Source organism: Bradyrhizobium sp. MI1.10, from assembly GCF_055811035.1.
Map to the genome: position 1 here is coordinate 69,472 of NZ_JBVVPN010000020.1, position 55,860 is coordinate 125,331.

General features: G+C 63.3%; 56 protein-coding genes and 1 pseudogene (2 of these 57 cut by a window edge). 15 read left to right on the forward strand and 42 right to left on the reverse strand.

Annotated elements, in window-relative coordinates; all coding sequences use genetic code 11:
• The 19 genes and pseudogenes from AC0L3K_RS21650 to AC0L3K_RS21740 form a co-directional block, all read right to left on the reverse strand.
• Nucleotides 1–73: the beginning of an alpha/beta fold hydrolase gene (locus AC0L3K_RS21650; RefSeq protein WP_473366867.1), read on the reverse strand. 710 nt of this gene lie to the left of the window's left edge; 73 of the gene's 783 nt are visible here — the first part of the coding sequence; the start codon lies at nt 71–73; the stop codon falls past the left edge of the window.
• Between the two features lie 148 nt (nt 74–221).
• The gene (locus tag AC0L3K_RS21655; RefSeq protein WP_473366868.1) at nt 222–2,144 is read right to left on the reverse strand and encodes an acyl CoA:acetate/3-ketoacid CoA transferase; all 1,923 of its coding nucleotides are present in this window, start codon (nt 2,142–2,144) and stop codon (nt 222–224) included.
• Nucleotides 2,144–3,265 carry a class III poly(R)-hydroxyalkanoic acid synthase subunit PhaC gene (phaC, locus tag AC0L3K_RS21660; RefSeq protein ID WP_007597434.1) on the reverse strand — a complete coding sequence of 374 codons (1,122 nt, stop codon included), beginning with the start codon at nt 3,263–3,265 and terminating at the stop codon, nt 2,144–2,146. Before phaC ends, AC0L3K_RS21655 begins: the two co-directional genes overlap by 1 nt.
• Complete coding sequence (locus AC0L3K_RS21665; protein WP_007597435.1) at nt 3,262–3,936, reverse strand: poly(R)-hydroxyalkanoic acid synthase subunit PhaE; 675 nt, start codon at nt 3,934–3,936, stop codon at nt 3,262–3,264. The genes phaC and AC0L3K_RS21665 overlap by 4 nt, the downstream gene beginning before the upstream one ends.
• 22 nt (nt 3,937–3,958) lie before the next feature.
• On the reverse strand, nt 3,959–5,131 hold the full coding sequence (locus tag AC0L3K_RS21670; RefSeq protein ID WP_219680563.1) for an iron-containing alcohol dehydrogenase: 1,173 nt from the start codon (nt 5,129–5,131) through the stop codon (nt 3,959–3,961).
• On the reverse strand, nt 5,128–5,742 hold the full coding sequence (locus tag AC0L3K_RS21675) for an adenylate kinase (RefSeq protein ID WP_035995301.1): 615 nt from the start codon (nt 5,740–5,742) through the stop codon (nt 5,128–5,130). Before AC0L3K_RS21675 ends, AC0L3K_RS21670 begins: the two co-directional genes overlap by 4 nt.
• A gap of 21 nt (nt 5,743–5,763) precedes the next feature.
• A complete protein-coding gene (gene ppa, locus AC0L3K_RS21680) occupies nt 5,764–6,291 on the reverse strand; it encodes an inorganic diphosphatase (protein WP_219680565.1) in 528 nt (175 codons plus the stop codon).
• Nucleotides 6,288–7,190: pseudogene (locus tag AC0L3K_RS21685) on the reverse strand (AMP-binding enzyme); the annotation flags it as partial. The pseudogene AC0L3K_RS21685 and the gene ppa, both read right to left, overlap by 4 nt.
• Before the next feature lie 143 nt (nt 7,191–7,333).
• The gene (locus tag AC0L3K_RS21690; protein WP_007597440.1) at nt 7,334–7,702 is read right to left on the reverse strand and encodes a phasin family protein; all 369 of its coding nucleotides are present in this window, start codon (nt 7,700–7,702) and stop codon (nt 7,334–7,336) included.
• Nucleotides 7,703–7,774: 72 nt separating this feature from the next.
• Nucleotides 7,775–9,433 carry an acetolactate synthase large subunit gene (locus AC0L3K_RS21695; RefSeq protein ID WP_354199956.1) on the reverse strand — a complete coding sequence of 553 codons (1,659 nt, stop codon included), beginning with the start codon at nt 9,431–9,433 and terminating at the stop codon, nt 7,775–7,777.
• Between the two features lie 74 nt (nt 9,434–9,507).
• On the reverse strand, nt 9,508–10,830 hold the full coding sequence (locus AC0L3K_RS21700; RefSeq protein WP_007597444.1) for an MFS family transporter: 1,323 nt from the start codon (nt 10,828–10,830) through the stop codon (nt 9,508–9,510).
• 3 nt (nt 10,831–10,833) lie between these two features.
• On the reverse strand, nt 10,834–11,871 hold the full coding sequence (locus tag AC0L3K_RS21705; protein WP_007597446.1) for an isocitrate/isopropylmalate dehydrogenase family protein: 1,038 nt from the start codon (nt 11,869–11,871) through the stop codon (nt 10,834–10,836).
• Nucleotides 11,872–11,929: 58 nt separating this feature from the next.
• Nucleotides 11,930–13,249: an MFS transporter gene (locus AC0L3K_RS21710; RefSeq protein WP_354199957.1), complete on the reverse strand. Its 1,320-nt coding sequence runs from the start codon at nt 13,247–13,249 to the stop codon at nt 11,930–11,932.
• Between the two features lie 24 nt (nt 13,250–13,273).
• Entirely contained in the window at nt 13,274–13,534 is a 261-nt protein-coding gene (locus tag AC0L3K_RS21715; protein WP_007597450.1) for a hypothetical protein, read from the reverse strand.
• Nucleotides 13,535–13,588: 54 nt separating this feature from the next.
• Complete coding sequence (locus AC0L3K_RS21720) at nt 13,589–14,386, reverse strand: substrate-binding domain-containing protein (RefSeq protein ID WP_354126857.1); 798 nt, start codon at nt 14,384–14,386, stop codon at nt 13,589–13,591.
• 77 nt (nt 14,387–14,463) lie between these two features.
• Nucleotides 14,464–15,771: an MFS transporter gene (gene tcuC / locus AC0L3K_RS21725; RefSeq protein ID WP_354200368.1), complete on the reverse strand. Its 1,308-nt coding sequence runs from the start codon at nt 15,769–15,771 to the stop codon at nt 14,464–14,466.
• Nucleotides 15,772–16,049: 278 nt separating this feature from the next.
• On the reverse strand, nt 16,050–17,126 hold the full coding sequence (locus AC0L3K_RS21730; protein ID WP_473366869.1) for an ABC transporter substrate-binding protein: 1,077 nt from the start codon (nt 17,124–17,126) through the stop codon (nt 16,050–16,052).
• A gap of 87 nt (nt 17,127–17,213) precedes the next feature.
• On the reverse strand, nt 17,214–18,635 hold the full coding sequence (locus AC0L3K_RS21735) for a sensor histidine kinase (protein ID WP_007597459.1): 1,422 nt from the start codon (nt 18,633–18,635) through the stop codon (nt 17,214–17,216).
• Nucleotides 18,635–19,297 (reverse strand): response regulator transcription factor, encoded by a 663-nt coding sequence (locus AC0L3K_RS21740; RefSeq protein WP_007597464.1) that lies wholly within the window; start codon nt 19,295–19,297, stop codon nt 18,635–18,637. The genes AC0L3K_RS21735 and AC0L3K_RS21740 overlap by 1 nt, the downstream gene beginning before the upstream one ends.
• A gap of 203 nt (nt 19,298–19,500) precedes the next feature.
• On the opposite strand from AC0L3K_RS21740, the gene AC0L3K_RS21745 reads away from it, so the two are divergent.
• The 4 genes from AC0L3K_RS21745 to AC0L3K_RS21760 all read left to right on the forward strand — a co-directional run bounded on the left by AC0L3K_RS21745 (nt 19,501) and on the right by AC0L3K_RS21760 (nt 23,060).
• Nucleotides 19,501–19,803: a hypothetical protein gene (locus tag AC0L3K_RS21745; protein WP_219680573.1), complete on the forward strand. Its 303-nt coding sequence runs from the start codon at nt 19,501–19,503 to the stop codon at nt 19,801–19,803.
• Nucleotides 19,804–19,955: 152 nt separating this feature from the next.
• Entirely contained in the window at nt 19,956–20,189 is a 234-nt protein-coding gene (locus AC0L3K_RS21750; protein WP_354126860.1) for a hypothetical protein, read from the forward strand.
• A 253-nt stretch (nt 20,190–20,442) separates the two neighbouring features.
• Nucleotides 20,443–21,126, forward strand: coding sequence for a response regulator (locus tag AC0L3K_RS21755; RefSeq protein ID WP_219680579.1), 684 nt, complete (start codon nt 20,443–20,445; stop codon nt 21,124–21,126).
• Entirely contained in the window at nt 21,123–23,060 is a 1,938-nt protein-coding gene (locus AC0L3K_RS21760; RefSeq protein WP_354199959.1) for an ATP-binding protein, read from the forward strand. The genes AC0L3K_RS21755 and AC0L3K_RS21760 overlap by 4 nt, the downstream gene beginning before the upstream one ends.
• Nucleotides 23,061–23,175: 115 nt before the next feature.
• Here AC0L3K_RS21760 and AC0L3K_RS21765 read toward each other — a convergent pair whose 3' ends face one another.
• Nucleotides 23,176–23,457: a hypothetical protein gene (locus tag AC0L3K_RS21765; protein WP_007597469.1), complete on the reverse strand. Its 282-nt coding sequence runs from the start codon at nt 23,455–23,457 to the stop codon at nt 23,176–23,178.
• Between the two features lie 235 nt (nt 23,458–23,692).
• On the opposite strand from AC0L3K_RS21765, the gene AC0L3K_RS21770 reads away from it, so the two are divergent.
• Nucleotides 23,693–23,917, forward strand: coding sequence for a cysteine rich repeat-containing protein (locus AC0L3K_RS21770; RefSeq protein ID WP_007597470.1), 225 nt, complete (start codon nt 23,693–23,695; stop codon nt 23,915–23,917).
• An 85-nt stretch (nt 23,918–24,002) separates the two neighbouring features.
• On the opposite strand, the gene AC0L3K_RS21775 is transcribed toward AC0L3K_RS21770, so the two are convergent.
• The 4 genes from AC0L3K_RS21775 to AC0L3K_RS21790 form a co-directional block, all read right to left on the reverse strand.
• Entirely contained in the window at nt 24,003–24,722 is a 720-nt protein-coding gene (locus AC0L3K_RS21775; RefSeq protein WP_354169229.1) for a hypothetical protein, read from the reverse strand.
• 86 nt (nt 24,723–24,808) lie between these two features.
• Nucleotides 24,809–25,519: a hypothetical protein gene (locus AC0L3K_RS21780; RefSeq protein WP_354199960.1), complete on the reverse strand. Its 711-nt coding sequence runs from the start codon at nt 25,517–25,519 to the stop codon at nt 24,809–24,811.
• A 132-nt stretch (nt 25,520–25,651) separates the two neighbouring features.
• Complete coding sequence (locus AC0L3K_RS21785; protein WP_007597474.1) at nt 25,652–25,900, reverse strand: hypothetical protein; 249 nt, start codon at nt 25,898–25,900, stop codon at nt 25,652–25,654.
• Nucleotides 25,901–26,063: 163 nt separating this feature from the next.
• Nucleotides 26,064–27,029: an NAD(P)H-dependent flavin oxidoreductase gene (locus AC0L3K_RS21790; protein ID WP_007597476.1), complete on the reverse strand. Its 966-nt coding sequence runs from the start codon at nt 27,027–27,029 to the stop codon at nt 26,064–26,066.
• A gap of 108 nt (nt 27,030–27,137) precedes the next feature.
• On the opposite strand from AC0L3K_RS21790, the gene AC0L3K_RS21795 reads away from it, so the two are divergent.
• A complete protein-coding gene (locus AC0L3K_RS21795) occupies nt 27,138–28,700 on the forward strand; it encodes an AMP-binding protein (RefSeq protein WP_354199961.1) in 1,563 nt (520 codons plus the stop codon).
• 36 nt (nt 28,701–28,736) lie between these two features.
• On the opposite strand, the gene AC0L3K_RS21800 is transcribed toward AC0L3K_RS21795, so the two are convergent.
• The 7 genes from AC0L3K_RS21800 to AC0L3K_RS21830 form a co-directional block, all read right to left on the reverse strand.
• The gene (locus tag AC0L3K_RS21800) at nt 28,737–29,510 is read right to left on the reverse strand and encodes a thioesterase family protein (RefSeq protein WP_354199962.1); all 774 of its coding nucleotides are present in this window, start codon (nt 29,508–29,510) and stop codon (nt 28,737–28,739) included.
• Between the two features lie 11 nt (nt 29,511–29,521).
• The gene (locus AC0L3K_RS21805; RefSeq protein WP_354199963.1) at nt 29,522–30,490 is read right to left on the reverse strand and encodes an NAD(P)H-dependent flavin oxidoreductase; all 969 of its coding nucleotides are present in this window, start codon (nt 30,488–30,490) and stop codon (nt 29,522–29,524) included.
• Nucleotides 30,491–30,640: 150 nt separating this feature from the next.
• Nucleotides 30,641–32,041 (reverse strand): aspartate ammonia-lyase, encoded by a 1,401-nt coding sequence (locus AC0L3K_RS21810; protein WP_007597482.1) that lies wholly within the window; start codon nt 32,039–32,041, stop codon nt 30,641–30,643.
• 30 nt (nt 32,042–32,071) lie between these two features.
• On the reverse strand, nt 32,072–32,608 hold the full coding sequence (locus AC0L3K_RS21815) for a hypothetical protein (protein ID WP_007597483.1): 537 nt from the start codon (nt 32,606–32,608) through the stop codon (nt 32,072–32,074).
• Between the two features lie 47 nt (nt 32,609–32,655).
• Nucleotides 32,656–33,258 (reverse strand): YqaA family protein, encoded by a 603-nt coding sequence (locus AC0L3K_RS21820; RefSeq protein WP_219680596.1) that lies wholly within the window; start codon nt 33,256–33,258, stop codon nt 32,656–32,658.
• Nucleotides 33,259–33,303: 45 nt separating this feature from the next.
• Nucleotides 33,304–33,708: a phosphoribosyl-ATP diphosphatase gene (gene hisE / locus AC0L3K_RS21825; RefSeq protein ID WP_219680599.1), complete on the reverse strand. Its 405-nt coding sequence runs from the start codon at nt 33,706–33,708 to the stop codon at nt 33,304–33,306.
• Nucleotides 33,709–33,827: 119 nt separating this feature from the next.
• Nucleotides 33,828–34,199, reverse strand: a complete 372-nt coding sequence (locus tag AC0L3K_RS21830) for a hypothetical protein (protein WP_007597488.1) — start codon at nt 34,197–34,199, stop codon at nt 33,828–33,830.
• A 224-nt stretch (nt 34,200–34,423) separates the two neighbouring features.
• On the opposite strand from AC0L3K_RS21830, the gene AC0L3K_RS21835 reads away from it, so the two are divergent.
• The 6 genes from AC0L3K_RS21835 (at nt 34,424) to AC0L3K_RS21860 (ending at nt 42,047) form a co-directional block, all read left to right on the forward strand.
• Nucleotides 34,424–35,470, forward strand: a complete 1,047-nt coding sequence (locus tag AC0L3K_RS21835; RefSeq protein ID WP_219680602.1) for an ABC transporter substrate-binding protein — start codon at nt 34,424–34,426, stop codon at nt 35,468–35,470.
• 84 nt (nt 35,471–35,554) lie between these two features.
• The gene (locus tag AC0L3K_RS21840; protein ID WP_354126866.1) at nt 35,555–37,351 is read left to right on the forward strand and encodes a glucan ABC transporter ATP-binding protein/ permease; all 1,797 of its coding nucleotides are present in this window, start codon (nt 35,555–35,557) and stop codon (nt 37,349–37,351) included.
• Nucleotides 37,352–37,550: 199 nt separating this feature from the next.
• The gene (locus tag AC0L3K_RS21845) at nt 37,551–39,008 is read left to right on the forward strand and encodes a D-alanyl-D-alanine carboxypeptidase family protein (protein ID WP_473366870.1); all 1,458 of its coding nucleotides are present in this window, start codon (nt 37,551–37,553) and stop codon (nt 39,006–39,008) included.
• Nucleotides 39,009–39,198: 190 nt separating this feature from the next.
• A complete protein-coding gene (locus tag AC0L3K_RS21850; RefSeq protein ID WP_219680612.1) occupies nt 39,199–40,884 on the forward strand; it encodes a long-chain fatty acid--CoA ligase in 1,686 nt (561 codons plus the stop codon).
• A 15-nt stretch (nt 40,885–40,899) separates the two neighbouring features.
• Nucleotides 40,900–41,454, forward strand: a complete 555-nt coding sequence (locus tag AC0L3K_RS21855; protein ID WP_219680613.1) for a DUF924 family protein — start codon at nt 40,900–40,902, stop codon at nt 41,452–41,454.
• A 107-nt stretch (nt 41,455–41,561) separates the two neighbouring features.
• A complete protein-coding gene (locus AC0L3K_RS21860) occupies nt 41,562–42,047 on the forward strand; it encodes a peroxiredoxin (protein ID WP_007597501.1) in 486 nt (161 codons plus the stop codon).
• A 165-nt stretch (nt 42,048–42,212) separates the two neighbouring features.
• Here AC0L3K_RS21860 and rnhA read toward each other — a convergent pair whose 3' ends face one another.
• The 3 genes from rnhA to ispH are packed head-to-tail and all read right to left on the reverse strand — an operon-like array spanning nt 42,213 to nt 44,632.
• Complete coding sequence (gene rnhA, locus AC0L3K_RS21865; protein WP_007597503.1) at nt 42,213–42,677, reverse strand: ribonuclease HI; 465 nt, start codon at nt 42,675–42,677, stop codon at nt 42,213–42,215.
• The gene (locus tag AC0L3K_RS21870; protein WP_473366871.1) at nt 42,674–43,657 is read right to left on the reverse strand and encodes a homoserine kinase; all 984 of its coding nucleotides are present in this window, start codon (nt 43,655–43,657) and stop codon (nt 42,674–42,676) included. The genes rnhA and AC0L3K_RS21870 overlap by 4 nt, the downstream gene beginning before the upstream one ends.
• A 6-nt stretch (nt 43,658–43,663) precedes the next feature.
• The gene (ispH, locus tag AC0L3K_RS21875) at nt 43,664–44,632 is read right to left on the reverse strand and encodes a 4-hydroxy-3-methylbut-2-enyl diphosphate reductase (protein ID WP_007597506.1); all 969 of its coding nucleotides are present in this window, start codon (nt 44,630–44,632) and stop codon (nt 43,664–43,666) included.
• 253 nt (nt 44,633–44,885) lie between these two features.
• On the opposite strand from ispH, the gene AC0L3K_RS21880 reads away from it, so the two are divergent.
• Entirely contained in the window at nt 44,886–45,581 is a 696-nt protein-coding gene (locus AC0L3K_RS21880) for a DUF1013 domain-containing protein (RefSeq protein WP_007597507.1), read from the forward strand.
• A 269-nt stretch (nt 45,582–45,850) separates the two neighbouring features.
• Here AC0L3K_RS21880 and AC0L3K_RS21885 read toward each other — a convergent pair whose 3' ends face one another.
• The 5 genes from AC0L3K_RS21885 to AC0L3K_RS21905 form a co-directional block, all read right to left on the reverse strand.
• On the reverse strand, nt 45,851–46,597 hold the full coding sequence (locus tag AC0L3K_RS21885) for an OmpW/AlkL family protein (RefSeq protein ID WP_473366872.1): 747 nt from the start codon (nt 46,595–46,597) through the stop codon (nt 45,851–45,853).
• Between the two features lie 163 nt (nt 46,598–46,760).
• Nucleotides 46,761–47,021 carry a hypothetical protein gene (locus tag AC0L3K_RS21890; RefSeq protein WP_007597509.1) on the reverse strand — a complete coding sequence of 87 codons (261 nt, stop codon included), beginning with the start codon at nt 47,019–47,021 and terminating at the stop codon, nt 46,761–46,763.
• 169 nt (nt 47,022–47,190) lie between these two features.
• Nucleotides 47,191–49,125, reverse strand: a complete 1,935-nt coding sequence (locus AC0L3K_RS21895; protein ID WP_473366873.1) for a propionyl-CoA synthetase — start codon at nt 49,123–49,125, stop codon at nt 47,191–47,193.
• A gap of 145 nt (nt 49,126–49,270) precedes the next feature.
• Entirely contained in the window at nt 49,271–50,656 is a 1,386-nt protein-coding gene (locus AC0L3K_RS21900; RefSeq protein WP_473366874.1) for a tetratricopeptide repeat protein, read from the reverse strand.
• Nucleotides 50,657–50,787: 131 nt separating this feature from the next.
• Nucleotides 50,788–51,546: a tetratricopeptide repeat protein gene (locus AC0L3K_RS21905; protein ID WP_473366875.1), complete on the reverse strand. Its 759-nt coding sequence runs from the start codon at nt 51,544–51,546 to the stop codon at nt 50,788–50,790.
• A gap of 95 nt (nt 51,547–51,641) precedes the next feature.
• Here AC0L3K_RS21905 and AC0L3K_RS21910 point away from each other — a divergent pair, with 95 nt between their 5' ends.
• Both AC0L3K_RS21910 and AC0L3K_RS21915 read left to right on the forward strand, forming a co-directional pair.
• Nucleotides 51,642–53,219, forward strand: coding sequence for a cation:proton antiporter (locus AC0L3K_RS21910; protein WP_088941041.1), 1,578 nt, complete (start codon nt 51,642–51,644; stop codon nt 53,217–53,219).
• A gap of 214 nt (nt 53,220–53,433) precedes the next feature.
• The gene (locus AC0L3K_RS21915) at nt 53,434–54,204 is read left to right on the forward strand and encodes a hypothetical protein (RefSeq protein WP_007597515.1); all 771 of its coding nucleotides are present in this window, start codon (nt 53,434–53,436) and stop codon (nt 54,202–54,204) included.
• Nucleotides 54,205–54,334: 130 nt separating this feature from the next.
• Here the strand turns inward: AC0L3K_RS21915 and AC0L3K_RS21920 are convergent, their stop codons facing one another.
• The 3 genes from AC0L3K_RS21920 to AC0L3K_RS21930 form a co-directional block, all read right to left on the reverse strand.
• Nucleotides 54,335–55,141: an SDR family NAD(P)-dependent oxidoreductase gene (locus tag AC0L3K_RS21920; RefSeq protein ID WP_473366876.1), complete on the reverse strand. Its 807-nt coding sequence runs from the start codon at nt 55,139–55,141 to the stop codon at nt 54,335–54,337.
• 88 nt (nt 55,142–55,229) lie between these two features.
• On the reverse strand, nt 55,230–55,643 hold the full coding sequence (locus AC0L3K_RS21925; protein WP_473366877.1) for a DUF1850 domain-containing protein: 414 nt from the start codon (nt 55,641–55,643) through the stop codon (nt 55,230–55,232).
• On the reverse strand, nt 55,604–55,860 hold the 3' portion of the coding sequence (locus AC0L3K_RS21930; RefSeq protein WP_473366878.1) for a TRAP transporter permease. The gene runs 1,852 nt beyond the window's last position; the window shows 257 of its 2,109 coding nt (coding positions 1,853–2,109); its start codon lies beyond the right edge, outside the window; the stop codon is at nt 55,604–55,606. Before AC0L3K_RS21930 ends, AC0L3K_RS21925 begins: the two co-directional genes overlap by 40 nt.

The window sequence follows — 55,860 nt, forward strand, 5'->3', positions numbered from 1 at the left end:
CGAGAACTGCGGCGAGGTGATCGAAGTCCCGGCCGTTTCTGGTCAACCCATGGACGCAGAGCACCGGCCGCACTGCGGGCGCGGGCCCCCAATCCGTGAATGCGATGCGATGGAAGCTGCGCCGGGTCAGCCCGCGCACCGATCCGGTGCGGTCGGGCGCCCTCTGCCGTCCTTCAGGCCAGTCCGCGGGGCGCAACTCGGTGGATTTCAGCCCCATCGGTCTATTCGACAAACCGGTGGGCGTCGGCCGAGGTTTCGAAGATATGCGGCGCGACGTCGCGGCGGGCCAGCGCGTCGCCGAGCTTCAGGCGCATGAATGCGCTGGTGGTGTAGCGCGAGGCATGATCGTAGCAGGTCCGCTCGACCTCGGCGGCCATTGAAAACCATTTCTCCGCCATGTCGGGAGCGATGTAAGACGAATCGTAGTTGACGACTGCGGAAAACCGGCGTCCGACACGATGGAAGAGTTCGAGGATCGACGTCCGGATTACCTCGACGTCGGCATCTCTATGGACCCGATAGCCGTCAAGTCCGAGAAACAGCGTGTTGCGATCGGCATCGTACGACAGCCGCTCCGCCAGCGGCCGATTGAGCAGCCGGTCGTCGAGCTGCATCAGCGCTTCGCTGAACAGCGAAACATCCATGGATTTCGGCGCGCGGATGATGGGCCGAAAGCCCATGAGCGCGAGAATGTCGCGTTCCATATCGATACCCGGCGCGATCTCGATCAGTTCGAGACCTTCGGGAGTGAGGCGGAACACGCATCGCTCCGTCACATAGAGAACGGGCTGCCTGTTGGTTGCGGCAAGCTGGCCCGAAAACGTGATCTGATCCACCTTGCCGATGAATTTCGAGGACTTGCCTTCGCTGAGGATCTTGAGCTGACCATCCACGACCGACGTCTTGAGCCCAGCGGTGGTAAAGGTGCCTGCGAAGATCAGCCGGCGCGCATTCTGGGATATGTTGATGAAGCCGCCGGCGCCGGCCAGGCGGCCATTGAACAGGCTGACGTTGACGTCGCCGCGGCCATTGACCTGAGCCATGCCGAGACAGGCCAGATCGAGCCCGCCGCCGTCGTAGAAATCGAACATCTGGTTCTGGTCGATGATCGATTCTGCATTGATCGAAGCACCGAAATCGAGGCCGCCTTGCGGAATACCGCCGATGATGCCGGGCTCGGCAGTCAGCGTCACAAAGTCGAACAGCTTCTCTTCGGCGGCAACCGACGCAACGCCCTCGGGCATGCCGATGCCGAGATTGACCACGCCGCCCATCGGCAGTTCCAGGGCGCAGCGGCGCGCAATGATCTTGCGGTTATCCAGCGCCATCGGAACATTGCGATCGGCCGGCGCGCGCAATTCGCCCGAGAATGCGCCGTTGTAACCAGTGGCATAAGTCTGGACATGGTTTTCGGGCTGCGCAACGACGACGCAGTCGATCAAGACGCTCGGAATCTTGACGTGACGCGGATTGAGCGAGCCGGAGGCGGCGATGCGCTCCACCTGCGCGATGACGAACCCCTTGCAGTTCTTGGCGGCCGTTGCCAGCGCCAGATTGTCGAGGGTCAAGGCCTCTTTTTCCATCGAGATGTTGCCGTTGTGGTCGGCGGTGGTACCTCTGATGATCGCAACGTTGATCGGAAATGCCTTGTAGAAGAGCCATTGTTCGCCATCGATTTCGATCAGCCGCACCAGCTCTTCGGTGGTGCGCGCATTCAGCTTTCCGCCGCCATTGGCCGGATCGACGAAGGTGCCGAGCCCGACCTTGGAGAGAAGCCCGGCCTTGCGCCCCGCAATTTCGCGAAACAGATGCGATACGCATCCGAGTGGCAAGTTATAGGCCTCGACGTGATTGTCGACCGCCATCCGTGCGAGCTTCGGAACCAGGCCGAAATGTCCGCCGACCAGGCGTTTGATCAGGCCGGGATGCGCCAGGCGGTTGAGACCGCGATCGGCGCCATCCCCCGGCGCCGCCGCGAACACCAACGAAAGGTCCCGCGGCTCTCCGGTCTGCAGGAAGCGCCGCTCCAGCGCCTTGATGATCTCGTCGGGCGTTCCCACGCCGACGAAGCCGGACGAGGCGACGGTGTCACCGGAACGGATGATGGCCACCGCCTCGGCGGCGTCGACGATCTTGTTGCGCATCAGGCTTCACTTCCGGGATTGGCGTCGCGGGCGACCAGCCAGTCGGCAATGCTCTGGCTCAGCTTGCCCTGCGATTTGCTGGAGACGAACAGGCCGACATGGCCGCCGGGCAGCGGAATTTCGGTATAATCCGTGCTGCCGATCTTCGCGCCGAGCGCCCGCGAGCAGTCCGGCGGAATGATATGATCGTCCAGCGCGAAAACATTCAGCACCGGAGCCGTGATCGACTTCAGATCGACCCGACAGCCGGACAGTTCAAAGCTGCCATCGACCAGGCGGTTCTCCTGGTAGAGATCCTTCAGCCACTGCTTCGCCGCTTCGCCAGGATGATGCGGACGGTCCGCGAGCCACTTTTCCATACGGAGGAAATTCATGAACTTCGCCTCGTCATCGACGACGTCGATGAGATCGACATTGTATTTCGTCAATGAGCGCATCGGCGTCATCATCGAGAATACCGAGCTCATGAACTCGCCCGGCAGCACGCCGTAGGTATCGACCAGCTTGTCGATGTCATCAGGATCGAGGCTGCGGGTCCAGAGGTTGAGGAAGCCGTGGTGCGCGGCCTTGTCCTTGACATCGGCATGGAAGTCGATCGGGGTGATGGTGATGACGAGATTTTTTACCTTCTCCGGATGCAGAGCGGCGTAGCACGTCGTAAAGACGCCGCCTTCGCAGATGCCGAGCAGCGTGATCTTGTCATGGCCGGTTTCCTGCGCGATGCGGTCGACTGCAGCATCGATGTAGTCATCGACGTAATCATCAATTTTCAGCCATCGCTCGGTTCGGCCCGGCTGGCCCCAGTCGATCAGCCAGAGATCGAGCCCTTTTGAGAGCAGGCTGCGCACCAGCGAACGGTCGGGCTGTAAATCGGCCATGGTATACCGCCCGATCAGGCCGTAGGCCAAAAGGACGGGCGTCTTCGCGGTCGCTTCCGCCATCGGCTCGTAATGGAACAGCTCGACCTTGTCGCGGCGCATGACGAGATGCTTCGGCGTCGTGCCGATGGCGACGTCTTCATCCCGCGTATTGGCGATCAGCTGTGCCGCCTTGAACATTTTCTCGGCATTGGCCGCCATGTCGCGGGCGACGCGCAAGGTCTGATCCTCTTGATCGCTCATCGTGCGCCTTCGCTCTTCTGGTCGCGGATCTGGCGGGCGAGCGTACGGACTTCTCGGCGGAGTTCGGTCAATTGCCGCGTCACGTCGTCGAAATCCTTGCGAGTCGGCAGGCCCAACATGGCTGACGCCGCTTCAGCTACGTCATCCTGCCGACTCCGCAATTTGAGCCCCGCCTGGAGCAGCTCTTTCTGAGCTTGCAAAAACCCGTCGGTGCGCTGGTTACGGATCAGTTCCTCGTTGGAGATTTCGCTCCATTTGGCGAACGCCTCGCGCCACTCCGGATGCGGGGAGCCACCGCTAGCCGTTGCGGACATCGTCTCGTAAAACCGCTTCGACGCTTCAGGCCACGGCGCGGCAGCGACCGCATTGTAGCTCGCAAGCCGCTGACGCATCTCGATCCAGGCGCCAAAGGCCAACGCCATTTTCCGGTCGATGTCCCAGACGTCGGCAAGCCGCGGCCCCTGCGCCATTCGCTCGATCGCTGCCGACAATTCGTTGCCGTCGCCAAAACCACCCGGTTTCTCCGACAGACGCGCCAGCATGAACGGTGCCATCGACCCTGACCACGCCTCGACCATGCGGTTCGAGGATTCGGCCATCGTCTGCCAAAGCTTCGCCCATTCCAGGCCGGGATCGGAATCAACGGAAGCCGATTTGTCGTTCTCGCTCATGCTGCTCACTCTTTGTGCCCGTTCAGGCTGCCGCGCGGTTGCCGAACGCCTCGGTGTAGATCGCAAGCGCATCGTCGAAGCTCAATTCCCTGGGATTGTTGACCAGAAGCCGCGTCTGCTTCATCGCGTCCTCGGCGAGCTTCTTCAGGTCGCCCCTCGCGATGCCGACATCGGCCAGCGAGGCCGGCACGTTGCAATCCCGGCAGATCGCCGCGATCGCATCGACGAACAGCCGTGCCCGCTGGCTGACACTCATTCCTTCCGACTTGGGATCGACGATCGGCCCCAGTTCGGCGTATAGCCCTTCGGCCTCCGGCAAATTGAAGCGCAGCACCTGGGTCAGCACCAGGGCATTCGACAGGCCATGCGGCACGTGGAACAGCGCGCCGATCGGATAGGCCAGCGCGTGCACGGCGGCCACCGGGGAATTGGCGAACGCCATGCCGGCCAGCATCGAACCCAGCAGCATTTGCGACCGCGCTTCGAGATTGGATCCGTCCGCACAGACCGTCCGGACATTCGCCGACAGCAGGGCGAGAGCCTGCCGCGCCAACTGGTCCGACATCGGATTCTTCCGGTGCTTGCTGGTATAGGCTTCGATCGCATGGACCATGGCGTCGATGCCGGTCGCCGCGGTGACATGCGCGGGCAGGCCGAGCGTCAGCTCCGGATCAAGGATCGCCCAGTCCGGAAGCAGGCGGGGCGCAACGACGCCCTTTTTCTCGGTCGTCGGCGTGGTGACGATCGCGATCGGGGTCACCTCCGAGCCCGTTCCGGCCGTTGTCGGCACCAGCAGCAGCGGAAGGCGTTCGCCCTTGGCAAGGCCGACGCCGTAGATATCTTCGAGGCGATCAGGCGTCTTGGCCAGATAGGCCACCAGCTTCGCGGTATCGAGCGCGCTGCCGCCGCCAATCGAGGCAACCAGCTCGATGTCCTTGTCACGGCAAAGTGCGACCGCCCGCTCGATGATATGCGACGGCGGATCCGCCTCCACATCTTCGAATATTGTCAGTTCGCAGCCGCCGGCAACCAGGCCAGCCTCGGCGTTTTTCGTCAGGCCGGCATTGCGTACACCCTTGTCGGTCACCAGCAGGACACGTTTTGCCGCGTATCCCGCGACCAACTCCGCCAACTTCTTCGATGCGCCTGCCTCGAACAGGATGTTGGGCGGTGCCTGGAACGTAAAGGCTTTCATCTGACATCACTCCTGATCTGATCGGACGTTACTGCCGCAAGCGCCGCGGCGAGCTGTTCGGTCACGGCGTCAATCGGCTGCAAGCCGTCGACGATGTTGAGCAGTCCCTGCGACCGGTAGTATTCCGTGACCGGCGCGGTTTGCTCGCGATAAACGTCGAGCCGGGTCTTGAAGACCTCCGGATTATCGTCGCGGCGCACCGGCGCGCCTCGGCTTGCCGCCTCGTCGGCGCGCCCCTTGATGCGGTCGAGCAGTGCATCTTCATCGACCTTGAGCTCGAGTACCGCATCGAGCTTAATGTCCCGACTGGCCAGTTCCCGATCGAGCGCTTCGGCCTGGGCGACCGTGCGCGGGAAGCCGTCAAGGATAAAGCCGTTTGCCGCGTCGGAATGATCGATACGGTTGGCGATCACGGACACCACGACATCGTCGGGCACAAGTTCACCGCGATCCATGATGTGCTTGACGCGCAATCCCGCAGCCGTGCCTTCCGCGACCGCCTGGCGCAGCATGTCACCGGTCGACAATTGCGGAATCGCAAATCGAGTCACGATCCTCGTCGCCTGCGTGCCCTTGCCTGCGCCTGGCGGCCCCAACAGAACCAGTCTCATATCCTTGCCCATATCTCGGTTTTAGCTCTTTGCCCGGGCGATTGCCTCGACGATCAGTCGGCGCGCTTCAGCACTGTCACCCCAGCCGACCACCTTGACCCACTTTCCCGGCTCCAGATCCTTGTAGTGCTCAAAGAAGTGCTGGATCTGCTCGATCGCGATCTGCGGCATGTCGGCGATCCCGTTGACGTGGGCGTAGCGCATTGTCAGTTTTGGCATCGGCACGGCGATGATCTTCTCGTCGCCGCCGCCCTCGTCGTCCATCTTGAGTACGCCGATCGGCCGGACATTGATCACGGCACCAGGAGCGATCGGCCGCGAGTTGGCCACGAGCACGTCGATCGGATCCCCATCATCCGAAAGCGTGTGCGGCACGAAGCCATAATTTCCGGGATAGCGCATTGGCGTATACAGGAAGCGATCGACGAACAGCGCGCCCGCAGCCTTGTTCATTTCGTATTTGATCGGTTCACCGCCGATTGGGACCTCGATGATGACATTGACGTCTTCAGGAGGATTGTCGCCGATCGAGATCGCCTCGATATTCATTTCGGCCCCGTCTTTTGGCTATGGCAGTTCTTGATGAGATCATCGACCACGGCGGGATCGGCTAGGGTCGAGGTGTCGCCGAGCGCGCCAACTTCGTTCTCGGCGATCTTGCGCAAAATCCGACGCATGATCTTTCCAGAGCGGGTCTTGGGCAGGCCCGGCGCAAACTGAATGACATCGGGTGCGGCGATTGGTCCGATCTCCTTGCGGACCCAGGCCACCAGCTCCTTGCGCAATTCCCCGGATGGCTCCGCATCGGACATCAAGGTGACGTAAGCGTAGATGCCCTGCCCCTTGATGTCGTGCGGAAAGCCGACGACAGCGGCTTCGGAAACCTTCTGATGTGCCACCAGCGCGCTTTCGACTTCGGCGGTCCCCATGCGGTGGCCGGAGACGTTGATCACGTCGTCGACGCGGCCGGTGATCCAGTAGTAGCCGTCGGCGTCGCGCCGGCAGCCATCGTCTGTGAAATACTTGCCCGGATAGGTCGCAAAATAGGTTTGCATGAAGCGCTCGTGATCGCCGTAGACCGTGCGCATCTGGCCCGGCCAGGAATCGGCAATGACGAGATTGCCTTCGCACGCGCCGGTCAGCACGGCGCCATTTGCGTCTACAACTTCCGGCATCACCCCGAAGAACGGCAGGGTTGCCGAACCTGGCTTCAAAGCGGTCGCGCCGGAAAGCGGCGAGATCAGGATGCCAGCGGTCTTGGTCTGCCACCAGGTATCGACGATCGGACAACGTCCATCGCCGACGACGCGGTGATACCAATCCCAGGCCTCCGGATTGATCGGTTCGCCGACCGAGCCGAGCAACCGCAGCGATGCACGGCTGGTCTGTTTAACCGGCCCTTCGCCCGCACCCATCAACGAACGGATGGCGGTCGGCGCGGTATCCGACTTGTCTACGCGCACTTTGCAGCCCTTCCCGACGCATCATGATGCGATTGTCTTGAGCGAATGATGCACCGTCCGCACTCCGACCGCGTGCAGGCACCATCCTGTTATCAAGCGATACGATCGTCGCTTTGAGGCGAGCGGTCCTACTTATTCAGGTCAACGGTCGACGGCGGGCTCATCGCACTTGCAAGCTCGCGAAACTGCGCGTTCATTTTGTCCATCTGCTCCTTGAGATGGCTTTGGTAAACCGCACTCATTTCCTGCGGGTCCTTGGCATGCAACAGCCGTTGCGCAAGCTCGAAACCCGAAGCCACATTTTCCTCGGCGAACGCAACGGCCCTTTCGTTCATCTCCTTCGCAGCCGAATAGGTTGAGCGAACGCTGGAATCGGCCTTCTCTCTCAATTTCTGGGATTCGGTTATGTATTTCGACACAGCCTCTTTCGCCTTATCGAGCGTGGTCTGCGCCATTTCCCGCATCTTCTCGGCCTGCTCGTTGATCTGCTCACTCATTGCACTCTCCATTGCCGGCGTTTGCGATCACGCCAATTTCAGCTCAGCCAATCAATGACCCTTGCCGACGGCTCACACCGTCGGCTCAACGACCTGTTTCAGCTTCTCGCGAAGTTCATCCACCAGCACGCGCGTATTTTCGCTGTAGTCGATCGGCACCACGACGAGGTGCACACCGCCACCCTTGAACGCGTTCTCGAGTGTCGGAATCAGTGAATCCGTGCTTTCGACCCGCGAGCCTTTCGCGCCGTAGCTCTCGGCATATTTGACGAAGTCCGGATTGCCGAACGTGAGGCCAAAGTCCGGGAAACTATCGACCGCCTGCTTCCAGCGGATCATGCCATAAGCCGAATCTTCCAGGATCAGCACGACGAGATTCAATTTAAGGCGAACCGCGGTTTCCATCTCCTGCGAATTCATCATGAAGCCGCCATCGCCGCAGACCGCGAGCACGCGACGTTCCGGATGCAACATCGCCGCCATCATGGCGGATGGCAGCCCGGCGCCCATTGTCGCCAGCGCGTTATCCAGCAGCAGCGTGTTCGCCACATAGGTGCGATAGTTGCGGGCGAACCAGATCTTGTACATCCCGTTATCCAGCGCGACGACGCCGTCTTCGGGAATAACCTTTCGCACATCGTGCACGATTCGTTGCGGCGTCGGCGGCCAGCGCTCCTCGGTGGCGCGATCGCCGATCCGGGCCAAAATACTTTCGCGAAGGCTTAACAGCGCGCCGGCATGATGCAGTCGCCCCTCGAGACGGTCCGCCAGCAACTCCAGGCTCGGCCCGACATCGCCGACCACCTCGCACTGCGGAAAGTAGACCCGCTCCACGTTGGCTGGCGTGTAGCTGACGTGGATGACTTGAGGACCTTTCGGGCCCATGATGAATGGCGGCTTCTCGATGGTGTCGTGACCGATGGCAATAATCAGGTCGGCCCGGTCGACCGCCTCGTGCACGTAATCGCGCTCGCTGAGCGCCGCCGTTCCCATGTAGAGATTGCTGCCGCCGGGCACCGTTCCTTTGCCCATTTGTGTGGTGAAGAACGGAATTTTCGTGCGGCGGACGAAGCCGCCGATGCCAGCCGTGCTGCGCGGCCGGGACGCGGCAGCGCCGAGCATGATCAAGGGCCGCTTGGCCTTGAGGATCATGTCGGCGGCGCGGTCCAGCGAGGCGCGATGGGCGACCGGGATCTCGATCGGATGCGGCGCCACCATCGCGACGTCTTCGGCTTCCTCGCCCGCGATGTCCTCGGGCAGTTCCAGAAGAACCGGACCCGGACGCTCTTCCATGGCGATCCGGAAGGCATCGCGAACGATTGTCGGAATGCCGCTTGTGCTGACGATCTGGAGCGACAGCTTGGTCAACGGCTTGAATGCGCTAACGACGTCGACGATCTGGAATTTGGCCTGCCGGCTGCTCATGATGCCCTTCTGACCCGTGAGCATGATCATGGGCATGGCGCCGAGCAACGCGTAGGCGGCGCCAGTCGTCAGGTTCAATGCGCCCGGGCCTAGCGTGGTGATGCACACGCCGGGCTTGCCGGTCAGCCGTCCATAAGTCGCGGCCATGAAGGCCGCGCCCTGCTCGTGGCGCGTCAGGATCAGCTTGATCGACGAGTTGCGCAAGCTTTCCACGACATCGAGATTCTCTTCACCGGGAACGCCGAAAATTCGGTCGACGCCCTCGTTCTCGAGTGCGGCAACCAATAGATCTGACCCCTTCGGCATTAGCGCGTCTCCTTTTTCAATTCACTTCTCAGCAGACACCGTCCCACGCATGGACGAAGCCCGTGGTGTTCGATTCAGATCCGGCCATCGCCTTCGAGATAGCCTCGCGTCCTCGTATCTGGCATCCAGAGCGAGGCAATGAAGGCGACGAAAGCCATCGCCGCGACGTACCAGAAGAATACCGTTTCGTATCCGGACGATTTCAGTGACAACGCAACATATTCGGCGGTTCCGCCGAACATCGCATTTGCAATGGCGTAAGGAAGCCCGACCCCAAGCGCGCGCACCTCGGGCGGAAACAGCTCGGCCTTCACGACGCCGCTGATCGAGGTGTAGAAACATGCAATCATGAGGCCGACCATGATCAGGCCGAAAACGGCATAGACGTTGGTCGTGCCGGACAACATCATCAACAGCGGCACCGCGGCGAGCGTCGCGCATCCGCTGAACAGAAGCATGTTGTTGCGGCGACCAATCCGGTCCGAGAGCGCCCCGAACACCGGTTGCAGCAGCATGAAAGCGATCAGCGCCACGGTCATGATCGAGCTGACCACCTTGGCATCGAGCTTCACGCTGTTGACAAGGAACTTCTGCATGTAGGTCGTGAACGTATAGAAGAAGAGCGACCCGCCGATGGTAAATGCGAGAACGATCAGGAGCGCGCGCTTGTGACGCAAGAGACCGGAGAGAGAACCAGCCTCCTTGCGATGCATGGTCTCGGCCGACGCCGTCTCCTGCAACGAGCGGCGGAGATACAACGCCACAACCGCTGCGACGGCTCCGAACAGGAACGGAACTCGCCAGCCCCATTCCTTCAGCTCGTCGAGGGACAATGTCTGTTGCAGAACCACCACCACGAGGAGCGCGAGAAGTTGCCCGCCGATGAGCGTGACATACTGGAAGGACGAATAGAACCCGCGGTTGCCCTTGCCGGCAATCTCGCTCATATAAGTTGCCGCCGTTCCATACTCGCCGCCGACCGACAGGCCCTGCGCCATGCGCGCAAACAGCAGCAAAGCCGGCGCTGCGGCGCCGATTGTTTGGTACGTGGGTAGCATCCCGATCATCAGCGATCCGGCGCACATCAGGAGCACCGACAGCACCATCGAATTCTTGCGGCCATGCGCGTCGGCGATCCAACCGAACAGCCAGCCACCGAGCGGCCGCATGAAGAACCCTACGGCGAAAATGCCGGCCGTCGCCAGCAACTGGCTGGTCTGGTCGCCCGACGGGAAGAACGCGGCGGCGAAATAGATCGAGGTAAATGCGTAAGCATAAAAGTCGTACCACTCGACAAGATTTCCCGATGAGGCTGCCACGATCGCTTTGATACGCGAGAGCTTTTGCGCCGTGCTATCAGCGGGGATTGCCGCGTGCGATGCAACAATAGCGGTCATTGCTTACCCTCCCAATCGACGGATGATGCTTTGCGTGAAGTCGCCAGTGGACGCCTTGCCGCCCAGATCGGGCGTGCGAACGCCGTCCTTGCGCAGGACCTGATCAATTGCCGCTCTAAGACGGTTTGCAAGATCAGGCTGATCAATGTGCTCCAGCATCAGCCCGACCGCCAGCAGTAAAGCCAGCGGATTGGCGATTCCCTTGCCGGCGATATCCGGCGCCGAGCCGTGCACGGCCTCGAAGATCGCCGCATCCGGTCCAATGTTGGCACCGGGAGCCATCCCGAGACCGCCGACCAGGCCGGCGAGCTGATCGGACAGGATGTCGCCGAACAAATTGGTGGTGACGATGACGTCGAACTGCCAGGGATTCATGACGAGCTGCATCGCCGTGGCATCGACGATGCGATCGTCCATTTTGACCCTGCCCTCGTACTTCTTTGCAACCTCGTGCCCGACCTCGAGAAAGATGCCGGTCAGCGCCTTCAGCACGTTGGCCTTGTGCACGACGGTCACCTTCTTGCGACCGTTCTTGAGCGCGTAGTCGAATGCGAATTCGATGATCTTGCGCGATCCTTCGCGGGTGTTGACCCCGGTCGAAATGGCGACCGCGTGCGGATCGTCCCCGATCGGGATGTAGTGTTCGAAAGCGACATAGAGGCCGCCGAGGTTCTCTCGCACCAGCACGATATCGATGTCGTCGAATCGTCCTCCGGGAACCATGCTTCGAACCGGCCGCAAATTGGCGTAAAGGCCGAATTCTTCGCGCAGACGAACATTGATCGAGCGGAATCCTCCCCCCACCGGCGTCGTCAGCGGGCCCTTCAGGGCGAGCCGCGTGCGTCGGATGCTGTCCAGCGTCGCCTGCGGCAGCGGATCACGGCTTGCCTCGATCGCGGCCAGGCCCCCCTGCTGGATGTCCCATTCGAATGGAGAGCCGAGCGCTTCGAGAATGTCTACGGCCGATTTCACGATCTCGGGGCCGATACCATCGCCTGGAATGAGCGTGGCGGGCCGCTTCGTTTTGGATTGAGCAGACATTTTTATATCCTGGTGGAGAGCCGCGGGGATTTGTGGATGTCAGACATGTTGCCTGCGCTCAATGTACGGGGCTTGCGGCGGAAGTGGCGGGGAGCATTTCCTGCTTGTTGATCCAAAGCACCGCGACGATTCCCGCGATTTGAAGCAGAGCCAGCGGAATCAAGGCCATGGGGAAGCTACCCGTCGCCTCCTTGATGATACCGAGCAGCCACACCGCGCCCGAAGTACCGATGTGCGACAGGGTATTAATGCCGGCAATTCCGGCCGCAGCCGTAGCCGGAGAAAGTGTCCCCGTCGCCAAGGCCCAGAATGGTCCCTTGATCGAATAATTGCCGATCAAGACTACGCTCAGAATAGCGAGCGTCACGGGTAATGAACTCGTGAGCATGGTCGCAAGCAGCGCGGTTGCGCATAACGCAAGCGGTATTGCGGTGTTTTGAGCATGGGCGTTCGACCTGTCCGAATATCTTCCCCAAAAGATCATCGCGACGGAGGCAATGCCAAACGGGATGGCATTCAGGAATCCGGTCTCCATGTCGGACATCCCGAACGATTTCACGATCTGAGGCTGCCACAGCGACAACGCGTTGCTCGTGGCCGAGCTCCCCGCATAGATCAAACCGAGGATGAGCACATATTTGTTAGTCAGGATTTGCCACAGCGACATGTGGCCGCCCTGCTTCGCCATCGATCGCTCGGACTGCAGGCGCGCGTCGAGCCAATTGCGCGCCTCCGGCTCGAGCCACTTTGCATCAGCGGGTTTGTTCGGAAGCCCGAAGAACGAGACCAGGCCGAGCAGGACGGCTGGGATGGCTTCAACGATGAAAAGCCACTGCCAACCACGCAGACCCAGCAAGCCATCCATCGCCAGCAAGGCGCCGGATATCGGCGATCCCAGAAAGCTCGATAGCGGTATGGCCACCATGAAAACCGCAACGATCCGTGCGCGATAAGCCGCCGGAAACCAGAAGGTCAGATACAGGATCACACCAGGAAAGAACCCGGCCTCCGCTGCACCCAACAAAAACCGGCTCAGATAAAAAGTAACCGGCCCTACCGCAAAAGCGGAGAGAATACCGACCATCCCCCATGTGATCATAATGCGCGCGATCCAGATCCGCGCGCCAACTTTCTGCATCGCCAGATTACTGGGGACCTCGAAAATAATGTAGGCGATATAGAACAGCGCCCCGCCCGCCCCGAAAGCAGCCTGCGTCAGGCCCAGATCCTTGTTCATTTGCAGGGCCGCAAACCCGGCATTGACGCGGTCGACGTACGAAATGAAATAGCAAACCATGAAAAACGGAAGCAGGCGCCATGTAATGCGGCGCATGGTTTCCGCTTCGATCCTCGGTAGCGGCGCGGAATTCATTGGCATGGCGTCCTCGTTTCGGGTTGACGGTCAGGCAGCCAGTTGGCGCAGGACGTATTGAAGAATTCCGCCGTTGCGGAAATATTCGAGCTCGTCGAGCGTATCGATGCGGCAGGTCAAGGGAATGATGGCCTTATTCGCACCATCGGACTCGCGGATCTCGATCGCGAGCTTCTGGAGATGCTGGGAAGGCCATTCTTTTTCCGCTGCGGCAAGCGAATAGTAGGCGCAGGTCTTTGCACCGACGACAAGTGTCTGGCGTGCGCCGAAGCTGTTGAGATACTGTTTCATGATCAAGTCCCCCCTTCGCTGCAATCGTGCGCGTCCCGCAGATCTGAAGCCGGTCTATTTCTCCGATGCGGCAAGGGGATCGAGACCCGCTTTTTTCAGAGTCGGAGCGGCTGCAGCTGAAGCGAGGAAGGCAATGAGAGCCCGTCCGGCTTCTGGCTGATCGGCGCTGGAGGTTATGCCTGCAGAAAAGATCGTAATTTTCTGGACGTCTGACGGGAGCGGCCCGACAAGGTCGGCTCCAGCGATCGGCAGGAGTTCGCTGATCTGTTGAAAGCCGAGTTCGGCGTCACCGCGTGCAACAACACTGGCGACCGGCTCGGCCGGAATCATCTTGGCTTTGTCCTTCATCTCGGCCGCAATCCCGAGACGCTTGAACAGCTCGTTGCCGACATAGACGCCGCTGGCGCTATCGGAGTATGCAACCGACTTCGCGTTCAACAGTGCCTGTTTCAATGCGTCGGACGTACTGATATCAGGCTTTGGCGTCCCGGCGCGTACCGCGATCCCGATCGGCGAGCGCACCAGGTCGACGCGGCTGGTTCTGACCGCCCTGCCCTGCTTGATCATCTCGCCCAGCGCGTCGCCGACCATGATGAGCACGTCCGCTGCCTCCCCACGTGCCAGTCGCACTGGGATAGCGTTCTCCGTCGTACCCATCGAAGGGCCATAGGCCGTGACGACCGTGTTTCCCGTCGCGCGTTCAAATTGCGGTACGAGCTCCTTGTAAGGCGTCGCCAAGCCTCCCGAGATCATGACCCTGACCTCGGACGCCCCGGCGATTCCCGCCGCGGCCGTCAAAACAATCAGCAAGCTCAGCGCAACTAGCCTGCGCACGACGATCGTCACGCTCATCGGCAATTTCCTTCGATGCTATTATTCGGGGACTGTGCTTGCTCGTTGACGGTCGAAATCATCGAGCACTTTGGTGGTCACGTCCCTATCGCCGTCTCAACCGAACTAGCGCCGGATAGCGCGCGTCGTTCCTGCGGCCTGTAAACGAGGTACGTCCCGGCCAGACCACAGAGCGCTGCCGCGCTCATCCAATATCCCGGCGATGCATTGTCACCAGTGGCAGCGATCAGCCAGGTGCAGATCGCTGCCGTAAACCCTCCGAACGTCGTTGCCAGACTATATGCGAGGGAGAATCCCGACGTTCGTACGCCTACCGGCATGACTTCGGTCAATGCGACGATCATCGCGCCGTTGTAGCTGGCGTAGATGAACGACAACCAAAGCAGGACCGTCAGCATCTTCGGGAACGTCGGGCCTGCGGCCAACCAGGAAAGCGCGGGATATGCAGTCAGAAATGCCAAAGTCGAAAAGGCGATGAGGATCGGCCGACGACCAATCCGATCGGACAACGAGCCCATGATGGGAAGCCAGATGAAATTCGATATTCCCACGCAAATCGTCACGATCAGGCCGTCGGCCGCGGTGAGTTTGAGGACCGATTTGCCGAATGTCGGCGTGTAGACGGTAATGAGGTAGAACGACACCGTGGTCATGATCACCATCATCATCCCGGCAAGAACAACGCTCCAGTTTGCGAGGATGGAGCGATAGATCTCGCGGGGTGTCGGATGATGCTTCCGCGCCAGGAATTCATCGGTTTCCTGCAGCGAGCGTCGAATGAAGAACACGAAAGGAACGATCAGGCAGCCGATGAAGAACGGAATGCGCCAGCCCCAATCGTTAAGTTGCGCCGGTGCAAGCCATGCATTCAGAGCAAACCCCAGCGAGGCCGAGACGATGATCGCGACCTGTTGACTAGCCGATTGCCAGCTGGCGTAAAAACCCTTCTTTCCCGGTGTGGCCATTTCCGAGAGATAGACGGAAACACCACCAAGCTCGACGCCAGCCGAGAAGCCCTGCAGCAGGCGCCCAATCAGGACGAGGATCGGGGCCAAGATGCCAATGGTTGCGTAACTTGGCACGAACGCGATGAGCACCGTTCCGGCAGCCATGATGGATAATGTAACGATCAGGCCTTGGCGCCGCCCGATCCGATCCACGTAGGCGCCGAGGATGATGGCGCCGAGTGGACGCATCAGAAAGCCTGCGCCAAACGCGACAAACGTCAGCAGCAGTGACGCGTATTCATTTTCAAGCGGGAAGAATGCCTTGGCGATGTACGATGCGTAGACGCCCGACAGAAAGAAATCGAACATCTCAAGAAAGTTGCCACTGGTGACGCGGAGCACCATGCCAAGCTTCGACTGTCCGGTGGTAGCCGTCATGCCGTCCTCCCCTTTTATCGTTTGTGATTCTTTGTCTTGTTCACCTGTCAGGCAGGTGTTGCAAACTTGATCGCGGCCGGATTGACCGATACGCGAGGCGCTATCGTTCAAGCTAGGCTGCCTCACCGTATATCAGCTGCCTGTCATCAACCTGTCGCTGATGCACCCTGCAGGAAATTTGGTCGAAGCCGGAGGTGAAGACGGCGCGCTTGGCGAGCCGGCAGATATGGGGATTTCTCTCGGATGTTATTCCGTTTGAAATCCAAATCCCTGGATCTCTATCGATCCTGCAATGCGCGGCGCCACTCTTTGAGAAAGCTCGCTCGTTTCGACTGATCGAGATAGGTGAGCAATTCTGCACCAATATGGATCGGCTTGACCGCGCCGCTGCGATCCGCAGGTATCACGCCTTGTGCGCCGAGACCGAGGCGCACAGGACCAACCGACCGGGCCAGGAGAAATTTCTGGCCGCGCTCCGAAAGCAAGTAATCAAGAAACAGTTTCGCGGATTCCGGGTGCGGCGCAGTGACAGGTATGAAGGCTATTCGCGACATCAAGGTGATGTAGTCGGCAGGAAACACGATTCCGATAGAGGCATCTTCCTTGGCCCGTTCGATCGCGTAAGACCCTATCATATTGTAGGCGATCAGATGTTCGCCGGATGAAATTCGATCAAGCACCGTTCCGGTGGTCGAGTAAAGCTTGATACCGGCGCCGCCAAAGGCACGGACCAAATCCCACGTTGTCCTGGTGATTCCGGCATCGCGCGTGATGAACAGGAAACCGGTCCCACTCTGCTCCGGGTCATAGGTTGCGATCTTGCCCCGATAGGTATCGGGCTTCCGGCTCAGAAGGCTCTTCAGATCCGCGCGGGTTCGAGGAACATCGCCCTCCGCGACGAGGTTCTTGTTATAAACAATGACAATCGGCTCCGCCGTGATGGCATAGGCTTCGTCTTTCCAGATTGCCCAATCCGGGATATGCGTAATTTCCTTCGAGACATAGGGTTGGGCATAGCCGTCATTGACGAGCTTGATCTGCAGATCCATCGCGGAGCTCCAGACAATATCTCCGGGTGCTGCGCTGGAGGTCGAGGGATCCACGACTTGATTGTAGATTTCGTTCGAGTTGATCTTTGTATGGACGATCTCGATGTCCGGATGACCTGCCCGGAAATCGGCAAGCAAGTCGGCGACGTCCGCGTCTTGGGTCGTCGATACGATGTTGAGTTGCTCTCGAGTTGCGGCGGGAACTGATGCTTGCCCCTTGAGAGGGCCGAGCTGCGCCTGCTCCGACATGGCAGGCCACGCCAGCAAGATTCCAACGCACAAGGCCAAGGCTTTGGCAGCCCTCATCGTGACGCTTCCTCGTCCATGAGCCGCTTTGCGGACTTTAGTTTGTTCAGGACTGCAGCCACTTCTACAGCGGCGCACAATCAGGCCTCAACTTGAGCTTTCACCATCACGCTTGGCAAGAGGAAAGCTCACGGAAACCCGCAGGCCCCGGCCTTCCGGGCCAGGTGCAAGCACGATTTGAGCCCCGAGACGGTCCGACAACGCTTTCACGATGGCCAGTCCAAGGCCGCTACCCTCAGGGCCGTTCGCCGTCGGAATCCGATAAAAGCGTTCGAAGACACGGGCCAGATGGGCCTCCGGAATTCCCGGACCGGTATCCTCGACTTCAATCCGCGCGGTCGTGGCGTCAACAACCGCGCGAACCAGGACCAACCCGCCGGGTCGGTTGTAGCGGATGGCATTGTCGATCAGGTTTGCCAGCAATTCGCCAATCAGGACGGTATTGCCGGCGATGACCGCGGGACCGTCAAATCGATCGAACTGGACGTCGATGTCGCGCGCGAACGCCTGTGGGGCACGCTCCGACAGGACATTGAAGGCGACCTCGTTCAGGTCAACGTTCTCCGCGGCCGGTTGCGCAATGTTCTGCTCGTCGACCCGAGCCAGTGTCACGAGCTGCTCGAGCAGCCGTTCAAGGCGGTTGATGGCGTTATCGACCTCGTCGAGGGCAGATTGGCCCGCCGGCGTCTCCGACCCCAGGCGTCGCACCAGATCGAGATGCGTTCGCAATATCGCCAACGGCGTTCGCATCTGATGCGAGGCATCGGCGGTGAATCGGCGCACCAGTCCAATGGCCAGATCCAGCCGCTGTAGCAGGGAATTTACCGCGAGCGCCGGTGCTAAAGCTTCCTGCGGCACCCGGGAAAGGTCAAGCGGACTGAGATTTGGACCGCCCTGGATGCCGCGCGCGTCGATTTCTTGTTTGAGTTCGCCAAGCGGCCTCAGGCCTCGATCGACCGCGTACCAGCCGAGGCAAGCGATGAGGCTAATCAAGCCGGCCTCGAGCATCGCCAGTCCGATCAGCATTTCACGTTCGACGACGCGGCGCGCCTGCACCGTTTCGGCCACTGCGACGAGGACCAGCCCTGGCCTGCCGTAGACCTGCCGCGCCTGCGCGCCGATACGAACCGTTTTGCCGCGATACGCGCCATCGCGATGTCCGGTTTCGCCAGCCTTCAATCGATCGAACCCGGCGAGCGGAAGATCCTTGTAACCGGTGATCAATTCGCCGAGGTAAGTCACGCTGTAGTAAATGCTATCGTGCGACTGGCTCTCCAGCATGCCGAGCGCAACCTGCGGCAAGTCGACGGTCAGTTCGCCATCTTCCACGCCGACACGTTCGGCGATGGCGAGAATCGACCCATCGAGCAACCGGTCATGGACTGTCTGGACAACCCGCTGAATCAGCAACATACCGCCGATTCCAAGCACCATCGCCAATACAATGGCGGGCGCCACCAGATTGGTGAGGAGTGTTCGCCTCAACGACGGCCGCCAGGTGGCGATCACTATACCTCCAGCAGATACCCTAGCCCGCGGACGGTGCGGATCCGCGGCCCGTCGGGACCGAGTTTCTGGCGAACGCGACCAACATAGAGTTCCGCCGCGTTCGGCGCGACCGCCTCGTCGAAGCCAAACACCTCCGCGATCAGGCGCTCCTTGGAGACGACTTTGCCGGCGCGGGTCATCAGCACCTCCAGCACCGCGAACTCGCGCCGTCGCAATTCAAGCGGCCGGCCGCTCAATGTAATCGTGCCCGCGGCGCGGTCGAACGCGAGCGGGCCACAGATCAAGGTTGGATTGGGAAGCCCCTGTCCCCTTCTCACGAGCGCACGAACGCGGGCATCAAATTCGGCGATATCAAATGGCTTGGAGAGATAATCGTCGGCGCCAAGATCGAGGCCGCTGACCTTATCGCCGGTCGCGTAACGGGCAGTCAGAATCATGACCGGAACGGTCGACCCGGCTTGCCGTATCTTGTGCAGGACGCCGAAACCCGACACATTCGGCAGGTTGATGTCCAGGATGATGAGGCTGTAGGGTTCCAGCAAGGCGGTCTGCGCCGCCGAAGCCCCGTCAGACTCGATATCGACGGCGAACCCGGACAGCTTGAGCCGCTCGGCAAGGCCCCGCGCCATGGCGGCATCGTCCTCGACGATCAGAATCCTCACTGAACAAACCCTTGCGTTCGCACCACCCGTGCGAGGGAGACGTTACGGTGAGGCTAGAAGGACAGTATCGAAAGATCAAATCGGAGCTTCCTCGCGGAGGCTAGCGGACTGGGTCAACGCGTCCAGTCCCTCCCCCTCCCTAGCAATCGTCACATCCCGCCTGTATAAACCGGTAGCTTCTTCCGCAACTCGAAGGAGCACATATGAACGACCTGCACACTTGGCTTTCGCAACAGCACCACGGCCTGCGGACGTTCCGGATCTTTCAGCAAAAGCTCGAGACGCTCGGCCGCGACGACCCCGAACAGCGCGGCCTGTGCCGTCTGTTGAGCGGCCTCGTCGGCAGCTATGTCGACACGTTCGATGAGGCTCCGCTGCCCGTCGAGGTCGCTGACGGCGCCTATCATCGCCTGCTGACGCTGGTCGCAAGCCTCGACCTCGAGGGCGACACCAGCCGGCGGCTCGCGGACATCAACCGGGTTGCGACCTGCGAACTCTGGCACTGACGAGAGCGGCCGGCCGTACGGCTCGCATCCTTGGGACACTATGCCAGAAGAGGGCTGCGTGCTTCCCGGCATGCCCTCCCTCGGCGGTTCGACTTCGCCGGGCCAGTCCCTATATCGTGTGGCAACACGTAACGATACGGCGAGCAGCTTTGATGGCCAGGAGACGCGCGACCGAAACGGAAGCCGACGATCTCCCCCGCTATTTCGTCTGGGTGCGCGGCCTCGAGGGCCCCGAACCGCAGAAATGGATGACGATGGATCTCGGCGTCGGTGACTGGAAACGGCCGCTCGTGCTCGCCTATCTGGAGCTGCCGGAGGGCGAGCGACACTTGCCGTTGTCGGCGCTGGCCCGGCGATATCCGCCGCCGCGGGGAGAGGCTTCGTAGAGGGGCCATCCTGGGCGGACGCGAGGATCTCACCAGCCCCTCAACCCAGGGCGAGCAACGCCGCACGGCGCGGGTCAGGGTGCAGCATCTGCCCGCGCCGCCGACGCTATCGGCCGCAGCAAAGCGGTAGGCGGCGTCCGCGAGGGTGCGGAAGAGTGACAATGCGCCCCCATGATTATGGGTGTCGCGGCGCCGGCACCGCGGCTAAACTTGGCCGTGCGCCGCGGGGGACACGCGGTGCAGGGCGATGATCATGACCGAACAGGGCGAGACGGGTGAGGCCATCACCATCCTCCTCGTCGAGGACGACGCGCCGACCTGCTGGCGGCTCCACGACGCGCTGGTCAAGGCCGGCTACGAGGTGCGCAGCGCCGGCACGCTCGCAGAGGCCCGCGCCGGGCTCGGCGAGCGGGCACCGCGCGTGCTGCTCACCGATCTGCGGCTACCCGACGGCCACGGCGTCGAGCTGATCCGCGAGACAAGGCAACGCTTTCCCGACACCGAGATCATGGTGATCTCGGCGCTCGGTGACGAAGAGAGTGTGATCTCCGCGATCACGGTCGGCGCCACCGGCTATCTCCTGAAGGATGCGTTCCCCACTGATATCGCCACCACCGTGCGCGATCTGGTCGCCGGCCATTCGCCGATCTCGGCCTCGATCGCCCGCTTCATCGTGCGCAGAACGCAAGGTTCCGCGCAGAATGCGGCCGAGCCTCCGCCTGGTCCCGCGCTCAACACCGCAAGGCTCACCCCGCGCGAGATCGACATCCTCTGGGGCATCGCCAAAGGTTTCAGCTACGCCGAGATCGCGAGCCATCTCGGCCTGTCCCGGCAGACCGTGCCCGGCCACATCAAGAACATCTATCGCAAGCTAGAAGTGCACACCCGCAGCGAAGCGGTGTTCGAAGCGGTGCAGCAGGGCCTGATCAAGCTGTGAGCGAGATCGCGGCCAAGGCACCGGTCAAACCCGCGCGGCGCCGGCTGCTGGTCTCGCGCCTCGTACCCTATCTGCTGCTCCAGGCGCTCATAGTTGTCGCGACCGTCCTCGGGCTGCGGCTGCTCCAGCCCAGCGACCCCGACGACTTTGCCCTGAGCGAATTCTCGCTGCGCGAGGACGGCGTGGCACGTCCGGTGACGCTGCCGCATTTCACGTCGTCACGCTATTCCCTGGCCGACCCGCCGCTCTACACCGGCACCTTCACCTTCCGCCGCGGCGACGTGGCGTCGGGATGGTCGGTATTCCTGCCGCGCTTCAGCAACGCGGTGGAAGTCGCAATCAACGGCGTCGTCATCCTGGATTCCCGACGCGATGCCAACGCCAACCGGCCCGACCGCAACACTCCCCAGATCGCGTCAATCCCGTCCTCGCTGCTGCGCGAGGGCGCGAACGAGATCACGGTGCGGCTGTTGGTTTGGGGACCGCTCAAGGGCTTTCTCGACACCGTCTATGTCGGCCCGGATGCGGCCTTGCGGCCGGCCTACGAGACACGCACGCTGATGTTCGTCACGTTGCCCGTGGTGTTCTCCGCCTGGCAGTCGATCCTCGCCGTCATCCTGGCGATCATGTGGCTGATGCGCCGCCGCGAGCCGGTTTACGGCGTCCTCGCCGTGGCGATGGTACTTGGCGTGGTGCAGGCCTTCGCGCCGCCACCGGTGCCCCCCGTCAACACGTCCCGGCTCGCCGCGGTGTTGCTCGCGTCCGCACCGATCGAGAGCGCCCTGGTCGTCGTCTTTGGCGTGCTGTTCTTCGGCTGGCGCTGGCCGCGTTACGGCATGCTGCTGTTCGCACCGGGGCTCGTCGTGTTCGGTGTCGGACTGATCGCCGGCCCGCCGCTGCCGCGCATTCTGTTTCTCCTGCTTGGCATTCCCACCGTCGGTCTCTGCCTGCTCCTGATGGCCTGCGTCACCGCTGCCGCGGTGGTGCGGCGGCAGGACGCGGCAAGCTTCACGCTCGGCTGCGCGGTGACCATCGTGCTGATCTGCTGGGTCCACGACATGCTGTCGGTGTTCGAGATCGTGACCAACGAGCGCATCTTCCTCTCGCGCCTGTCCTATTCGGCGATGCTGGTCGCGATCGGCGCCGGCTTGACCTGGCGGTTCGCGCGCGCGCTGAACCAGGTCGACAGCTTTGCCGACCAGCTCGTGACGCGCGTACGCGAGGCTGAGGAGCGGCTGAAGGCGAGCTTTGCCCGCGAGGAGGAGCGTGCACGGGCCGCCGCGCTCGCCAATGAGCGCACGCGGCTGATGCGCGACCTGCATGACGGCCTCGGCGGCCAGCTCATCAGCATCGTGGCACTGTCCGAGCGCGGGCACGAGGGCGCGACCATCACCGACGCCGCCCGTGCGGCGCTGAAGGACCTCCGCCTCGTCATCGATTCCATGGACGACATCGGCGGCGACCTGATGCTCGCACTCGGCTCCTGGCGCGAGCGCGCGACCGCGCAATTGCGACCGCACGACATCGCACTCGACTGGCACGTGGCCACGCCGCAGGGGCTACCGCTGCATCCCGAGCTCAGGCCATGGCATGTCATCCAGATCGTGCGCATCCTCGACGAGGCCGTGACCAATGCGGTCAAGCACGCAGAGGGCCGCCGCATCGCGGTCACCATCGAGACGGTCGACGAAGGTCAGGGACCGTACGGTGTGATCAAGGTCGCGGATGACGGCAAGGGCTTTGCGAACGGTTCTGCGCCGGTCGGCAGCGGCGGAGCCACCGACGCGAGCCAGACCGCGCGGGGCCTTCGCAACATGAGGAGCCGTGCCGCGCGCTGCGGGGCGATGCTCGATCTGAGCTCGGATTCCTCAGGCACGCGCGTGCGGCTGCAATTGCCGCAGGTTTTCCCCGACAGCGATGCCGCCGTCGGCTGAAAAGCCCCCTCTCCGAACGTGTGGGACGCGCGGAGAGAGGGACGGGCCGGATGATTTGCCTGCGGAGGACGGGGGGTCGTCCGCAATGCTCCTTCGCCCGAACTCTTTGTCTTTCTCAGCGCACGCCGACGCGATTGACCGGACCACCGCGATTCATCGGCGTGCCCGCGCGCACGCCGACACCGGGCGCACCGACCCCGGGTGTCGCGACCGCGACCGCGGCGGCCGGCGCAACAACCACTGCCGCTGTCGGCCGCACCACGCAGCCCTTGGGTATGCCGACCGTCTTGCAATAGACCACCGCCTGCGCCGGGCTCGTGCCCAACGAAACCATCGCCGCACCTGCCAGCGCCAAAATCGTCAGCCCGGCGCTCAGCGCTCCCGCTCTTTTCGACATCTTGCTCTCCTGCTTCCCGTTCGGCGGCCCGATGCAATCACCGGGTCTCGCAGCCGACGTGCAGCCTGAATGACAAAAGACGGCGCGCTGATATATGCCATGAAAATGGGGGTACGGCGGCGGGACGGGCTGGCCGATGCCATGAACATGGCATGGACCTGCGCCCGGGGCTCGCGAGATGGTCCGGCCCACTTGATCCCAGGCGGGACCAACGACATTCCCAAGGAGGTGTTTTATGAAGATTTCGGTTCTTGCCGTGCTGCTGCTCGCCGCTACCGCCCAGACCGCCGCTGCACAATCGGGTCCGACGCCGCAGGAGCAGATGACCTGCCGAAGCGACGCGAGCAAATTCTGCGCCGAACACATCGGCAAGCCGCCGCAGATGAATGCCTGCCTGCGCGAGAACAAGTCGAAGCTTTCCGACGGCTGCCGCAAGGTCGTGGAGTCACACGGCGGGTAAGTGCTCGCCATCCACAGCACAAACCTCGCCGGCGCCAATGCCGTCAGGCTATAGACGTCGATGCGCCGGTCATAGAGGATGGACGCTAATCGTCGTCTCCGAATAGCCTGATCTGCGGAAAACCGCCGTGCGGCCGGCTCGGGACGTCGCGTGCATCGGCATCTTCGCGGATGTTGCGCGCGACGTCGTCCCAATCGGTGCGGTCGCGCATACCACGCGGCTCGCGGAAATCGTAATGACGGCGCTCGGCCCAGCGCTCACGGCGCTCCGTCCGGCGCCGTTCAGACGTGGCGCGCTTGACGTCAGAATCCCTGGCTTTGGCATAGGCGTTGTCGGATGACGGCTCTGTCGATGCCTGTCGCTCGGCAGGCTTTGCGACTTGCGGAGGCGACGCCGGTGGCGGTTTCGGGGGCTCCACCGCGGCCGCTTGCGAAGGCTGTTGCGCTGGCTGTTCAGCGTTGGCTTGAGTGGTCTGCGTGTCGGGCTTCACCGCTTCGGACTTTGCCTCAGGCTTGGACTCGGCCTTCGCGTCGGATCTGGCGTCGGATTTGGCTTCGGCCTGCGCTGGCGCGGCGACCATGGCGCCGAATGCTTGCGAGCCGGTGAGATATTGCAGGCGCTCGGATGGCGCGTCCGTCGTGGCGGGCTTGGCGTCAGCGCGCTGCGCGATCTTGCTGGTATCAGGCCCCTGCTTGGGCGAGACCGGATTCATGATATTGCCGGCGACAATGCCGCCGCCGAGACCAATGGCGATGGCTGCGACGATGGTTCCTGCACCGACGAAATAGGCTGTCGAGGCGCGCATTGGTCCACTCCCTCTTTGGAGCGGGCAACGCTTCTCGATTGCCTGATGTTCCCGATACAGGCGCAGTTCCGGAAGGAACTTGCGCGTCAGATCTGCTGCGCGACCTTCTCGAGCCCGATGATGCGGGCGAGTTTGCGCACTTCCTCTTTCTGGTCGTCACGCAGCTGGAACAGGAGCGGCATCGCGGCCGACTTCAACTGCTGGACCTCGTCGCAATTGGGATCGATCGGCACGCCCTGCACGTTCGGATTGGACAGCTTGTTTGCCGAGATCTTGCGGACGACGTTGCGCAGCGCGGTTTCGACCGAGGGCCAGTAATATTCCTGCGACGACGACAACTTCAGACGGTCCCTGATGCCCGCGATCTGCACGTCGGACAGGAGCGAATAGGATTTCTGCGGCTGCGGCTTGGCAACGACCTTCGGCTTGGCCGGGACTTCGACGGCAGGAATCTCTGCAGCGGCCGGAGCCTCGTTCACGCTCGCCTTGGGCATCGGGAAATCGGATGGCGTGGCGGCGGCAAACGCCTGGCGCAGCGGCTCGGTCAGCACGGGCATTTGCGAGAGCTTGTCGGCCGGAACCTGGACCGGGTCGATGGCGGCCGAGGCCAGCGCCAGCGTCGGAACCAGACGGTCAGCCTTGGCCGCCCGATTGGTTGCAAGCGGCTTGGGTGGCGGCGCCTGCGTGATCATTTCGGCGCTGACGCTGGGCACGCTGTCGCGGCCGAGAATGGCGGTGGTGGCGGCGCCGAGGACGAGGAAGCAGGTCAGCACGACGATGGTGATGGCTTTCGACAAACGTCTCTCCGCAACCGGCTTCAAGTCCACGTGATCACTGCCCGGAAACTGGGCGAAAATTAAGGCTTAACCGTGCCATCGCGGCGGCAATCGCGCGGACTGCGGCGACATCACCTAGAAAGATCAACAAAATCAGGCAGCTAGCGCCAGATCGTAAGCGTCCTGGATGTCGGCCACGATCTCCGAGGCCTCCCAAACTCCACGCGGCTCGACCGACTGCAGCGCCACCGTCCAATTGCCGCCCCGGCGGGTGCGGGGGACGCTGACGATGTCGAAGCGCACGTTGCGGCACAGCGGATGGCGGGCCAGCGCATGGGCTACGCGAATGCGAATTTCGTCCAGCGAAGCCGCCGTCTTGGTGTTGAGAAAGTCGAAGTCCATCGCCTGTCCCTCTCGGTCCTGATTGGCGCCTGAGGGGGATTCTGGGCGATCGATGGTTAATCTGCCGTTAAGTGTGGGGCTGCGGAGCCATGCGGGATTAACTGTGACCGATGCGACGGTATCTCCTTCCCTCTCCCGGGTCTTCCGGAAAAGGGGCCCGGGTCTACCGCTCCACCGCCTCACGGTATTCCGCGAGCGTTGATGCGACGAGGTCGTCAACCGCGAGCACATCGGTCACGCCGGATGTCGAGTGCCCACCGCTCCAGATATCGCGCCAGCGCTTTGGCCGGTTCTCTCGTGCGGTAACGTCGATGTCCTTGCCGATGTCGATCGCGCCGCGCGCCGGCAGATCGTCGGGATCGAGACCCGCGGCGACGATCGACGGCTTCAGCATGCTGGTTTGAAGTCCCGTGAATGCGGTGGTCAGCAGGATATCGTCGGCGCTGCTCTCGACCAGAAGCCGCTTGTAACGATCATCCGCCATGCTCTCGTGGGTCGCGATGAACTTTGTACCCATGTAGCCGAGATCGCAGCCGAGGACTTCGGCCGCGCGCAATGCGTAGCCGTCGCTGATGCCCCCCGCGAGCACGATGATGCCATCGTAGAACGCGCGCACCGCGCGGACGAAGGCGAACGGGTTGAGCCAGCCGGTCTGGCCGCCCGCGCCCGCAGTGAGCAGCACGAGCCCGTCGGCACCTGCTTCCGCCGCGCGTTCGGCGTGGCGGATCGAGGCAACATCCGCAAGCACCAATGCGCCGGCGTCGTGCAGCGGCTTCAGCACCGGCGTGGGGGAGCCGACCGAAGTGATGACGATCTCCGGCCTGTGGTGCAGCAACACGGCGAGATCCTGCTGCAGCCGTGCATTGGAGCGGTGCACGATCAGGTTTGGGCAAAGCGGCGCGGCCTTGCGGCCGGTTTGATCTTCGTGCCGCAGCAGCCGCGTTTCGATGTCGGTGAGCCATTCATCGAGTTGTTCGGTGCTACGGCAATTCGCGCTGGGGAAGCTGCCGATCACGCCGTTGCGGCAGGCAGCTACCATGAGCTCGACGCCCGACACGAGAAACATCGGCGCGGCAATCAGCGGCAGGGCGAGACGACCGTGGAAATGTTGCAGCCGATCTGACGTCACGCATGCCTCCCTCGCGCGGGCTTAGTCGTTCCATCCCGCATTCCCTGTGCTAGCGTCGCGATAAACATTGGCACGCCAGAAGCCGATGACAAAGCAGCGAGGAAACATATGTCCGATCCGCTCTACGCATCGTCCCCGACTTGCGCGCAGGCGCTGCGGGCGCTGTCGCGCTATCCGGGCCGCACCGCGTTCGCGTGGCCCGGCGGATCGCTGAGCTATCAGGGCACCATCGACCTGATCGGGCGCATCCAGGGCGTGTTCATGCGGCTTGGATTGCAGCCCGGCGCGCGGGTCGCCTTCCTCACCGCGAACCGCGCCGACACATGGTGCACCGGCGTCGCCGCGCAATTGTCGCGGCTCTGCGTCACCTGGCTGCATCCTTTGGGATCGCGGGCAGACCAGCTGTTTCAGCTCGAGGATTCCGAGGCCGAGGTGCTGGTGGTCGATGCGGCCGCCTTCCGAGATCGCGGCGGCGAACTCGCCGCGCAGGCGGCGTGGCTCAAGGCGGTCTTCACCATGGGACCGGCCGCCTATGGCGTCGACCTGTTGCAGGCGATCGAGATCGAAGGCCATGCCAGCGCGCATTGCCTCGCCGGCCCCGACGATCTCTCCACGCTGAATTATACCGGTGGCACGACCGGCAAATCCAAGGGCGCGTTGCGCTACCACCGCGAAAATGCCGGGGCCGCGGCCGCGATCCTCGCCGACTTCGAGATCCCCGATGGCGCGCGCTACCTCGCGGTGGGACCGATCAGCCATGTCGCCGGCACGAAGGTGCTGCCGACCCTGATGCGTGGCGGCACCGTGCACATGCTGAAGGGTTTTGATCCCGAGGCGGTGCTGGCGACGATCGCACGCGAGCGCATCAACTTCACGCTGTTCGTGCCGACCATGATCTACGTGCTGCTCGATCATCCCGCATTGAGCAGGACCGATCTCTCCTCGCTCGAGCTGGTGCTCTACGGCGCCTCGGCGATGTCGCCGAGCCGCTTGATCGAGGGCATCGAGCGGATCGGGCCGGTGTTCTCGCAGCTTTACGGCCAGACCGAATGCTATCCAATCTCGGTGCTGCGCAAGGCGGATCACGATCCCAGGACGCCCGAACTGTTCCTGTCCTGCGGCTTCCCGATCGCGGCCTGCGAGGTCCGGATCCTCGACGACAACGATCAAGAAGTGAAGACGGGCGAAGCCGGTGAGATCTGCGTGCGCGCCCCGCACGCGATGGCGGAGTACTGGAAGCGGCCCGACATCACCGCCGAGACGCTTCGGAACGGATGGGTCCATACCGGCGACATCGCGCGCAGGGACGAACGCGGCTACATGTTCATCCTCGACCGCAAGAAGGACATGATCGTCTCCGGCGGCTTCAACATCTTTCCGCGGGAAATCGAGGACGTGCTGTCACAGCACGCCGACGTGGCCATGGTCGCGGTCGTCGGCATCCCTGACGAGAAATGGGGCGAAGCCGTCACTGCCATCGTCGTGCCGCGCGAGGGCGCTACGCCTGACGCCGACGAGCTGATCAACATGGTGAGAACGCGGAAGGGCTCGGCTCACGCGCCCAAGCAGATCCAGTTCGTCAGGCAATTGCCGATGACCGGCGTCGGCAAGGTCGACAAGAAGGTGCTGCGCGCGGAATTCTGGAGCGGGCGGGACCGGATGGTGGGGTAGCTCCTGCCCCGGCCGCGGCGCAGTCTCACGCAGCCCTCACCGCTTCTCGATCACCAGGCTCTGCACCGCGCGGCCAAAATACCCCGTCCGGTCCGCCAGCCGCGACATCGCAAGCCCGGCACCATCGGGGCCGATCCAGGAATCACCGTCGAGCAGGATCCATTCGCCGACCGGCTGGCGCGCAAAGCTCACGGTGAGGTCAGCGTTGATGTAGGTCCAGGCGCGGAAATCGAGCGACGAGGCGGTGCCGTTGGAAAAATCGGCCGCGACCACGGCGCGCATCGCCTGCGAGAGCGGTTCGCCTGCGATCAGGGGATGGTCGACGCGAAACCAGATCGCGCCGGCGCCGGCTTGCCCGAAGCGGCCGCGCGCGGCGCGCATCGACACCGATCGCACGAACGGGCTGGTGGCGGCATGACCGTCCTCGAGCAGCGAATCCTCCGGCGACGGCAGCGTAACCGGCAGTGCCTTGATGTCATCGGGCAGCGTCAGCGCCTGGCGCTTGATCTTGAGCACGGTGGCGCCGACCACCTGTACGCCGTCGGCGAGCAGCTTGACCCCGCAGAGCTGGATCTTGCGGCCCTCGCGCAAGACCTCGGTCGCGATCGTGAGCGGCGCCACCGGAACCGGGCGCATCAGGTCGATGGTGACGCGCGCGATGTCCATTGCAACTGGCGTCGGGATGCGTTCGGCGGCCCACGTCACCAGCGACGCCGGCGCCGAGCCGTGCTGCATGCGCTGGTCCCACGGGCCGGCGGCATCCGGGCTGGTGATGACGCTGTTGCCGTCGACGCGGTAGATGGCCGTCATTGGGAGGGCCATTACAACGGCGGATCGATCGCTTCGTCGTACTCCTTCTTGAAGCGCGCGATCAGCTCGGCGGCGGGAAGAATGCCGTCGACGCTGCCGATGCCCTGGCCGGAGCCCCAGATCTCCTTCCAGGCCTTCGGCTTGGCGCGCTCGCCGGAGGCGTCGGTGCCGAAGTTCATCTTCGAGGGATCGGACGTCGGCAGGTTCTCCGGATCCATGCCGGCGGCGAGAATCGACGGCTTCAGATAGTTGCCGTGCACGCCGGTGAACAGGTTGGAATAGACGATGTCGTCGGCCGTCGCGCCGGCGATCATCTCCTTGTACTTCTCGACCGCATTGGCTTCCTTGGTCGCGATGAAAGCCGAGCCGATATAGGCGAAGTCGGCGCCGAGGATTCGCGCGGCGCGGATCGCCTTGCCGTTGCCGATGGCGCCCGACAGCGCGATCGGACCGTCGAACCATTTTCGCGTTTCGGCCACGAACGCCAGCGGCGAGATGGTGCCGGCATGGCCGCCGGCGCCGGCTGCGACCAGGATCAGGCCGTCGGCACCCTTCTCGATCGCCTTGTGCGCGAATTTCTGGTTGATCACGTCGTGGAAGACGATGCCGCCCCAGCCGTGCACGGCCTGGTTCAGCTCCTCGCGTGCGCCGAGCGAGGAGATGATCATCGGCACTTTGTACTTGGCGCAAAGCTGCATGTCGTGATCGAGCCGGTTATTCGACTTGTGCACGATCTGGTTGACCGCGAACGGCGCCGACGGCTTGTCCGGATGCGCGCGGTCATAGGCGGCGAGCTCTTCGGTGATCCGCGCCAGCCATTCGTCGAGCAGCTCCGGCGGCCGCGCGTTCAGCGACGGAAACGAGCCGACCACCCCCGCCTTGCACTGCGCGATCACGAGATCCGGCACCGAGATAATGAAGAGCGGCGAGCCAATCACGGGGATCGACAGGCGTCCCTTAAACAAGGCAGGCATGGACATTGCGGAACGATCCTTTGTTGGCAGACGCATTGAAGGTTGGGAGCCATACCAACAAGGCAATCTTTCCACTGTCAAGTATTGCGTTTTGGCGCCGTGGAGGACGCCGTTACCGCAATTCCAACGCGCGGAATTCAGGGCGGACCGACGACATCAGGCAAGCAAATCTGGATTGATCAGCCGCTCGAACGAAAACATCTCGTCCCATTTCTCCTGGGTCAGCAGCTTGCGCTCGACCACGACGATCTGGTGCAGCGACTTGCCGCTCTTGTAGCCCTCGCGCGCGATCTCGGCGCATTGCTTGTACCCGAGCAGCGGCTTTAGCACCGTGACGATACCGAGCGAATTCAGCACCATGTTGCGGGTGTGCTCCTCGTTGGCAGTGATGCCGACGACGCAATTCTCGCGCAGGCTGTTGACCGCGCGCTCCATGGTGCGGATCGAGAAGAACAGCGCGAACGAGATCACCGGCTCCATCACATTGAGCTGGAGCTGACCGGCGGACGCCGCGAGCGTCACGGTGGTGTCGAGCCCGATCACGAGGAAGCTGGTCTGGTTGACGACCTCGGGGATCACAGGATTGACCTTGCCGGGCATGATCGAGGAGCCCGGCTGAAGCTGCGGCAGGTTGATCTCGTTGAAGCCGGCACGCGGGCCCGAGGCGAGCAGGCGGATGTCGTTGCAGATCTTCGTTAGCTTGCTCGCGGTGCGCTTGAGAACGCCGGAGAGCTGCACATAGGCGCCGGTATCCGACGTCGCCTCGACGAGATCGCCGGCGAGGATGAAGTCGACGCCGGTGAGCGCGCTCAGATGCCGGACCGCGAGCTTGGGATAACCGTGCGCCGCGGTGACGGAGGTGCCGATCGCGGTGGCGCCGAGATTGATCTCGCGCAGCAGCGCACGGGCCTCGGAGATTCGATCGACCTCCTCGCCCATGGTGGTCCCCCAACCGCGGAATTCGGCGCCGAGTGACATCGGCACCGCGTCCTGCAAATGGGTGCGGCCCATCTTCAGCACGCGCTCGAACTCCCTGCCCTTGGCGAAGAACGCCTCCTGGAGCTGACGCAGCGCCGTCATGTAGCTCTCGAGCCGCAGGATCAGCGCCAGCCGAAAGGCGGTCGGATAGGTGTCGTTGGTCGACTGGCCGTAATTGACGTGATCGTTGGGGCTGACGTGCTGGTAGTCACCCTTCGCAAAGCCGAGCGATTCCAGCGCGAGATTGGCGATCACCTCGTTGGCGTTCATGTTGGTGGAGGTGCCGGCCCCGCCCTGGATGAAGTCGGTGACGAACTGGTCCATCATATCGCCGGCGATGACGCGATCGCAGCCCACGATGATGGCTTCCGCGACTTTGGTGTCCACCGCGCCGAGATCGCGGTTGGCCATGGCGGCGGCCTTCTTGACGTAACCAAGCGCCTTTACGAAGTAAGGCTCCTGGTTCATCGGAATGCCGGTGATGTGGAAGTTCTCCTTCCCGCGGATGGTCTGGACGCCGTAATAGATGTCGTCGGCGATCTCACGCTGTCCGAGGAAGTCCTGCTCCGTGCGACTCATGGGCGCTCCTTGCTTGCTCGCGCGACGTCCTTAGTTCTGGCACAGCGCGCTGGTGACGAAGGTGTCGGTGCGGCAGTCATCCGGTTTGCGTTGCCTGCCCGGGATCAGAACCTTGGCCGAGCACTTTTCCGCGGAATCGGCATTCAGGCTCTTGCCTTCCGTGTAGCCCTTGCTCTGGCAGAGTTTGTCGGCGGCGAGCTTGCAGTCGGGCGCGCCGTTCGACGAGGCCGGACAGGCGACGCGTCCCGACACCATGGTCGACGGCTTCGCCAGGCGCGACAAATCGTTCATGGTCTCGCTCGGACTTTTGATCGGCGGCAGGATCGACGGCAGCTTGTCGAACAGCTTGCCCATTTCGTTGATCAGCCCGGGATTTTCCTCATGCGCCGGCGGCGACGAAGGAGCTGTCGAGGGCGCCGGTGCGGCCTGCGGTCCTTGCTCCTGCAAGCCGAGCGCCGGCGGCGCGGATTGCGGCCATCCGGTGCCGCCGGCAACGAGCAGGAGCGAAAGCACCGCAAATGTCAGCGTGCCCAGCCGCAGGACCGGATTGCCGGATCGAAGCATCATGACGGCAACCGTAGCCGAACGAGGCGCGGCGGCAAAGCGCCTTGGAGTTAGATCAACTTGATTGCGACGACAAAGCCGAGCACGAGCACCGCAGCGCCGATTGCCACCACCAATCCGAGATGCTTCTCGATCTTGACCCGGATCCAGTCGCCGTAGCGGTTGAGCAGGATCGCCACGATAAAGAAGCGCCCGCCACGCGCCACGATCGAGCACAGGATGAAGAGCCCGATATTGTAGCCGGCAAAGCCGGACGTGATGGTCACGAGCTTGTAGGGGATCGGTGTCAGGCCCTTGAGCAGGATGATCACGGCGCCCCATTCGGCATAGGAGGCGCGGAAGGCGTCAACCTTGCCGCCGAGGCCATAGACCTCGATCAGCCAATGGCCGACCGAGTCGAAGAGCAGCGCACCGATGGCGTAGCCCAACAGACCACCCAGCACCGACGTCGCAGTGCAGATCGCCGCATAGACCCAGGCGCGTTGCGGGCGCGCCAGTGACATCGGGATCAGCATCACGTCCGGCGGGACGGGAAAGAAGGAGCTTTCAGCGAAAGCCACGGCGCCCATGATCCAGAGCGCGTAAGGCTTGTGAGCGGCGTCGATGCACCAGTCGTAGATACGTTTCAGCATGGCGCCGCGATGAAGCACCATGGGACGGATTTGTCCATGCCGAGATGGGACCGATTTGTGCCAATACTAGTGGCGCTTGCGCGCGCTGCGGCCTTCGAGCGCGACGATAGGCCGCCTGGCGGCGACCCGCGGTGACGCAACTTTGGGCAGCTTCATCGCCGACTTCGGCAGCTTCTCGGCGATGCCGAGCATGTCTTCACGCCGCGTCATCTCGCGCCAGACGTCCTCGGGGCGCACGCCGGCCGAGGCCCATAGCACGATCAGATTGTAGAGTAGATCGGCGCTTTCCCGGATCACGGCTTCGCTATCGCCGTTGACCGCGTCGATGACGACCTCGATGGCCTCTTCAGCCAGTTTCTTCGCCATTTTTGACGGGCCGCGCTGAAACAGCCGCGCGGTGCGCGATGTTGCCGGATCAAGGTCCCTGGCCGCGAGCACAGCCAGATATAGCCGCTCAAGCGAATCACTCATGGTACTCGAAACTACTCTAAACCCATGGCGAGCGCGTTAACGCGCGATAGTAAAAGCCCAAAATGGGCCGCCGCGGCAAGCACGACGGCCCGTTTGTGGTCAACCTTTTGCGGCCAAACCTAGTAGCAGTTGGTGTGGTAGCCTTGGCCGCAAAGCTCCGACGGAGCGGTGCCGCCGTAGCGCTGATACTGGTAGTTCGGGCCGGGTCCGTAATACGGGCCATCACCGTAATAGGCAGGGCCGCTGTAATAGGCGGGACCGCCATAATAAGGGCCGTCGTCATAGGCGTAGGCATTGCGGGTCGCGGCGATTGCGAGGCCGGTGCCGATAGCACCGGCAATGGCCGCGCCGGCAAAGGCCGCGCCGCCGCCACCATGCCAATGGCGGCCGCCCGCGTATGAAGCGGTCGGGGTCATTGCGGTCAGCGCCAGCACCGCGGCGGTAGCGAGAAGGGCCTTACGGCCGGCAAATCCTGAAAATCTGTCAAACATGTCCTGGACCCTCCTTGGGACCTCGAATGGTGCCTGATGACAGGCTCGTGTCTCTCAAACACCTGCATCCCATGTTGGGTTCCCCAACCCCAACACAAGCTGAACGGGGTTGCGTGATCGTGACGCAACCGCCGCTCATCCGCCGTTCATATTGGCGCAAACAGACTGCTACGCCCGCCGGCGCTGCGAGCGTCACGAACCACAATGCGGGACCGGCGCCACTGATGTTCGGATTCAGGACCACTGCCCTTCGTTGCCTGCCGGCCCTTGCAATCTTGCTTGCGGCGCTGACTGCGCGCGATGCTACCGCGGCCGAGACCGTCGCGCCCTCCATTGCAATCCACTTCACCTTCGACCGCCCGATCGATGCGAGCATGGCGCCGTTTTTTCTTGCCGCAAAGGACGGCAGCTTTAGCGCCGAACGTCTCAACGTCTCCTTCAGCAGCGCGGCCGGATCGCCGGAGGCGCTTGCGCGCGTCGCCAAGGGCGATAGCGAGTTCGCGCTCGTCGACATCAACGAGCTGATCCGCTTCCGCGACAAGGATCCGGCACCGGTCAAGTCGGTGTTCGTGCTGTTCAACCGCGCGCCCTACGCGATCGTCGCCCGCAGGAGCCGTGGCATCCACCTCATGCCCGACCTGGACGGCAAGACCGTCGGCGTCGCGGATAGCGATCTGTCGATGCGGCTGTGGCCGGCGCTGGCGCAGCAGAACGGCATCGACACGGCTCACGTGAAATTCCACAAGATCAGCGCCGCGGTGCGCGAGCCGATCCTCTCCGCGGGACAGGTCGATGCCGTCGCCGGCTTCAGCTATCTCTCGGCAGTGAACCTGCGCGACCGCGGCGTGCCAGGCGGCGATCTCGTCGCGCTTCGCTATGCCGATTATGGTTGCGAGGCCTATGGCTTTGCCGTCGTGGTCAACCCGGCTTTCGCCGCGTCCAGGCCGGACAGCGTGAAGGGATTCGTCCGCGCATTGATTGCCGGCATCAACGCGACCGTCAAGGACCCGGCGCGCGCGGCGGACGAGGCCGCGAGCCGCATTGAGGACGGCGACCGCGATCTTGAGCTGGAGCGCCTGCGCACCGTCCTCGTCGACAACATCCTGACCGACGAGGTCCGTCGCAACGGCCTCGGCGACATCGACCCGGCGCGCATGGATCGCGCGATCGACCAGATCGGGCAGGATTTCAAATTCCGCAAACGGCCGGCGGCGGACGATATCTTCGACGGCGGCTTCCTGCCGCCGCTCGCAGGGCGGTTGATCAACTGAGCAAAACCGACAGCTTCCGCTATATCTCGCAGCCGATCCCTGATTAGAGTATGGGCTCACTCCAGCCGCCCGAGCTCCTCGCCCATGCCCATTCTCCGCCTCTACACCCGTGTTCTCGAGCTGCTCGGCAAGGAGGCACGGCTGGGCTGGCTGCTCGCGATCGTCAATCTCCTGCTTGCGGGTTCGCAATTCGCCGAGCCGGTGCTGTTCGGCCGGATCGTCGACGTGCTCTCCGGCAAGACGGTCGCAGGCTCCAACTCGGCCTGGCCGTTCCTGGTTGCATGGGTTGCGTTCGGACTGTTCACCATCGCCTGCAGCGCGCTCGTGGCGTTGCAGGCCGACCGGCTCTCCCACCGGCAGCGGCAAGCGGTCCTGACGGATTATTTCGAGCACATCCTGCAACTGCCGCTGACCTTCCACTCCGGCACCCATTCGGGCCGGCTGATGAAGGTCATGCTCAACGGCACCGATGCGCTGTGGCGGCTGTGGCTGGGCTTCTTCCGCGAGCATTTTGCTGCGATCCTCTCAGTCGTGGTGCTGCTGCCGCTGTCGCTCTACCTCAACTGGCGGCTTGCAATCCTGCTGTTCGTGCTCTGCATCGTCTTCACCGCGCTGACCACCTTCGTGGTGCGCAAGACATTCGGCATGCAGATGGACGTCGAAGAGCAATACAGCGAGCTCTCCGCACGCGCTTCGGATGCGCTCGGCAATGTCGCGCTGGTGCAGAGCTTCGTCCGCGTCGAATCCGAGGTACAGGGTTTGCGCTCCGTTGCCGACCAATTGCTTGCAGCCCAGATGCCGGTGCTGTCGTGGTGGGCGCTCGTCACCGTCATCACGCGCGCCTCCACCACGATCACGGTGCTCGCGATCTTCGCTTTCGGCATCGCGCTGCACGACCAGGGGCTGACCTCGGTCGGCGAGATCGTGATGTTCGTGAGCTTCGCGACGCTTCTGATCCAGAAGCTGGAGCAGGTCGTGAGCTTCATCAACAACGTGTTCATGGAAGCCCCGCGCCTGCGCGAGTTCTTCAACGTGCTCGATGCGGTGCCTGCGGTGCACGACCGGCACGACGCGATCGATGCGGGTCGGCTCTCCGGCCTCGTCGAATTCAACGACGTCACCTTCTCCTATGACGGCAAGCGGCCGGCGGTCGAGGATCTCTCCTTCACCGCGCTTCCCGGCCAGACCATCGCGCTGGTCGGCGCGACCGGCGCCGGAAAATCCACCGCGATTGCGCTGTTGCATCGCGCCTTCGATCCGCAGTCCGGCTTCATCAGGATCGACGGCATGGACGTGCGCGGGGTGACGCTGACATCGCTGCGGCGGAACATCGGCGTGGTCTTTCAGGAGGCGCTGCTGTTCAACCGCTCGATCGCGGAGAATTTGCGCGTCGGCAAGCCTGATGCCACCGAGGCCGAGATGCGCAAGGCGGCGGAGCGTGCGCAGGCGCTCGAATTCATCGAGCGCAGCGGCGGCTTCGAGACCAATGCCGGCGAGCGCGGCCGCATGCTGTCCGGCGGCGAGCGCCAGCGGCTGTCGATCGCCCGTGCACTGCTGAAGGATCCGCCGATCCTGATCCTGGACGAGGCGACCAGCGCACTCGACGCCGTCACCGAGGCGAAGGTAAATACCGCTCTCGACGAAGTGATGAAGGGCCGCACCACCTTCGTGATCGCCCACCGTCTCTCCACCATCCGCAATGCCACGCGCATCCTGGTATTCGAGAACGGGCGTGTGATCGAAAGCGGAACTTTTGATGAACTCGTGGCCAAAGGCGGCCATTTCGCCGACCTCGCCAGGGCCCAGTTCATGGTTCAGGAGAGCGCACGGGCCAGCGTGACAGCGGCTGAGGCTGCTGCGACTGCCGCCAAATCGCCTTAGCAAGCCTTGGCAAGTCCCCATCGTATCGTCGAAATTCGGCCCATTTCATTGCGGAATACCCCGCTGATGCCCCTATTCCCGACGCACCAGCCGGTATAGGTTTGCGGCGCCGCAAGCGGCGGCGCTGGATTTCAGAACCGAACATCAGATCACGAGAGCCGACCGGAACCGGCGGGTCTCCAAGGACCGGAATCGGATAGTGCACGCTCTTCGCCCGCTGCTTCGTCAATCCTTGTTCAACCTGCTCGCCGCGGCACTCGCATGCGGCGCATTGCTCGTGCCGCGCGCGGCGAGCGCCGAAGCGCTGCTCCTGATCGAGGCCGATAGCGGCAAGGTGCTGCAGGCGGAAAACGCGACCATTCCCTGGTATCCGGCTTCCGTCACCAAGATCATGACCGCCTATGTGACGCTGAAGGCGGTCAAGGACGGCAAGCTCACACTCGACACACTGCTCACGGTGTCGCCGACGGCAGCCTCGCAGTCGCCCTCGAAGATGGGGTTTCGACCGGGAACGCAGCTTACCGTCGACAACGCACTCAAGATGATGATGGTGAAATCGGCGAATGACATGGCCGTCGTGCTCGCCGAAGGCGTCGGCGGTTCGATCGACGGCTTCTCGGCGCTGATGAACGACACCGCGCAGAAGCTCGGCATGACGCAGACGAGCTACGTCAATCCGAACGGCCTGCCCGCCGACGGACAGATCACCTCCGCGCGGGATCTCGGCATTCTCGCGCGCTCGTTCCTGCGCGACCTGCCCGAGTACGAGTATTTCGTGCACATTCCGGCTATCCGCTTCGGCAAGCGTGTCACCGGCAATTTCAACAAGCTGATCGGCCGCTATCCCGGCGCCGACGGTTTCAAGACCGGCTTCATCTGCGCCTCCGGCTACAACCTCGTCGCATCGGCCACCCGCAACGGCCGCCGGCTGATCGCCGTCGTGCTGGGCGCCAACTCCGGGACCGCGCGCGCGGTGAAGGCAGCGCAGCTGCTGGAGCGCGGCTTCTCGCAAGACAATCTCACCTGGCTCCGGCCCTCGCTCGGCACGGTCGACAAGCTGGTGCCGGTCGACGCCTCGCCGCCGAACCTGCGTGACGACATGTGCGGCGGCCATCGCAAGCGGCCGGCCAGCGACGATGACGACGCGCTGATCGCGACCAATGGCGGCACGTCCGGGTCGGCCTCGGCCACGGGCGGCGAAGCCCAGGTCACCTTCTTCACGGCCGGGCTTCAGCCGCCGCTGATGAAGGCCTCCGAGCTGATGGCCTCCGCCCCGGCCGCGGCCGAGCCCGTGCTGGTGTATACCGGTCCGACCCGCACCGGGACCGCCCTCATCGCGGCGGTCGCGGCCGATGCCGACCAGCAGGCCACGCCAAAGCCGCGTGGCAAGAAGTCGCGCGTCGCCAAAAAGCCCGACGCGGCAGACAAGCCAGCAGACAAGCCGAAGGATGCCAAGACGGCGGCGGCGAAGCCCGATGCCAAGCCGGTGGCGGCCGCCAAGCCGGCCGACGGCAAGTCCGCAGTCAAGCCGGCCGGCACCAAGCATGCCGCAGCCAAGCCCGATGCGGTGGCAAAGCCTGCGGTGAGCGGCGAGGCAGCCAAGCCCGCCAAGCCCAAGGCCGCGACCAAGCCCGCCAAGCCGGCCAACAACAGTTAACGGCCGACGCGAGACGAGACCGCGCCGCACTTCGCACTTGCGGCAGCGCCGTTTGCGAGGATTCCGGTAGCCACTCCCTGGCGTTTATCCTAAGCCTCGACCGCTTGCCACCCGTTCCGGCAGGCTCGATACTGACGGCAATGAGGCAAGCCCGAGACACAACGGGCTCTGGTCAATGAGGGGAGTTTCCATGGAGCGCATCTGGCTTAAGCAATATCCGCCCGGCGTCCCCGCCGATATCGAGCCGACGCAATATTCATCGCTGGTCGACCTCCTGGAGGAGAGCTTCGCCAAGTTCGCCGACCGCAAGGCGTTCATCTGCATGGACAAGTCGATCAGCTATCGCGACCTCGACCAGATGTCGCTGGCGATGGCGTCCTACCTGCAAGGGCGAGGCCTGCAACGCGGCGCCCGCGTCGCGATCATGATGCCGAATGTGCTGCAATATCCGGTCGCGACCGCAGCCGTACTGCGCGCCGGTTTCGCGGTGGTCAATGTCAATCCGCTCTACACGCCGCGCGAGCTCGAGCACCAGCTCAAGGATTCCGGCGCCGAAGCCATCATCGTGCTGGAGAATTTCGCCCACACCGTCGAGCAGGTGATCGCGAAGACGCAAGTCAAGCACGTCATCGTCGGCAGCATGGGCGACCTGCTCGGCTTCAAGGGCGTGATCGTCAATCTGGTCGTCCGCCGCGTCAAGAAGATGGTGCCGGCCTGGTCGCTGCCAGGCGCGGTGTCCTTCAACGACGCGATCTCCGCCGGCCGCTCTCTGGCATTCAACAAGCCGAAGCTGTCGCCCGGCGACGTCGCCTTCCTGCAATATACCGGCGGCACCACCGGCGTGTCCAAGGGTGCCACCTTGCTTCATCGTAACATCGTCGCCAACGTCCTGCAGAACGACGCCTGGCTGCAGCCGGCGATGGCCGCGCCGCCGCATGTCGATCAACTCATGGTCGTCTGCGCGCTGCCGCTCTATCACATCTTCGCGCTGACGGCCTGCTACCTGCTCGCGGTGCGCGCCGGCGGCTGCAATCTCCTGATCCCCAACCCGCGGGACATCCCGGGCTTCATCAAGGAATTGGCGAAGTACCAGGTCAACAACTTCCCGGCCGTGAACACGCTCTACAACGGCCTGATGCATCATCCCGACTTCAAGAAGCTCGATTTCTCCAAGCTGAAGATCTCGAATGGTGGCGGCATGGCGGTGCAGCGCCCCGTCGCCGAGCAGTGGAAGGCGATCACGGGCTGCTCCATCGCCGAAGGCTACGGCCTGTCGGAGACGTCTCCGACGCTGACCTGCAACACCACGACCGATCCCGAGTTCAACGGCACCATCGGCATCCCCGTGCCCTCGACCTGGATCTCGATCCGCGACGACGACGGCAACGAGATGCCGCTCGGCCAGCCCGGCGAGATCTGCGCCAAGGGTCCGCAGGTGATGTCGGGCTATTGGAACAGGCCGGAGGAGACCGCCAAGGTGATGACCGCAGACGGCTATTTCCGCACCGGCGACATCGGCATCATGGACGAGAAAGGCTACACCAAGATCGTCGACCGCAAGAAGGACATGATCCTGGTCTCCGGCTTCAACGTCTATCCGAACGAGATCGAGGAAGTGATCGCGAGCAACCCGGGGGTGCTCGAATGCGCCGTCATCGGCATTCCCGATTCCAAGTCGGGAGAGGCGGTGAAGGCGTTCGTGGTCAAGAAGGACCCGAACCTCACGGCGGAGGCCTTGGTCAAATTCTGCCAGGAGCAGTTGACGGGCTACAAGGTGCCCAAGCACATCGAATTCCGCACCGACCTGCCGAAGACCAATGTCGGCAAGATCCTGCGCCGGCAGCTGCGCGACGAGAAGAAGGCGGAGGCGGCGTAAGCGCCTCTTTCGTTCATGACCGACGACAGCATCATCAGTCCGGCCGGCATCCTCGCCTTCTGGCGCGAGGCCGGCCGCGATGCCTGGTACGAGCGCGACGACGCATTCGACGCGGAGGTCAGGCGCCGCTTTCTCGCGCTGTGGCAGAAGGCGGTCGCCGGCGAGCTCTCGTCGTGGGAGGAGACCGACGAGGGCGCACTCGCGCTCGTCATCGTGCTCGACCAGTTTCCGCGCAACATGTTCCGGGGCACGGCGCAGGCCTTTGCCAGCGACGCGCTCGCGCGCGACGTCGCCCGCCGCGCCATTGCGCGGGGTGCAGATCAAAGGATCGATCCGGTCCTGCTCGAATTCCTCTATTTGCCCTTCATGCATTCCGAGCACCTGCCCGACCAATTGCACTGCGTCGCGCTGTTTCAAAACACCGAGAATGCCGAAAACCTGAAATACGCGCGTGAGCACGCCGACATCATCCGGCGGTTTGGCCGCTTCCCCCACCGCAACCGCCTGCTCGGCCGCGACACCACCCCGGACGAGCAGGCCTTCCTCGACGGCGGCGGGTTCGCCGGCTGATGACATAATGGTGAAGGGTCCCGCCCTCACCGCCTGCCCTACCGGCAACATTGTGCAGCGCCGCCGCACGGTCTAAAAAGCGGGACCGATTTTCAGGGAGACTGACGATGGCGATCCAGACTGGCGACAAGCTGCCCGAGGCGAAATTCCGCGTGATGACGGCCGAAGGCCCGCAGGTGAAGACCACCGACGACATCTTCAAGGGCAAGAAAGTGGCGCTATTCGCGGTGCCCGGCGCCTATACCGGCACCTGCCACAAGATGCATCTGCCGAGCATCTTCCTCAACGCCTACGCCATGAAGGACAAGGGCGTCGACACCATCGCCATCGTCTCCGTCAACGACGCCTTCGTCATGAACGCGTGGAAGCGCGACACCGACCAGCGCGACGAGGCCATCTTCCTCGCCGACGGCAATGCCGACTTCGCCAAGGCGATCGGCATGGAGCTCGACGCCTCCGGCAACGGTCTCGGCATCCGCTCCAAGCGCTATTCGATGTTGGTCGAGGACGGCGTGGTCAAGAAGCTGAACCTCGAGGCGATGCCCGGCAAGGTCGAGGTGTCCGGCGGCGATACGCTGCTCGGGCAGCTGTAAGCGGCCACCGCTTTCAGCCACAAACGACACTGTCATGCCCCGCGAAAGCGGTGCATCCAGTATTCCAGAGACAGTTGTTGTTGAATCGAGAGGCCGCGGCGTACTGGATCGCCCGGTCAAGCCGGGCGATGACGGCGGAACATGAGGAAGGAGCGCGGATCCGCGCTACTCCGCCACCCGCGCCTGCAACCGCGCCTTCACGATGCCGTCCCGCGCGAGCTGATCGGCGCGTTCGTTCTCGGGATGCCCTGCGTGGCCTTTGACCCAGTGCCAGCGCACGTCATGAGCCTTCAGCGCAGCATCGAGGCGCTGCCATAGCTCGACATTCTTCACCGGCTTCTTGTCGGCGGTGCGCCAGCCGTTGCGCTTCCAGCCGTGAATCCAGCCGGTGATGCCCTGACGGACATATTGGCTGTCGGTATAGAGATCGACCGTGCACGGCTTCTTCAGCGCTTCCAACGCGGAGATCGCCGCCATCAATTCCATCTGGTTGTTGGTGGTGTGGCGCTCACCACCGTTCAGTTCTTTTTCCTTGTCGCCGAACTTCAGGATCGCGCCCCAGCCGCCGGGCCCCGGATTTCCCGAGCAGGCGCCGTCGGTGTAGATCGTGACAATCGGAAGCTCGCTCACGCCACCAGCCCCGACGGCATCAGCCCGTAGTCGCGCACGCTGGAAACGCTCTGGTGGAAGCGCAGCTTGCGGACATATTCCAGCGGATCCTTCGGCCGAACCAGCGCGCCGGGCGGAACGTTGAGCCAGTCGACCAGCCGCGTCAGCAGGAACCGCATCGCGGCGCCGCGCGCGAGCAGCGGCAGCGCTGCCTCTTCCGCCTCGGACAGCTTTCGCACACGGCCATAGGCGTTGAGGAAGGCCCGCGCCTTGGTGACGTTGAAGGAATGATCTGGCTCGAAGCACCAGGCGTTGAGACAGATCGCGACGTCATAAGCCAGCATATCATTGCAGGCGAAAGTGAAGTCGATGATTCCGGAGAGCTTGTCGCCGAGGAAGAAGACGTTGTCGTTGAAGAGGTCGGCGTGGATCACGCCTTCAGGCAGCTGCGTCGGCCAGATCCCGCTCTCGAGGTAGTCGAGCTCGTGGCTCAGGAACGCGCGCAGGCCGGGCTGCACCTCGTCGGCCCGCTGTGACGCGGCATCGAACAGCGGCCGCCAGCCCGGGACCGACAGCGCGTTCGCACGCCTGATCGCGAAATTCGCGCTCGCCAGATGCATCTTGGCGAGCCCCTCGCCGACGCCGGCGCAATGGGCCGCGTTCGGCTTGCGCGGCCAGACGCCCTCGAGAAAGGTGATGATCGCGGCCGGCCGGCCCGACAGCTCGCGCAACGCCTCGCCGTCCGTTCCCTTCACCGGCAGCGGGCAGTTGACGCCGTGCTCGGCCAGATGCGTCATCAGTGCGAGGAAGAACGGCAGATCGTTCTTCGCCACGCGCTTCTCATAGAGCGTGAGGATGAACGATCCCTTGGTCGTATGCAGCAGGAAGTTGGAATTTTCGACGCCCTCGGCGATGCCCTTGTACGAGAGCAACTCGCCGAGATCGTATTGGTTGAGGAAGTCCGCAAGCTCGTCGGCGGCAACGTCGGTGTAGACCGCCATGAAGATCTACTCGGCGGCGGCTTCGGGGCGCACCTGACGCGGCAGCGGGAAGAACTCGTTCTCTTCCGCGGCCGAGACCGTCTCCACATGCAGCGTGAAGCGCTCGGCGAACGCGTCCATGATCTCCTCGACGATCACTTCCGGTGCCGAGGCGCCAGCGGTGATGCCGAGGCTGGTGATGTTCTCGAACCGCTTCCAGTCGATTTCGGTGGCGCGCTGCGCCAGCACGGCGATCGGGCAACCCTCGCGTTCGGCGACCTCGCGCAGGCGCTGCGAGTTCGACGAGTTCGGCGCACCAACCACGATCAGGGCGTCGACCACCGGCGCCACCTTCTTCACCGCGAGCTGGCGGTTGGTGGTGGCGTAGCAGATGTCTTCCTTGTGCGGCCCGTTGATGTTCGGGAAGCGCTCCTTCAGAAGCGCCACGATCTCCGCGGTGTCGTCGATCGACAGCGTGGTCTGGGTCACGAAGGCGAGGTTGTTCGGGTCCTTCGGGGCGATGGTCTTCGCGTCCTCGGCGGTCTCGATCAGGGTCACGGCGCCGGTCGGGAGCTGGCCGAGCGTGCCCACCACCTCGGGATGATGGGAATGGCCGATCAGGAAGATCTCGCGGCCGCGCTTGAAATGGATCGCGGCCTCGCGGTGGACCTTGGTGACCAGGGGGCAGGTCGCATCCAGCGAGAACAAATTGCGGGATGTGGCGTCGGCCGGAACCGATTTCGGCACGCCATGGGCCGAGAACACCACCGGCGCGGTGGTGTTTTCCGGGATCTCGGCGAGTTCCTCGACGAAGATCGCGCCCTTCTTCTTCAACCCATCGACGACGTATTTGTTATGCACAATCTCATGGCGAACATAGACGGGGGCGCCGTATTTATCGAGCGCCCGTTCCACGGTGTCGATCGCCCGGACCACCCCGGCGCAGAAGCCACGGGGAGAACAAAGCACGATCTTGAGGTCTGGTTTGGCTGACATTGAGCGATCTCGGGACCGAATCACCTCGCCAAATGGGCGGGAAGCGGTCGATGAATGAATAGGGCTTGGGTACGGTCTTACAGGGACTTCAGAGGGAATTGGGCCCCCTTTCGGGCGCTGTCAAGGCACTATCTATAGCAGAACCATTGCGTGGCTACCCCCTCCGGGCTTATATAGCGCGAATTCCCAGTCATCGCTGATGACCACCGGTTTCGCCTCCAAAGGGGTGGGCGAAGCACAAAGGAGATTTGCCATGAGCAACGCACCTCTGATGCCCAAGGCGACCGCCGTCTGGCTGCTCGACAACACCGCGCTGACCTTCGATCAGGTCGCCGATTTCACCAAAATGCACCCCCTCGAGGTGCGCGCGATCGCCGATGGCGACGCCGCCCAAGGCATCAAGGGCATGGATCCCCTCTCCAACGGCCAGCTGACCCGCGAGGAGATCGAGAAGGGCGAGAACAACCCGGACTACCGGCTCCGACTCCAGGAGAGTAAGGTGGTGCTGCCGCCGCAACCCAAGCGCAAGGGCCCGCGCTACACCCCGGTCTCGCGCCGCCACGAACGCCCGAGCGCCATCCTCTGGCTGCTGCGCAACCATCCCGAGCTCAAGGACGCCCAGATCATGCGCCTGGTCGGCACGACCAAGAGCACGATCGCCAGTGTCCGCGATCGCACCCACTGGAACACGTCCCAGCTGACGCCGATTGATCCCGTCACCCTTGGCCTCTGCTCGCAGATCGAGCTCGATTTCGAGGTCGCGCGCGCGGCCAAGGAAAAGCCGATCGACGCGGCCTATGGCGGCGCCACCCTGCTGCCGGCCTCCGAAACCACCAAGAAGGACGAGTACGAACCCGCCGAGAGGTCCAGCGACGATCTCAACGTCGATGCCGTGTTCGCCAAGCTGAAGACACTCGGCGGCAAGAAGCAGGACCAGGAGGAGGAGTAATCCTTCCGCTCCTCATTCGTGAACCCAATAAAAACGCGGCAGGGAAACCTGCCGCGTTTTTATTTTGCATCTGCAAAACGACTGACAACGTATACCCTCCGGCGTCGTCCTGGCGAAAGCCAGGACCCATTACCCCAAGGAGGAATTTGGTGAAGACTCGTCGCTCGGTTCTCCTACCGCGCTCAGTCGATAGATTCCGCGGTATGGGTCCTGGCATTCGCCAGGGCGACGTTAGGGCGACAGTGTGCCTCCCTAAGGCAACAACAACTTCAGAACTTATACGTCACACCACCGCCGACCAGCCACGGGTCGATATGCGCAGTGCCGGTAACCGGCAGCCCACTGACCGTCGCCGAATAGTCCGGCCGCAACCAGAGCTTCTTGACGTCGACGTTGAGGCCCCAGTGCCGATCGAGCATGTAGTCGAAGCCGAACTGCACCGCGCCACCGAAGGCGTTGCTGACATGCAGGCTCGTGGTGGTGGCGACAATCGCGGGCGGACCTGCGATGACGGCCGGCGTATTGGCGGCGGAGTTGCTGAAGAACATTGTGTAGTTCACGCCGGCACCGATATACGGCTTGAATGCGCCGAAATTGTCGAAGTGATATTGCAGGGTCAGCGTCGGCGGCAGCAGCGTAGTCTTGCCGATCGGCAGATTTGCGAGCGAGCCGGTGCCGCTGATCGAATGCCGGGTTACGCCCAGGATCAGCTCGGCCGCGATGTTCCTGGTGAAGAAATAGCTGATGTCGAGCTCAGGCACGACCTGGTCGCTGATCGAGAGGCCCGAATTCGGCGACGACAGTGACGGAACGCCGGCGACATTGACGGTCGAGCCGCCCGCATCCGGCAACACGCCAAGTACCCGCAAACGCACCATCCAGGGATTGAAGGCTTCTACCGGCGGCGGCGCCTTTTTGTAGATCGGCAAATCGGCGGCCTGTGCCGAGGCAAAAGCCCCCGCCAGCGCCGCGCCTAGCGCCGCGAGCCGCGCCACGTTTCTTATTATTCCGTCCATTGCATTCCCCTTCAGCCATTTGCGCGCTTCGTTGCGCGACATCAGCGTCAGAGCAGAAAGGCAGTGGTGAAGGATTTGATGCCGATCAAATCAGGACAAGTGCGATTGCGATTTGGCTGCGGCGTTGCAGATCTGTCGCGGCAGGATAATGCCACGGCTTACATCATGGCCGGTCCGGATGGTTCAGCATGTATTCGCCGAGGTCGCGCTGGCGGCGGTCGGCGCGGGTGGTCGCGGCGCTGCGCTGGACGTCGCGGTCCTTGCGGCAGGCCACGTATTCAGGCGAGCCGGCCGCATAGCCGCGGCTCTGGCAGACCGCGTCGTCATCATCGCCGCCCATCGCCACCGGCGTCTGGTAGCGCGCGGAGCAGGCGGAGAGAATGAGGCCCGCAAATGCAATCGCTAGAAACGGCTTCGAATTCATGGCAGGCCCTTCATCCTCATGGTGAGGAGCCCGCGCAGCGGGCGTCTCGAACCATGCAGGCCAAGCTGGAGCAGCGGGGCCTTTCATCCTTCGAGACGCGCGCCAGGCGCGCTCCTCAGGATGAGGATTCAGCGGAAAAATGCGGCCTATTCAAGCCCCATTGCAAACCTCACACCCGCCCCTTCAGCGCATCGCCGATCTCGTCGAGCACCTTGGGGTCCTCAATCGTCGCCGGCATGGTCCAGGCTTCACCATCTGCGATCTTCTTGATGGTGCCGCGCAAGATCTTTCCGGAGCGCGTCTTGGGCAGGCGCCCGACGGTGATGGCGAGCTTGAACGCGGCAACGGGACCGAGCTTGTCGCGCACCAGCGCGATGATCTCCTTCTCGATCTCGGCGGGGGCCCGCTTCACACCCGCCTTGAGCACCAGGAAGCCGCAGGGTACCTCACCTTTGATCGCGTCCTTGACGCCGAGCACGGCGCATTCGGCGACATCGGGATGCGAAGCCAGGATCTCCTCCATGCCGCCGGTGGAGAGCCGATGGCCGGCGACGTTGATGATGTCGTCGGTGCGGCCCATGACGAAGACATAGCCGTCCTCGTCCTTGTAGCCGGCATCCGATGTTTTGTAGTAGCCGGGGAATTCGGTGAGGTAGGCTTCCTTAAACCGTTCGTCCTGATTCCACAGTGTCGGCAGGCAGCCCGGCGGCATCGGAAGCTTGATGACGATCGAGCCCATGGTGTTCGGACCGACCGGCTTTGCCGCTTCGTCGACCACGTCGACCTGGTAGCCCGGCATCGGCACCGTCGGCGATCCGTGCTTCACCGGCAGCTGGCCTAAGCCAACCGGATTGCCGGCGATGCACCAGCCGGTCTCGGTCTGCCACCAATGGTCGATGACAGGCACTTTCAACTGCTGCTCCGCCCATTCCACCGTCGGCGGATCGGCGCGCTCGCCGGCCAGGAACAGCGTGCGGAACGTCGAGAGGTCGTACTGCCGGATGAATTTTCCTTCCGGATCTTCTTTCCGGAGCGCGCGGAACGCGGTCGGCGCAGTGAAGAAGGCGACAGCTTTGTGCTCGCTGATCACGCGCCAGAACGCGCCTGCATCGGGCGTGCCGACCGGCTTCCCCTCATACATGATCGAGGTCGCGCCGTGCAGCAGCGGGCCGTAGACGATGTAACTGTGGCCGACCACCCAGCCGATGTCGGAGCCGCACCACCAGACCTCGCCCGGCTTGACGCCATAGAGGTTGAACATGGACCATTTCACTGCGACGAGATGGCCGCCATTGTCCCGCACGACGCCCTTGGGAATGCCGGTCGTGCCTGACGTATAGAGGATGTAGAGCGGATCGGTGGCGGCGACGGGCACGCAAGGCGCCTGCTTGCCGTCGTTCATCGCCTTGCGGCGCAGGCCCGCCCAATCATAGTCACGGCCGGGCGTGAGGGCGCAGACGAGCTGCGGACGTTGCAGCACGATGCAGGCCTTCGGCTTTGCGCCCGCAAGCCTGATCGCCTCGTCGAGCAGCGGCTTGTACTGCACGATGCGGCCGGGCTCGACGCCGCAGCTCGCCGACAGGATCAACTTTGGCTGCGCATCGTCGATGCGGGTGGCGAGCTCTTTCGCGGCAAAGCCGCCGAACACCACGGAGTGCACCGCGCCAATGCGCGCGCAGGCGAGCATCGCAACGACGGCCTCCGGGACCATCGGCATGTAGAGGACGACGCGATCGCCCTTGGCGACACCAAAGTCCTGCATGATGGCGGCGAGCGCCTGCACTTCGGCCAGCAGTTCGGTGTAGGTGAATTTGGTGACGCTATTTGCCAGCGGCGAATCATGGATCAGCGCGATCTGGTCGGCGCGGCCGCGTTCGACGTGGCGGTCGAGCGCGTTGTAGCAGGTGTTCACAATGCCACCGCTGAACCAGCGGCCGTAGACGCCCTGCGAGGGATCGAAGATCTTTTTTGGTGGCTCGATCCAGTCGATCTCCTTGGCCGCCTCGGCCCAAAAGCCCTCAGGGTCGGCCAGCGAGCGCGCATAAACCTCGTGATAGAGGCTCTTTCCGTCGATGTTTCCTTGGACGTTTCCTCGGACGTTCATTCCCGCGCTCCCGTTCCCTTTTATTCGCCTGGCCTTGACCTTGTGGCAGGACAAACGCCCCGCCATGACAGGGATCAAGTACCGGCCATGTTTGAGGGCTATTTTCCCGGGAATGGGCCGCGGTTCAAGCTGAAAAGAACAGTGCTCAGCTATCCATCGCGTTCAGCCGCTGCAGGCGGTCCTGCATGACCTTGCTCAGATCATAGCCGGCGCGGCCGAAGCTCGTATTGCGGGTGGCGAGGAAGTCGCGCTGGGTGCGACGGAGGTCGCCGGCCGAGCGGGACCCGGCCGATTTCAGCACGCGCTCATAAGTCTCGGCGATCTGGCGATCGAGCACACCCAGCTGCGGATCGGCACAGATCACCTTCTCGACCTCGCGCTTCGCAGTGGCACAATCGAACGACGGGCCCTTGCCGGAATTCGCCGCGAGCGGCCGCAGCGGCTCGCCGCCGAATTTCACGATCTCCGCGATCATGGCGCGGCGGCCGGCGGCAGCGTTGTCGTTGCCGGGATCGAGCCGCAGCGCGGTTTCGTAGTCGGCCAGCGCCTTCTTGCGCTCGCCCATCTTCTTGTAGAGCACGGCGCGGTTATTGTAGGTCTGCGCGAAATTCGGCTCGAGTTTCAGCGCGGCCTCGTAATCGCTCAGCGCCGCGCCAAGCTCGCCCTTGAGGTGGTAGGAGTCGCCGCGGTTAGCGAAGAAGTTCGGGCGCGGTGCCAGCCGCAGCGCCTGATCGTAATCGGCAATCGCCTTGTCGTACTCGCCCATCGCGGCCAGGGACAGCCCGCGATTGTCGTAATATTCGGGCACCTTCGGATCGAGCCTGATCGCCTCGCCATCGTCGGCAACCGACCTCTCGAGCTGGCCGAGCTTCTTGTAGGCGGCGCCACGATTGGTGTAGCTGCGCGGCCGGTTCGGATCGAGCCGCAACGCCTCGCTGAGATCGCGGATCGCGTTCTCGTTGTCGCCGCCGAGATAATAGGTCACGCCGCGGTCTGACCAGGCCTGTGCATTGTCAGGCTTCAGCTTGATCGCCTGGTCGTAATCGGCAAGCGCGCGGTCGAGCCGGCGCTGGTTGGTGTAGACCACGCCGCGCAGCTCGTAAGATTCCGAATCCTGCGGATTGAGTTCGATGGCCTTGCTGAGGTCCGCCGCGGCGCGGTTGAGATCGCCGCCGGCCTCGCGGAGGAGATCGCCGCGCAGGCGCCAGGCTTTTGCGTTCTTGCCATCGAGCGCAATGGCGCGGTCGATGTCCCGCAGCGCCTGCGTGAGGCCGCCCGAGGTCCGCGCATTGGCGTCGGCGCGCACCAGCAACGCCGCGGCGCGATCGGAGGATGGAATTGAGGCCTGGTCAATGGTGGCGCTGCAGGCCGGGATCAGCTCAGCCGGAGCGGCTTTGCTCTCCATCACGCAATCGACGCCGGCCAAGGCAGGAGCGACGAGGACGACGCTCATTGCCGCGCTGAGCAGGAGCGAGCGAAACGAGATTTTTGCAAACGAGAGCATTTGCGCGGAAGGATGCGTGCCGCACATGGCATAGGGCTCCGGGACATCAGGCTTTCACCATTGTCGCGGCGGCCAAAGAATCGGTTCAAATCGAGGCGTGCCAGCGGCGCACCGATCCTTCCCTTCTTCGTCCCGCTCTTACGGGCGAGATGAGGAGCTCAATACCCGTCCACCCCGTTGAGCCGCTGCAGCCGCTCCTGCATCGCCTTCTTCAAATCGTACCCCGGCCGGCCGAACCCGGCGTTGCGGCGGGCGATGAAATCGTCCTGCTCGCGCTGAAGCGCCTTCGCTTCGCCTGCATTGCGGGCTTCGCGCAACACGCGCGCGTTGGCGGCAAAGACCTCACGGTCGAGATCAGCGAGCTCGCGGTTGGCGCAGATCGCCCTCTCGACGGGGCGGCGCGCACCCTTGCAAATGAAGCTGGGCTTGCCCGCGACCGCCATCTGCGCGCCGATCCGCTCGATCTCGCGCGCCATCGCCTTGTGATTGGCCTTGGCCTGCTCGTGATTCGGATCGATTTTCAATGCCGCGCCGAAATCCTGCACCGCCTTGGGCTTGTCGCCCTTCCTCAGCCAGAGCTCGCCCCGCGCGTTGAAGATATCGGCGAGACCGGAATCGAGCTCCAGGGCGCGGCTGTCGTCGGCGATCGCGCGGTCGACCTGGTCGTGCCGCGCATAAAGCCCGCCGCGCGCGATCAGCGCCTTGATCAGATCGCCTTTCGCCGTCTTCTCGTTGTCGATCACGGCGGCGCAGGCCGTGGCGGCCTTGTCAAAGTCGTCGACCGCGGCAGCCGCGAGGCACGGCGCGATGTCGACCTGCGGGACCGCGGCCGGTTCGCCGCCGGTCGCGGCATGAGCCACGACGAACGAGAGCGCGAAGAGCACCCCGGCACCGGACCATTGAATGAGAAAACGCATGCTCGTCACAGTCGGAAAATCTTGGGTTAAGGTCCGGGTTGAGGTCTTGCCTCGGGGCCGCACTATCCATCATACGGCCGGATTGGTGCTAGCTTGTGGCGCCGCTCAAATCGGTTTCGGGGATCAACGTGTCGACATTCGAATGGATCATCGTGCTTCTGCTCGGCGCCGTTGGATTATCGGCGCTGGCGCGGCGGATCAAGGTCCCCTATCCGACCTTTCTCGCGATCGGGGGCGCACTGATCGCGTTTGTGCCGTCGAGCCCGTCCTGGACGCTGGAGCCCGACCTGGCGTTGGCTCTTTTTGTCGCACCGGTCCTGCTCGATGCCGCCTTCGACACCTCGCTGCGCGATCTCCGCAACAATTGGGTTCCGGTCTCCACTCTGGTCGTCGCCGCGGTCGGCCTGACAACGGCCGCTGTGGCTTACGTCGCGCACCGCCTGATGCCTGACATGCCCTGGGCCGCCGCGGTTGCGCTCGGCGCCATCGTGGCCCCGCCGGACGCGGCCGCTGCGGTCGCGATCCTGAGCCAGGTGAAGCTGCCTCACCGCATGGTGAAGGTCCTGGAGGGCGAGAGCCTGCTCAACGACGCGACCGCGCTCCTGATCTATCGCATCGCGGTCGGAGCGATCGCAACCGAGCATCTGGCATGGAGCCAGGTCGCGCCGACCATGGCGCTGGCCCTGGTCGGCAGCGTCGTCGCGGGCCTGGTCGCAGGCCGCATCATCCCGCTGTTCATGGAACGCGTGAAGGAGGCCCCCAGCTCGATCATCATCCAATTCGCCACGACCTTCATGGTCTGGATTGCCGCCGAGCATCTCGGTCTCTCTGGCATCCTCACCATAGTAGTCTACGGCATCACCATCGCCCGCACGGCTGGGACACGCATGCCGGCGCGGCTGCGAGTACCTTCCTATGCGGTGTGGGAAACCATGGTGTTCGTGCTCAACGTGCTCGCCTTCATGCTGATCGGCATGCAGATGCGGCCGATCTGGACGCGCCTCGATGCGGACGTGCGCTGGGAATATTGCGTGGCGGCCGCCTGGATCCTGCTCACCGTGGTCCTGGTGCGGCTGGCCTGGATTACGTTCTACCGCACGACGCTGCGCACGCTGGTGGCGCACGGCATCTATCACCCCAAGGATCCGAAGCAGGTCGCCTCGGCCAAGGGCGGCCTCATCATCTCCTGGTGCGGCATGCGCGGCTTGGTTACGCTCGCCACCGCCTTTGCCCTGCCGGAGAGCTTTCCGCATCGTGACTTCATCGTCTTCTCGGCGTTTGCCGTCGTGCTCGGCACGCTGGTCGTGCAGGGCCTGACGTTGCGGCCGCTGATCCTGGCGTTCGGCCTCAAGGACGACGATCCCGTCGGCATCGAGGTCGCGCGTGCCCGCGCCGTCGCCTATCGCGCGGCGCTCGACGCGATCGAGGACGATCCGTCGGAGGAAGCGGAAATCCTGCGGCTCGAATATCGCGCCATCCTGATGCAGGCCGACGACGATCCCCATGGCGGCATCACCAACGGCGAATTGCCGGCCGATCCGCTGCGCCGCCGTGGCATCGCGGCCGCGCGAAAGTCGATCTTCGAACTCCGCGCCACCGAGGTGATCGGCGACGACGCGTTTCACAGAATCGAGGAGGAGCTCGATCGCGCGGAATTGAGCGCGGGGGGTTAGATCCGCAAACACCGCTGTCGTCCCGGACAAGCGAAGCGCAGATCCGGGACCCATACGCCGCAGCAAGTGTTTTGCGAAGATTCGGAGTTACCAGCTTCGCGCCAAACCGCGCCCTGTGATTATGGGTCCCGGGCTCGCGCTGTGCGCGCCTCGGGACGACGGTGCAGGGACGGTTTGCTTTGAACCAAACGCCGCCTCTCCAGACTCATCCCTCATGACGACCCTGATCGACGACCGTCGTGTGCGCGCGCGAGATGCGTCGCCCGCACGATATTTCTATCTCCACATGGCGCTGGCCTGCGCGGCCACCGCCTTTCTCGGCTTCGCACCGACCTATTTTGTGCCGCTCGCGCAACGGACCTTGTCCGCAAGCCCCGTCATTCATTTCCATGGTCTCTTGTTCTTCACCTGGTCTCTCTATTTCGTGATCCAGACCTGGCTCGCCGCCTCAGGCCGCGTGGTCAATCACCGTGCGCTCGGCATCGCCGGCGTTTCGCTCGCGACCGCGATGACGATCTTCGGCTTCCTCGCCTCCGTCCATGTGATGCAGCATTCCGCGGCGCTCGGACAGAAAGAGGCCGGCATCGCCTTCTCGATCGTACCGATGAGCGGGATTGCGTTCTTTGCAATGGTGTTCGTGCTCGCGATCATGAACACGCGAAAGCCGGAGATTCACAAACGCCTGATGCTGCTCGCCGCGGTCTCCATCCTCGATGCCGCGATCGCGCGCTGGTTTCTCACTTTCCTCGCGCCTCCGGGACCGCCCGGGCCGCCGCCGGTGCCCGTCACCATCGCACCCGCGATGGTCGCTTCGCTGCTGCTCGTCGTCGCCATGGTACGCGACTGGCGCACCGAAGGCCGCGTGCACCCGGTCTACATCACCGGCACGCTCGCGATGCTGGCGGTGAAGGTGCTGAACTGGCCGATCAGCGAAACGGCGGCATGGCATTCATTCGCCGGCGGGATTCTGGCGCTGGCGCAATAGTGTCGTCCTGGCGAAAGCCAAGACCCATTACCCCGAATGCTGATTGTTGAAGAAGCTGGAGCCGGCAGTCTTCGCCAACCGAGCCTTGTGGTAATGGGCCCTGGCTTACGCCAGGGCGACGAGCAAGGAGCTACGCCCCCGCCTTGCACGTGATCCCGCCGTCCACCACGAGCTCGATCCCCGTCACATATTTCGCTTCGTCCGAGGCCAGGAACAGTGCGGCGTTAGCGACGTCGAAGGCGTCGCCCATGTGGCCCATCGGCACTTGCGCATCGCGCGCCCGCCACATCGCCTCGACGTCGCCCTTGGCATAGCTGTTCGCAAGACCTGCGGAATGTTCCACCATCGGCGTCTTCATCAGGCCGGGCAGGATCGCGTTGACGCGGACATGGTGGCGCGCAAACTCGATCGCGGTGGTGCGCGTCATCTGGTTCATCGCCGCTTTTGAAGTGCCGTAAGTGACGTAGGAGATACCCATGTGGCGGATCGAGGCGATCGAGGAGATGTTGATGATGGAGCCGCCGCCCTGTTTCACCATGACCGGGATGACGTGCTTCATGGCGAAATAGGCACTCTTGAGGTTGACGCTGAAGACCCGGTCCCAGCTCTCCTCGGTCACTTCGACCACGCTGCCCATCTCGGCGATGCCGACATTGTTGTCGAGCACGTCGATGCGGCCGTAGGCCTTCAGGCACGCGGCGACCATCGCCTCGACCTCGTGCGCACGCGAGACCTCGGCCGTGAACGCGATCGCCTGGCCGCCTTCGTCCGTGATGATCTTCACGGTCTCCTCGGCGGCCGCGCCGTTGCGATCGACGCAAAACACCTGCGCGCCCTCGCGCGCAAAGGTGACCGCGGTGCCCTTGCCGTTGCCCCAACCGGGTCCGATCGAGCCGGCGCCCACCACCATCGCAACCTTGCCCTTGAGCCGATCCATCGCGTTTCTCCTTTATTTTTCTTGTAGCCCGGATGAGCGTAGCGATATCCGGGGCCGCCGCTCCCGGATGTCGCTTCGCTCATCCGGGCTACGGATCGTCGCAAATCTTCATCGTGGTGACGTTAGCACCAATGGGATGACCGACAATCTCGGACAACGTCCGGCACTTGCCGTCATGGCATAGCCGCCATTCGCCAGCCGCGCCCGAATTGCCGAGCACCACCTCCGGCATCGGCGCACGCGCAGGCCTCCACTGAAACCAGCCGTCGACGAGGCGCGCCTCGGGCGGCGGCTCCATGCCGGGGCCGGTGCCCTTCACGCGTGCCTGCGTCAGTTCGAGCCCGGCGGGGGTGACGCGCCAGTCTTCCTGCCAGTCGACCTTCGCGATGGAATGCGTCCACACCAGCGTGAACGCGGACAGCGCTAGCGCCTTCACGCCTGAGGCTGTGACGAAGCAGAGGCTCACACCGCCTCGACCGGCGCCGGCGGACGCCGCCGCCACTGCCACAGCACGATTGCCGCGGCGAGCAGGAAGCCGGCGGTGTCGCTGAACGGGAAATCGCCGAGCAGGCAGATCGCGGCACCGAGCGCGACCAAACGTTCAAGGAACGTCAGGCGCGTGAACAGGAAGCCGATGGCGACCATGCCGAACAGGGCGATCGCCACCAGGGCCTTCAAGGTCGCCAACGCCACCGCGCCGTAGAAGCCGAGCTTGGCTG

What these genes read in the sequence shown, in the direction of transcription:
- AC0L3K_RS21655 (WP_473366868.1), bottom strand. Translation starts at nt 2,144, where the DNA reads ATGCGCAACAAGATCGTCGACGCCGCCGAGGCGGTGGCCATCATCCGT.
- phaC (WP_007597434.1), bottom strand. Translation starts at nt 3,265, where the DNA reads ATGAGCGATCAAGAGGATCAGACCTTGCGCGTCGCCCGCGACATGGCG.
- AC0L3K_RS21665 (WP_007597435.1), bottom strand. Translation starts at nt 3,936, where the DNA reads ATGAGCGAGAACGACAAATCGGCTTCCGTTGATTCCGATCCCGGCCTG.
- AC0L3K_RS21670 (WP_219680563.1), bottom strand. Translation starts at nt 5,131, where the DNA reads ATGAAAGCCTTTACGTTCCAGGCACCGCCCAACATCCTGTTCGAGGCA.
- AC0L3K_RS21675 (WP_035995301.1), bottom strand. Translation starts at nt 5,742, where the DNA reads ATGAGACTGGTTCTGTTGGGGCCGCCAGGCGCAGGCAAGGGCACGCAG.
- ppa (WP_219680565.1), bottom strand. Translation starts at nt 6,291, where the DNA reads ATGAATATCGAGGCGATCTCGATCGGCGACAATCCTCCTGAAGACGTC.
- AC0L3K_RS21690 (WP_007597440.1), bottom strand. Translation starts at nt 7,702, where the DNA reads ATGAGTGAGCAGATCAACGAGCAGGCCGAGAAGATGCGGGAAATGGCG.
- AC0L3K_RS21695 (WP_354199956.1), bottom strand. Translation starts at nt 9,433, where the DNA reads ATGCCGAAGGGGTCAGATCTATTGGTTGCCGCACTCGAGAACGAGGGC.
- AC0L3K_RS21700 (WP_007597444.1), bottom strand. Translation starts at nt 10,830, where the DNA reads ATGACCGCTATTGTTGCATCGCACGCGGCAATCCCCGCTGATAGCACG.
- AC0L3K_RS21705 (WP_007597446.1), bottom strand. Translation starts at nt 11,871, where the DNA reads ATGTCTGCTCAATCCAAAACGAAGCGGCCCGCCACGCTCATTCCAGGC.
- AC0L3K_RS21710 (WP_354199957.1), bottom strand. Translation starts at nt 13,249, where the DNA reads ATGCCAATGAATTCCGCGCCGCTACCGAGGATCGAAGCGGAAACCATG.
- AC0L3K_RS21715 (WP_007597450.1), bottom strand. Translation starts at nt 13,534, where the DNA reads ATGAAACAGTATCTCAACAGCTTCGGCGCACGCCAGACACTTGTCGTC.
- AC0L3K_RS21720 (WP_354126857.1), bottom strand. Translation starts at nt 14,386, where the DNA reads ATGAGCGTGACGATCGTCGTGCGCAGGCTAGTTGCGCTGAGCTTGCTG.
- tcuC (WP_354200368.1), bottom strand. Translation starts at nt 15,771, where the DNA reads ATGACGGCTACCACCGGACAGTCGAAGCTTGGCATGGTGCTCCGCGTC.
- AC0L3K_RS21730 (WP_473366869.1), bottom strand. Translation starts at nt 17,126, where the DNA reads ATGAGGGCTGCCAAAGCCTTGGCCTTGTGCGTTGGAATCTTGCTGGCG.
- AC0L3K_RS21745 (WP_219680573.1), top strand. Translation starts at nt 19,501, where the DNA reads ATGAACGACCTGCACACTTGGCTTTCGCAACAGCACCACGGCCTGCGG.
- AC0L3K_RS21750 (WP_354126860.1), top strand. Translation starts at nt 19,956, where the DNA reads ATGGCCAGGAGACGCGCGACCGAAACGGAAGCCGACGATCTCCCCCGC.
- AC0L3K_RS21755 (WP_219680579.1), top strand. Translation starts at nt 20,443, where the DNA reads ATGACCGAACAGGGCGAGACGGGTGAGGCCATCACCATCCTCCTCGTC.
- AC0L3K_RS21765 (WP_007597469.1), bottom strand. Translation starts at nt 23,457, where the DNA reads ATGTCGAAAAGAGCGGGAGCGCTGAGCGCCGGGCTGACGATTTTGGCG.
- AC0L3K_RS21770 (WP_007597470.1), top strand. Translation starts at nt 23,693, where the DNA reads ATGAAGATTTCGGTTCTTGCCGTGCTGCTGCTCGCCGCTACCGCCCAG.
- AC0L3K_RS21775 (WP_354169229.1), bottom strand. Translation starts at nt 24,722, where the DNA reads ATGCGCGCCTCGACAGCCTATTTCGTCGGTGCAGGAACCATCGTCGCA.
- AC0L3K_RS21785 (WP_007597474.1), bottom strand. Translation starts at nt 25,900, where the DNA reads ATGGACTTCGACTTTCTCAACACCAAGACGGCGGCTTCGCTGGACGAA.
- AC0L3K_RS21795 (WP_354199961.1), top strand. Translation starts at nt 27,138, where the DNA reads ATGTCCGATCCGCTCTACGCATCGTCCCCGACTTGCGCGCAGGCGCTG.
- AC0L3K_RS21800 (WP_354199962.1), bottom strand. Translation starts at nt 29,510, where the DNA reads ATGACGGCCATCTACCGCGTCGACGGCAACAGCGTCATCACCAGCCCG.
- AC0L3K_RS21805 (WP_354199963.1), bottom strand. Translation starts at nt 30,490, where the DNA reads ATGTCCATGCCTGCCTTGTTTAAGGGACGCCTGTCGATCCCCGTGATT.
- AC0L3K_RS21810 (WP_007597482.1), bottom strand. Translation starts at nt 32,041, where the DNA reads ATGAGTCGCACGGAGCAGGACTTCCTCGGACAGCGTGAGATCGCCGAC.
- AC0L3K_RS21815 (WP_007597483.1), bottom strand. Translation starts at nt 32,608, where the DNA reads ATGATGCTTCGATCCGGCAATCCGGTCCTGCGGCTGGGCACGCTGACA.
- AC0L3K_RS21820 (WP_219680596.1), bottom strand. Translation starts at nt 33,258, where the DNA reads ATGGTGCTTCATCGCGGCGCCATGCTGAAACGTATCTACGACTGGTGC.
- hisE (WP_219680599.1), bottom strand. Translation starts at nt 33,708, where the DNA reads ATGAGTGATTCGCTTGAGCGGCTATATCTGGCTGTGCTCGCGGCCAGG.
- AC0L3K_RS21830 (WP_007597488.1), bottom strand. Translation starts at nt 34,199, where the DNA reads ATGTTTGACAGATTTTCAGGATTTGCCGGCCGTAAGGCCCTTCTCGCT.
- AC0L3K_RS21835 (WP_219680602.1), top strand. Translation starts at nt 34,424, where the DNA reads ATGTTCGGATTCAGGACCACTGCCCTTCGTTGCCTGCCGGCCCTTGCA.
- AC0L3K_RS21840 (WP_354126866.1), top strand. Translation starts at nt 35,555, where the DNA reads ATGCCCATTCTCCGCCTCTACACCCGTGTTCTCGAGCTGCTCGGCAAG.
- AC0L3K_RS21850 (WP_219680612.1), top strand. Translation starts at nt 39,199, where the DNA reads ATGGAGCGCATCTGGCTTAAGCAATATCCGCCCGGCGTCCCCGCCGAT.
- AC0L3K_RS21855 (WP_219680613.1), top strand. Translation starts at nt 40,900, where the DNA reads ATGACCGACGACAGCATCATCAGTCCGGCCGGCATCCTCGCCTTCTGG.
- AC0L3K_RS21860 (WP_007597501.1), top strand. Translation starts at nt 41,562, where the DNA reads ATGGCGATCCAGACTGGCGACAAGCTGCCCGAGGCGAAATTCCGCGTG.
- AC0L3K_RS21870 (WP_473366871.1), bottom strand. Translation starts at nt 43,657, where the DNA reads ATGGCGGTCTACACCGACGTTGCCGCCGACGAGCTTGCGGACTTCCTC.
- ispH (WP_007597506.1), bottom strand. Translation starts at nt 44,632, where the DNA reads ATGTCAGCCAAACCAGACCTCAAGATCGTGCTTTGTTCTCCCCGTGGC.
- AC0L3K_RS21880 (WP_007597507.1), top strand. Translation starts at nt 44,886, where the DNA reads ATGAGCAACGCACCTCTGATGCCCAAGGCGACCGCCGTCTGGCTGCTC.
- AC0L3K_RS21885 (WP_473366872.1), bottom strand. Translation starts at nt 46,597, where the DNA reads ATGGACGGAATAATAAGAAACGTGGCGCGGCTCGCGGCGCTAGGCGCG.
- AC0L3K_RS21890 (WP_007597509.1), bottom strand. Translation starts at nt 47,021, where the DNA reads ATGAATTCGAAGCCGTTTCTAGCGATTGCATTTGCGGGCCTCATTCTC.
- AC0L3K_RS21895 (WP_473366873.1), bottom strand. Translation starts at nt 49,125, where the DNA reads ATGAACGTCCGAGGAAACGTCCAAGGAAACATCGACGGAAAGAGCCTC.
- AC0L3K_RS21900 (WP_473366874.1), bottom strand. Translation starts at nt 50,656, where the DNA reads ATGTGCGGCACGCATCCTTCCGCGCAAATGCTCTCGTTTGCAAAAATC.
- AC0L3K_RS21905 (WP_473366875.1), bottom strand. Translation starts at nt 51,546, where the DNA reads ATGCGTTTTCTCATTCAATGGTCCGGTGCCGGGGTGCTCTTCGCGCTC.
- AC0L3K_RS21915 (WP_007597515.1), top strand. Translation starts at nt 53,434, where the DNA reads ATGACGACCCTGATCGACGACCGTCGTGTGCGCGCGCGAGATGCGTCG.
- AC0L3K_RS21920 (WP_473366876.1), bottom strand. Translation starts at nt 55,141, where the DNA reads ATGGATCGGCTCAAGGGCAAGGTTGCGATGGTGGTGGGCGCCGGCTCG.